The organism is Roseibium aggregatum (assembly GCF_017309185.1).
In the GTDB taxonomy this organism is placed as follows: Bacteria; Pseudomonadota; Alphaproteobacteria; order Rhizobiales; family Stappiaceae; genus Roseibium; species Roseibium aggregatum_B.
Genome location: NZ_JAEKJZ010000001.1, coordinates 2,301,753 through 2,359,423, shown reverse-complemented (window position 1 = coordinate 2,359,423; position 57,671 = coordinate 2,301,753). Strand labels below are relative to the sequence as shown.

47 protein-coding genes and 1 tRNA gene (1 of these 48 only partly in view) are annotated in these 57,671 nt (G+C 59.5%); 33 read left to right on the top strand and 15 right to left on the bottom strand.

Annotation, left to right across the window (positions count from 1 at the left end; all coding sequences use genetic code 11):
* From JF539_RS10210 to motA, 5 genes are all read right to left on the bottom strand, one after another.
* Nucleotides 1-450, bottom strand: the beginning of a protein-coding gene (locus JF539_RS10210; protein WP_209017078.1) for a flagellar motor switch protein FliG. It extends 570 nt beyond the left edge of the window; 450 of the gene's 1,020 nt are visible here — the first part of the coding sequence; it begins with the start codon at nucleotides 448-450; the stop codon falls past the left edge of the window.
* 122 nt (nucleotides 451-572) lie between these two features.
* The gene (gene fliN, locus JF539_RS10205; protein WP_207140179.1) at nucleotides 573-962 is read right to left on the bottom strand and encodes a flagellar motor switch protein FliN; all 390 of its coding nucleotides are present in this window, start codon (nucleotides 960-962) and stop codon (nucleotides 573-575) included.
* A complete protein-coding gene (locus tag JF539_RS10200; protein WP_207140177.1) occupies nucleotides 962-1,531 on the bottom strand; it encodes a hypothetical protein in 570 nt (189 codons plus the stop codon). The genes fliN and JF539_RS10200 overlap by 1 nt, the downstream gene beginning before the upstream one ends.
* Nucleotides 1,512-2,471 (bottom strand): flagellar motor switch protein FliM, encoded by a 960-nt coding sequence (locus JF539_RS10195; protein WP_207140175.1) that lies wholly within the window; start codon nucleotides 2,469-2,471, stop codon nucleotides 1,512-1,514. Before JF539_RS10195 ends, JF539_RS10200 begins: the two co-directional genes overlap by 20 nt.
* Nucleotides 2,472-2,474: 3 nt before the next feature.
* Entirely contained in the window at nucleotides 2,475-3,371 is an 897-nt protein-coding gene (motA, locus tag JF539_RS10190) for a flagellar motor stator protein MotA (protein ID WP_207140169.1), read from the bottom strand.
* Nucleotides 3,372-3,557: 186 nt separating this feature from the next.
* On the opposite strand from motA, the gene JF539_RS10185 reads away from it, so the two are divergent.
* The 13 genes from JF539_RS10185 (at nucleotide 3,558) to JF539_RS10125 (ending at nucleotide 21,102) form a co-directional block, all read left to right on the top strand.
* On the top strand, nucleotides 3,558-4,346 hold the full coding sequence (locus JF539_RS10185; protein ID WP_207140167.1) for a DUF1217 domain-containing protein: 789 nt from the start codon (nucleotides 3,558-3,560) through the stop codon (nucleotides 4,344-4,346).
* Between the two features lie 3 nt (nucleotides 4,347-4,349).
* On the top strand, nucleotides 4,350-5,081 hold the full coding sequence (flgF, locus tag JF539_RS10180; protein WP_207140165.1) for a flagellar basal-body rod protein FlgF: 732 nt from the start codon (nucleotides 4,350-4,352) through the stop codon (nucleotides 5,079-5,081).
* Nucleotides 5,078-5,917, top strand: coding sequence for a hypothetical protein (locus tag JF539_RS10175; RefSeq protein WP_207140164.1), 840 nt, complete (start codon nucleotides 5,078-5,080; stop codon nucleotides 5,915-5,917). Before flgF ends, JF539_RS10175 begins: the two co-directional genes overlap by 4 nt.
* Complete coding sequence (locus tag JF539_RS10170; RefSeq protein ID WP_207140163.1) at nucleotides 5,886-7,232, top strand: FliI/YscN family ATPase; 1,347 nt, start codon at nucleotides 5,886-5,888, stop codon at nucleotides 7,230-7,232. The genes JF539_RS10175 and JF539_RS10170 overlap by 32 nt, the downstream gene beginning before the upstream one ends.
* Before the next feature lie 302 nt (nucleotides 7,233-7,534).
* Nucleotides 7,535-8,338 (top strand): response regulator transcription factor, encoded by an 804-nt coding sequence (locus JF539_RS10165; RefSeq protein WP_207140162.1) that lies wholly within the window; start codon nucleotides 7,535-7,537, stop codon nucleotides 8,336-8,338.
* A gap of 541 nt (nucleotides 8,339-8,879) precedes the next feature.
* Complete coding sequence (locus tag JF539_RS10160; protein ID WP_209017077.1) at nucleotides 8,880-10,463, top strand: sensor histidine kinase; 1,584 nt, start codon at nucleotides 8,880-8,882, stop codon at nucleotides 10,461-10,463.
* Nucleotides 10,457-12,700, top strand: a complete 2,244-nt coding sequence (locus JF539_RS10155; protein ID WP_207140161.1) for an EAL domain-containing protein — start codon at nucleotides 10,457-10,459, stop codon at nucleotides 12,698-12,700. Before JF539_RS10160 ends, JF539_RS10155 begins: the two co-directional genes overlap by 7 nt.
* 228 nt (nucleotides 12,701-12,928) lie before the next feature.
* Complete coding sequence (locus JF539_RS10150; protein ID WP_207140160.1) at nucleotides 12,929-13,615, top strand: SRPBCC family protein; 687 nt, start codon at nucleotides 12,929-12,931, stop codon at nucleotides 13,613-13,615.
* A 138-nt stretch (nucleotides 13,616-13,753) separates the two neighbouring features.
* Nucleotides 13,754-14,245, top strand: a complete 492-nt coding sequence (locus JF539_RS10145; RefSeq protein WP_207140159.1) for a (2Fe-2S)-binding protein — start codon at nucleotides 13,754-13,756, stop codon at nucleotides 14,243-14,245.
* 203 nt (nucleotides 14,246-14,448) lie between these two features.
* Nucleotides 14,449-16,809 (top strand): xanthine dehydrogenase family protein molybdopterin-binding subunit, encoded by a 2,361-nt coding sequence (locus JF539_RS10140; protein WP_207140158.1) that lies wholly within the window; start codon nucleotides 14,449-14,451, stop codon nucleotides 16,807-16,809.
* A 90-nt stretch (nucleotides 16,810-16,899) separates the two neighbouring features.
* Entirely contained in the window at nucleotides 16,900-17,700 is an 801-nt protein-coding gene (locus JF539_RS10135) for an FAD binding domain-containing protein (RefSeq protein ID WP_207140157.1), read from the top strand.
* 366 nt (nucleotides 17,701-18,066) lie between these two features.
* Nucleotides 18,067-19,755: a type I secretion system permease/ATPase gene (locus JF539_RS10130; protein WP_328809226.1), complete on the top strand. Its 1,689-nt coding sequence runs from the start codon at nucleotides 18,067-18,069 to the stop codon at nucleotides 19,753-19,755.
* A gap of 12 nt (nucleotides 19,756-19,767) precedes the next feature.
* Nucleotides 19,768-21,102, top strand: a complete 1,335-nt coding sequence (locus JF539_RS10125; RefSeq protein ID WP_207140155.1) for an HlyD family type I secretion periplasmic adaptor subunit — start codon at nucleotides 19,768-19,770, stop codon at nucleotides 21,100-21,102.
* A gap of 19 nt (nucleotides 21,103-21,121) precedes the next feature.
* On the opposite strand, the gene glp is transcribed toward JF539_RS10125, so the two are convergent.
* The 5 genes from glp to JF539_RS10100 are packed head-to-tail and all read right to left on the bottom strand — an operon-like array spanning nucleotide 21,122 to nucleotide 26,599.
* The gene (gene glp, locus JF539_RS10120) at nucleotides 21,122-22,327 is read right to left on the bottom strand and encodes a gephyrin-like molybdotransferase Glp (protein WP_207140154.1); all 1,206 of its coding nucleotides are present in this window, start codon (nucleotides 22,325-22,327) and stop codon (nucleotides 21,122-21,124) included.
* Nucleotides 22,327-22,839: a cyclic pyranopterin monophosphate synthase MoaC gene (gene moaC, locus JF539_RS10115; RefSeq protein WP_207140153.1), complete on the bottom strand. Its 513-nt coding sequence runs from the start codon at nucleotides 22,837-22,839 to the stop codon at nucleotides 22,327-22,329. The genes glp and moaC overlap by 1 nt, the downstream gene beginning before the upstream one ends.
* Nucleotides 22,840-22,851: 12 nt before the next feature.
* Nucleotides 22,852-23,664, bottom strand: coding sequence for an indole-3-glycerol phosphate synthase TrpC (gene trpC / locus JF539_RS10110; protein WP_207140152.1), 813 nt, complete (start codon nucleotides 23,662-23,664; stop codon nucleotides 22,852-22,854).
* Between the two features lie 4 nt (nucleotides 23,665-23,668).
* The gene (gene trpD / locus JF539_RS10105) at nucleotides 23,669-24,682 is read right to left on the bottom strand and encodes an anthranilate phosphoribosyltransferase (protein ID WP_207140151.1); all 1,014 of its coding nucleotides are present in this window, start codon (nucleotides 24,680-24,682) and stop codon (nucleotides 23,669-23,671) included.
* A gap of 24 nt (nucleotides 24,683-24,706) precedes the next feature.
* Nucleotides 24,707-26,599 (bottom strand): peptidylprolyl isomerase, encoded by a 1,893-nt coding sequence (locus JF539_RS10100; protein WP_207140150.1) that lies wholly within the window; start codon nucleotides 26,597-26,599, stop codon nucleotides 24,707-24,709.
* A gap of 245 nt (nucleotides 26,600-26,844) precedes the next feature.
* Between JF539_RS10100 and tpiA the strand changes: the two genes are divergently transcribed.
* The 6 genes from tpiA (at nucleotide 26,845) to JF539_RS10070 (ending at nucleotide 35,226) form a co-directional block, all read left to right on the top strand.
* Nucleotides 26,845-27,603: a triose-phosphate isomerase gene (gene tpiA / locus JF539_RS10095; protein WP_207140149.1), complete on the top strand. Its 759-nt coding sequence runs from the start codon at nucleotides 26,845-26,847 to the stop codon at nucleotides 27,601-27,603.
* Between the two features lie 109 nt (nucleotides 27,604-27,712).
* The gene (secG, locus tag JF539_RS10090) at nucleotides 27,713-28,096 is read left to right on the top strand and encodes a preprotein translocase subunit SecG (protein WP_207140148.1); all 384 of its coding nucleotides are present in this window, start codon (nucleotides 27,713-27,715) and stop codon (nucleotides 28,094-28,096) included.
* A 131-nt stretch (nucleotides 28,097-28,227) separates the two neighbouring features.
* Nucleotides 28,228-29,856, top strand: a complete 1,629-nt coding sequence (locus JF539_RS10085) for a CTP synthase (protein ID WP_207140147.1) — start codon at nucleotides 28,228-28,230, stop codon at nucleotides 29,854-29,856.
* A gap of 27 nt (nucleotides 29,857-29,883) precedes the next feature.
* Nucleotides 29,884-30,708 carry a VOC family protein gene (locus JF539_RS10080; protein ID WP_207140146.1) on the top strand — a complete coding sequence of 275 codons (825 nt, stop codon included), beginning with the start codon at nucleotides 29,884-29,886 and terminating at the stop codon, nucleotides 30,706-30,708.
* 192 nt (nucleotides 30,709-30,900) lie between these two features.
* The gene (locus tag JF539_RS10075) at nucleotides 30,901-32,064 is read left to right on the top strand and encodes an efflux RND transporter periplasmic adaptor subunit (RefSeq protein WP_209017076.1); all 1,164 of its coding nucleotides are present in this window, start codon (nucleotides 30,901-30,903) and stop codon (nucleotides 32,062-32,064) included.
* On the top strand, nucleotides 32,065-35,226 hold the full coding sequence (locus JF539_RS10070) for an efflux RND transporter permease subunit (protein WP_207140144.1): 3,162 nt from the start codon (nucleotides 32,065-32,067) through the stop codon (nucleotides 35,224-35,226).
* A gap of 301 nt (nucleotides 35,227-35,527) precedes the next feature.
* On the opposite strand, the gene JF539_RS10065 is transcribed toward JF539_RS10070, so the two are convergent.
* Nucleotides 35,528-35,603: transfer RNA gene (locus JF539_RS10065), tRNA-Lys, on the bottom strand.
* Nucleotides 35,604-35,973: 370 nt separating this feature from the next.
* Between JF539_RS10065 and JF539_RS10060 the strand changes: the two genes are divergently transcribed.
* From JF539_RS10060 to JF539_RS10050, 3 genes are all read left to right on the top strand, one after another.
* Complete coding sequence (locus JF539_RS10060) at nucleotides 35,974-36,267, top strand: hypothetical protein (protein ID WP_207140143.1); 294 nt, start codon at nucleotides 35,974-35,976, stop codon at nucleotides 36,265-36,267.
* 239 nt (nucleotides 36,268-36,506) lie between these two features.
* Nucleotides 36,507-37,511 (top strand): TAXI family TRAP transporter solute-binding subunit, encoded by a 1,005-nt coding sequence (locus JF539_RS10055; protein WP_209017075.1) that lies wholly within the window; start codon nucleotides 36,507-36,509, stop codon nucleotides 37,509-37,511.
* A gap of 150 nt (nucleotides 37,512-37,661) precedes the next feature.
* Nucleotides 37,662-38,402, top strand: coding sequence for a cytochrome c biogenesis CcdA family protein (locus JF539_RS10050; protein WP_207140142.1), 741 nt, complete (start codon nucleotides 37,662-37,664; stop codon nucleotides 38,400-38,402).
* Between the two features lie 18 nt (nucleotides 38,403-38,420).
* Here JF539_RS10050 and JF539_RS10045 read toward each other — a convergent pair whose 3' ends face one another.
* Nucleotides 38,421-39,509: a hypothetical protein gene (locus JF539_RS10045; protein WP_207140141.1), complete on the bottom strand. Its 1,089-nt coding sequence runs from the start codon at nucleotides 39,507-39,509 to the stop codon at nucleotides 38,421-38,423.
* 279 nt (nucleotides 39,510-39,788) lie between these two features.
* On the opposite strand from JF539_RS10045, the gene glmU reads away from it, so the two are divergent.
* Together glmU and glmS are read left to right on the top strand one after the other, a co-directional pair.
* Complete coding sequence (glmU, locus tag JF539_RS10040) at nucleotides 39,789-41,144, top strand: bifunctional UDP-N-acetylglucosamine diphosphorylase/glucosamine-1-phosphate N-acetyltransferase GlmU (protein WP_207140140.1); 1,356 nt, start codon at nucleotides 39,789-39,791, stop codon at nucleotides 41,142-41,144.
* Between the two features lie 116 nt (nucleotides 41,145-41,260).
* Nucleotides 41,261-43,087, top strand: coding sequence for a glutamine--fructose-6-phosphate transaminase (isomerizing) (glmS, locus tag JF539_RS10035; protein ID WP_207140139.1), 1,827 nt, complete (start codon nucleotides 41,261-41,263; stop codon nucleotides 43,085-43,087).
* A 22-nt stretch (nucleotides 43,088-43,109) separates the two neighbouring features.
* Here the strand turns inward: glmS and JF539_RS10030 are convergent, their stop codons facing one another.
* Nucleotides 43,110-43,520: a YbaN family protein gene (locus JF539_RS10030; protein ID WP_209017074.1), complete on the bottom strand. Its 411-nt coding sequence runs from the start codon at nucleotides 43,518-43,520 to the stop codon at nucleotides 43,110-43,112.
* 182 nt (nucleotides 43,521-43,702) lie between these two features.
* Here JF539_RS10030 and JF539_RS10025 point away from each other — a divergent pair, with 182 nt between their 5' ends.
* The gene (locus tag JF539_RS10025; protein ID WP_209017073.1) at nucleotides 43,703-44,404 is read left to right on the top strand and encodes a DUF502 domain-containing protein; all 702 of its coding nucleotides are present in this window, start codon (nucleotides 43,703-43,705) and stop codon (nucleotides 44,402-44,404) included.
* Here JF539_RS10025 and recG read toward each other — a convergent pair whose 3' ends face one another.
* Nucleotides 44,405-46,507: an ATP-dependent DNA helicase RecG gene (recG, locus tag JF539_RS10020; protein ID WP_207140136.1), complete on the bottom strand. Its 2,103-nt coding sequence runs from the start codon at nucleotides 46,505-46,507 to the stop codon at nucleotides 44,405-44,407.
* Nucleotides 46,508-46,773: 266 nt separating this feature from the next.
* Here recG and JF539_RS10015 point away from each other — a divergent pair, with 266 nt between their 5' ends.
* Together JF539_RS10015 and mfd are read left to right on the top strand one after the other, a co-directional pair.
* On the top strand, nucleotides 46,774-47,091 hold the full coding sequence (locus JF539_RS10015; protein WP_207140135.1) for a succinate dehydrogenase assembly factor 2: 318 nt from the start codon (nucleotides 46,774-46,776) through the stop codon (nucleotides 47,089-47,091).
* A gap of 22 nt (nucleotides 47,092-47,113) precedes the next feature.
* Complete coding sequence (mfd, locus tag JF539_RS10010) at nucleotides 47,114-50,599, top strand: transcription-repair coupling factor (protein ID WP_207140134.1); 3,486 nt, start codon at nucleotides 47,114-47,116, stop codon at nucleotides 50,597-50,599.
* A gap of 7 nt (nucleotides 50,600-50,606) precedes the next feature.
* On the opposite strand, the gene JF539_RS10005 is transcribed toward mfd, so the two are convergent.
* The gene (locus JF539_RS10005) at nucleotides 50,607-51,275 is read right to left on the bottom strand and encodes a protein-L-isoaspartate(D-aspartate) O-methyltransferase (protein ID WP_207140133.1); all 669 of its coding nucleotides are present in this window, start codon (nucleotides 51,273-51,275) and stop codon (nucleotides 50,607-50,609) included.
* Between the two features lie 121 nt (nucleotides 51,276-51,396).
* Between JF539_RS10005 and JF539_RS10000 the strand changes: the two genes are divergently transcribed.
* From JF539_RS10000 to JF539_RS09975, 6 genes are all read left to right on the top strand, one after another.
* Nucleotides 51,397-51,738, top strand: a complete 342-nt coding sequence (locus tag JF539_RS10000) for a septum formation initiator family protein (RefSeq protein WP_328809225.1) — start codon at nucleotides 51,397-51,399, stop codon at nucleotides 51,736-51,738.
* Nucleotides 51,739-51,912: 174 nt separating this feature from the next.
* A complete protein-coding gene (pdhA, locus tag JF539_RS09995; protein WP_207140132.1) occupies nucleotides 51,913-52,950 on the top strand; it encodes a pyruvate dehydrogenase (acetyl-transferring) E1 component subunit alpha in 1,038 nt (345 codons plus the stop codon).
* A gap of 14 nt (nucleotides 52,951-52,964) precedes the next feature.
* A complete protein-coding gene (locus JF539_RS09990) occupies nucleotides 52,965-54,344 on the top strand; it encodes a pyruvate dehydrogenase complex E1 component subunit beta (protein ID WP_207140131.1) in 1,380 nt (459 codons plus the stop codon).
* A 16-nt stretch (nucleotides 54,345-54,360) separates the two neighbouring features.
* Nucleotides 54,361-55,695, top strand: coding sequence for a pyruvate dehydrogenase complex dihydrolipoamide acetyltransferase (locus tag JF539_RS09985; protein WP_207140130.1), 1,335 nt, complete (start codon nucleotides 54,361-54,363; stop codon nucleotides 55,693-55,695).
* Between the two features lie 74 nt (nucleotides 55,696-55,769).
* Complete coding sequence (lpdA, locus tag JF539_RS09980; protein WP_207140129.1) at nucleotides 55,770-57,212, top strand: dihydrolipoyl dehydrogenase; 1,443 nt, start codon at nucleotides 55,770-55,772, stop codon at nucleotides 57,210-57,212.
* Nucleotides 57,213-57,370: 158 nt separating this feature from the next.
* Nucleotides 57,371-57,619, top strand: a complete 249-nt coding sequence (locus JF539_RS09975) for a GlsB/YeaQ/YmgE family stress response membrane protein (RefSeq protein ID WP_207140128.1) — start codon at nucleotides 57,371-57,373, stop codon at nucleotides 57,617-57,619.
* The last annotated feature ends 52 nt before the right edge of the window (nucleotides 57,620-57,671 follow it).

Here is a 57,671-nt window from a genome sequence, read left to right as displayed (position 1 = left end):
GACCTTTGCCGCCGCGGCCGGCTTGATCTTGGTGAGGATCAGGGCCGCGGTCTGGGGATGTTCCTTCAGAAGGTAGTTTGCGAAAACCGTTTCGGAAACGGTGGTCAGCCGGTCCCAGATCGACCTGTTGGAGTTGCCGAGCACATCCGACATGATGTCCGCGAGCTGATCTTCCGGCAGCACGCCTTCGAGCATCTTTTCCACTTCGTTGGCAGAGCCGAAAAGGGTCGTGCCGTGGGAAAACTGCTCGATGAACTCCTCGGCCAGCCGGTCCAGTTCGTCGGGCGAGACCGTGCCGAGCTGGGCGGCGGCGACGGTGATGATCCGGATTTCGTCCTGGTCGAAATGCTGCAGCAGTTTCTGGGAGTTGGTTTTGCCCAGCGACAGCAAAATGGCCGCCACTCGCTGCGTCCCGTTCAGGCGGCGTGCGGGAGGCGCGGGCGGTTTCATTATATTAGCCGCTTGCGTCGAGATACCGGCGGCAGTGGCGGAGCTTGTCATTATCGCTCATTCCCGGAAAAAGTGAGTGTTTGAACGGTCAGATGGCAACAGGATCGGGTGCGATGCCCGGATCAGACATCCAGGGCGCCGGACTGGGAGCTGATGATCTCCGTGAGCGACACGCCGAAGCGGGAATTGTCGTCTTCGACCACGACCACTTCGCCCCTGGCGATCACGCGGCCGTTGACCACGATATCGATCGGCTCCCCGACACGATGGTTCAGGGGGATGACGGCGCCGCGGCCAAGTTTCAAGAGGTTGGACACAAGCATTGTCGCGGAGCCAAGAACGACCTGAATGTTGACCGGAATGCCGAGGATGGTGTCCAGGTTCTTGTCGTCCCCCATGGTCCCATTGGAGGCGCCTTTGTCGGGGGATTCGACCTTGGCGAAATTCGTTGCGTCGGCCGGTTTCGCTTTCGGACCGGTTTCCGTGGCAATGTGATCGATGGTTTCGGACATTACATTTTATCCTTCTGGTTCATGGAAACGGTGCGGAACGGACTTGCCAAAGGTGTGTCTATGCGGTGGACACGGGTTTCCACCGTTTCGAGGGACGCACTCCGCAACACGGTGTCGCCGTCGGCGACCTTGGAAGAACGTCCGTCCCGGGGTTTCGCGGATTTGGCGTTTTCCGGATCGGCTTCGAAAATATCGAGGTCATCGTGGGTTGGTGTGAACCGGCGGGAGCTGTCGAGCATGGCGGTCGCTTTCGATAGCTCCTTCAGTTCCGCCTTCAGGACCGATTGCTGCCGTTTGGCTTCACGCGTGAGGCCGTCGATTTCCGCAATCAGCTCGCGGGCATCGTCCATGCGGTTTCCAAGGGCGTTCAGGATCTGGGCGCCCTTGACGTTGATTTCCTGGATGGAAACCTCGATCCCATCCAACGCCAGGGCGGTCTGGTCGAAAATACGCTGATAGTCCTCGTGATAGGAGCCAAGGCGGCGCAGCTCCTTGTGCATCTGGAGCATCCGGACCGTCGTCGCCACGAGTGCGACAAGCAGGACGCCGTCAACGATTGCGGAGATCATCGAATAGATCCTTTTCTTCCTCGTGGATGAGTTCTTCGATCTGCAGCGTGTAGGAACCGTCGAGCTGACCGAGCTGGCAGGTGAAGATGGGCTGTTCGTTACAGGCGAGCGTCACGGGCGTTCTGGCGGTCGCCTGCAATTCGATGACCTGTCCGACCTTGAGGTCGGAGAGATCGCCAAGCGACATTTCCCGTTCTTCCAGGATGGCCTCCAGTTTGACCTCGGTGCGCTGGATTTCATTGTGGAAATGCTGGGTCCACTGCTTGTCGCGTCCCGCCATCTCGCCGGACAGGACCTGGGACAGGCGCTGGCGGAGCGGGTTGAGCGTGGCATGCGGCATCACCACGAAGACCTCGCCACCGCGGCCGATGGCCTGCTGGAGCAGGCGTGCGACCACGGCCGGATTGTTCCGCCGGCCGATCACCGCAAAATCCATGCGACTTTCGATCCGCTCGATCTTCATGGTCGTTTCGGCGATCGGCGAGAAGGACTCCGCCAGTGCCTTGGCGGCGACCTCGAACATGGTCCGCGCGATACGCGTTTCGATGTTCGAGAAAGAGCGTTCCTCGTCTATGGGCGGTTCGGTTCCGTCGGCACCGAACAGCACATCCACCAGGGTGAAGATGAAGTCGCGGTCGAAACCGATCAACACCCGGGCATCCCACTCCGGGGAATAGAGAACGGCGACAAGCGCGTTGGATTCGAACTCGTCGAGAACGTCGCCGATCCGGTTGTTTTCAACATAGCTCACCGAAATATAGGACGGTGAGGGGGATTTCTGACGCATGGCGTCGGCCATCAGCCGGGCCATGCGGTCGAACACCACCGGAAGCATCGGCAGGCGGTCGACGGAGATCCCCGCCGCATCCAGCAGGCGGTCGGCTATTCTTGCCCGTTCGGAGCTGGAAGCGTTGGAACTTGCAGTCGCTGCTTCAATCATGGTCTAGGCGGCTCCCTGAAGATCCTGAACGTTGTCGCCGGCGCCGGTTCCGGCGCTCATGGTTTCGTTTTCGACCTCATCGATGGTGGGACGGTCATAGTCGGAAATCGTCTTACGGCCGTGTTCCAGCGCGATCTGCGGATCGGCGCCGTTCATGAAGGCCAGCAGGGTCTGCTTGACCACGATGTAGGTCCGCAGGCGGGACTCGCGGACGATCTTGATCTTGGCGGCCAGCGGGCCGAACAGCGAATAGGAGAAAAAGATCCCGACGAAGGTGCCCACAAGCGCCGCGCCGATCAGGCTGCCGAGGAGCTGCGGAGACTGGTCGATTGCCGCCATTGCCTTGATCACGCCGAGAACGGCCGCGATGATACCGATTGCCGGCAGGGCGTCCGCCGTACTGCTCATGGCGTGATAGGGCTTCATCTGATCGCGGTGGATCGTTTGCAGTTCCTCGTCCACCAGGGCTTCGATCTCGTGTGCCCGCGCGTTGCCGACGATGATGAGCCGGAAATAGTCGCAGATGAACGTGGTCAGGTTGGCGTTGCGCAGCACCCCGGGATACTTCTGGAAGATCGGCGAAGTGTTCGGGTCTTCTATGTGGGGTTCAACCTGGTTCCGGCCCTTGGCCCGCAATTCGCGCATGAGGCCGTAAAGCAGCGCCAGCACATCAAGGTATTCCCGCTTGTTCGGGACAGCGTTACGCAAGGCGTCGGAGACGGCCGCGACCGTTCCCTTGATTGTTTTCATGGGGTTGGCGACGACGAACGCACCGATGGCGACGCCAAGAATAATGACAAGTTCCCAGGGCTGCCAGAGCACGGAGACCTTGCCTCCGAGCGCGGCGAAACCGCCGATGAGGGACGCACCCGCGATAATCAGGCCGATAATGATAGTCACCTAACAGCTCCCGACTGGTGAGAAATCCAACTTTGATCGGGAGGACGCTAGAAGGTGAGACTTGTCCGAAGCTGACCGCAAAGCAGGCCTCCCGGGTCAGGGGTGCCGCCAAGGCCAGGTCAGCCTGGCGTAAGGTTTGTGACCGAAGGTCCGTCCAATGCTTTCACCCGTATTGGGGACGAGGATATGATCAACACATTGACCCAGCTGCAAATCGTACGCAGCAACATGGAACGCTCCTTAAAGACAGTCGAAGCCGACCCCACGGTCGAGCGTCAGACCGAGTATTACCTGGATAACATCCGGGACATTAAGACTGTAGAGGAGTTCCTGTCCGACGACCGCATCTTCAACTATGCGATGACGGCCATGGGTCTAGAGGACATGATCTACGCCAAGGCCTTCATGCGCAAGGTGCTGGTGGAGGGCGTCGCGGACAGTTCGTCTTTTGCCAACCAGCTTACGGACACGCGATACGCCGAGTTCGCCAAGACCTTCAATTTCGAACAATACGGCGAAGCCACGATGTCCTTCGAAAGGACGCAGCAGGGTGTCGTCGACAAGTATTACCGCCAGGAACTGGAGGTGAGGGAAGGCGAGCAGAACGAAGGCGTCCGGCTCGCGCTTTACTTTGAGCGCAAGGCGCCGGACATCGATAGCGCCTATGACATCCTCGCCGACCGGGCGCTGGCCGAAACCGTTTATACGGCCCTCGGCCTGCCGGACGAGTTCGCCATGACGGACATCGACAAGCAGGCCCAGTATCTGGAAGAGCGGCTCGAGGTGGATAAATTCTCCGACGCGGATTACCTGTCAGATTTTCTGAACAGGTTTTCAGCGCTCTACGACCTTGAAAACGGATCGCAGGCGGTTGTCTCGCCAACGGTGACCCTTTTCGCAAACAACCAGGGTGTCGTCCAGATGAGCGACGACCTGCTCACCAGCATTCAGAGCTTCAAGCTCGGAGGGGTTTGATCCATGGAGTCCGCTCTTTACGTCGCTCTTTCCGCACAGGTCGCGCTTTCGAACCGTCTTGAAACGGTTTCTCGCAATGTAGCCAACATGAACACCGCCGGCTACCGGGCCGACGAAGTGAAATTCGCGGAGCTGATTTCGAAAGCCGGTCAGGACGAGGTGAGCTTTGCGACGGGGGGCGAGATCTACATCTCGCGTCAGGGCGGCAGTCTGAACAAGACCGACAATGCTCTCGACATTGCCGTGGAGGGCGACGCCTGGTTCGCGATCCGCGATGTCAACGGAAATGTTTCCTACACGCGGGACGGCCGGCTCGAAATCACGCAAGACGGTATGGTTCGCACGGTGACAGGACAGCAGATCCTCGGAACCGGCGGACAACCGATCACCCTGGACCCGGAGGCCGGATCCCCGCTTATCACCCAATCGGGCGAGATTTCGCAAGGCGAGGCGGGAGTGGTCGGTCAGATCGGTCTGTTCCTGATCCCGGCCGAGGCCAATCTGACCCGCCGGGAAAACTCCGCGGTCGTTCCGGATTTGCCGGCCATACCGGTACAGAATTTCGATCGCAACGGTGTCCGCCAGGGGTACGTTGAAGGCTCCAACATCAACCCGGTGCGAGAGATGACGAAACTGATCATGATCTCGAGGGCGTTCGAGAGCGCCACCAAGATGATCGACAACAGCAACGAAAGCCAGGAAAAGGCTATTCGGGAGCTCGGGGCGACATCATGACTGCAGTCGAAGGGGTGACCACAGCGGGACAAACGTCATCATCGAAAGCCGGGCAAACGGATCCGGGTTTTCGGCCGGACGCGCTGAAAAACGCGGGCAAGGCGGAAAACCGTTCCTTTAGTTTCGCGGATTTCATCGATGTGATTAATCCCCTCCAGCACATTCCGGGGGTTGCGGAAATCTACCGCTCGATAACCAACGACCAGATCTCGGACGAGGCCCGCAAGACTGGAAACGTCATTTACGGGTTCGCACTCGGCGGACCTGTGGGTGTCGGTGCCATGATGGCCTACAACGCGGTCGGAGACCGGTGGAGCGCGGGAGCTGATCAACAGGCGCCTGCAGGTGTTGCTTCGGCTGAACAAACGCCGGTTCCGTCCGGACCGACCGAGGGAGCAGGCATGGATTCGGAAGTCGGGACTGAAACAGGCTCGGCGCCGGTTCCAGATCCCAAGCCTGCGGAAATTTCCGGCGAAGTGCCTGGCAAGAAGCCGGCCGAAAGGGCGGATCGGGCTGAAGTGATGGGGGAAACCGTTGCCGCGGCAAAGGCCCCAACAGGCGTGCCGTTGAACCTTGCGGAGCTGATAAGCGGCTCAAGGCAAACGAAAGATGCCACACAGAAGACGGCGATATCGGCGAAGGCGCCAACCAGCACCGAAGCATCCTCTGTTTCCTATCTCGAAGGCGCTGCAGAAAAGCAGCGCGTTGAACCCTATTTGCCGGACCAGGACGACCTGGGTCATTTGGCGACCCACCAGGCGAACCGGCTTCCTCTCGATGTATTGAAGGCTCTCCAGGAACGGCATGCCCAACGCACCGCATCTGAACGCACTTGACCAGATTTCGGCTTCGCTGGCCGCCTTGGAGACGGAAGTTGGCCCGGTCAGGCTGAGCGGCCGGGTAACGCAGGTTTCTTCCGAGGCGATCAGAGTGTCAGGTCTCTCAAGGATTGTCTGCCTTGGCGATCTCGTCGAATTCGAGGGCCGGGCCGGTGTCCGTCAGGGAGAAATCATCCGCCTGGATCAGAATGACATTGTCGTCAAGCCGCTGGAGCGGGTGACGGATATCGGTATCGGCAGCGTGGCCTCCGTTATGGGAGGGCTCGCGATTCATCCGGATATGAGCTGGCGCGGCCGGATCGTCAATGCGCTCGGCGATCCGATCGACGGGCAGGGGGCGCTGACCCATGGCGTCGAAGCCTTCCTTCTGGATCGTGCGCCCCCTCCGGCCATGAACCGGGCGAAGATTTCGGAAGGTGTGAAAACCGGCGTCCGGGTGATCGACTTGTTTACCCCCCTGTGTGTGGGCCAGCGGATCGGCATCTTCGCGGGCTCGGGGGTCGGCAAGTCGACCTTGCTTGGCATGCTGGCCGGGTTCGGAGAATTCGATACCGTCGTCGTCAGCCTTGTCGGAGAACGAGGCCGTGAAGTCAGGGAATTTGTCGAGGACATCCTTGGTGAAACCTTGAGCAATTCGGTAGTCGTCGCGTCTACAGGCGACGAAAGCGCGATGCAGCGCCGCCTCGCGCCCAAGACCGCGATGAGTGTGGCCGAATATTTCCGAAGCCAGGGCCACAAGGTGCTTCTCATTCTCGATTCTGCGACCCGCTTCGCCCATGCGGCCCGCGATGTTGCCCTTGCCGCCGGAGAACCGCCTGTCGCGCGTGGTTATCCGCCGAGTGTGTTTGCGGATCTTGCGCGGCTTATCGAACGCGCGGGGCCCGGACGCGGCGGAGAAGGGTCTATTACCGGTATCTTTTCCGTCCTGGTGGACGGAGACGATCACAACGATCCGGTGTCCGACACCATTCGGGGGCTCCTGGACGGTCATATCGTGCTGGACCGCCAGATTGCAGAGGCGGGGCGCTACCCGCCTGTGAATGTCCTCAGGTCGACGTCTCGCCTTGCATCCCGCGCCTGGGCCAAGGATCAGCAGGAACTCATCCACCGGATCAAGGGCCTGATTTCCCAATACGAGGACACCAAGGACCTGAGGCTCATGGGCGGGTTTCAGACTTCCGGTGACGAACAACTCGAAAAGGCGTGCCGGCTGGTTCCCAGGATATACGAAGCGATGCGCCAGCGCGCGGATCAGGTCCTTCCGACCGATCCATTTGCGGAATTGGCTCAAGCCCTTGCTGGCCCTACGTAAGTTTGGGGTTTTCCTTTCAAAAGTAAAAATACGGGATTGCCGCTTTTATTTGCGGCAATTTTCGTATATATGTCTTCGGATAACTATTAATCGCGCGAAAAATGCGGGATAGGCGATATTTTAATCAATTTTTTTGCCAGTTTATTCTCAATGTTTCTGAATTTTTATTTAGTTTGTCGGTAGGAAATATTGTTTTCATCTACTATGATTTTCAAATTAAAAGCAGTAGTGTGGAAGATATATTGACCTGACGAAGCTCCAAAATTACGGATTGTATATTGGTAATTCTAAGGGGCTGACACATGTTTATCATCGTAGATTCAAGGGAAATCGTGACGGCAGGCTATGCCTCCGCGTTTGAGCGAGAAGGCTACGCGTCGCTTGAACTCCAACCCTCAGAACTTCTCGACTGGCTGGAAATAACTTGCTCGCAGGACCTGTGTTCGGTCGACGCGATCTTGATCGGTGAGTGCGAGGAGCGGACCAGTTTCGTTCCCTCGATCCGTAGCCATTGCCCCGAGGCACAGATTGTCGCGCTGGAAGATACGGCGAGCCTGGAAAGAACCCTGGACCTGTTTTCCGCCGGTCTGGACGACGTCTTGAAGAAACCGGTCCACGTCAGGGAAATTATCGCACGCGTGGGTGCTTTCCGCCGGCGGATCTCAGCCCGCAACAGTTCGGCCGGGACCGGGGCAATCGAGGTTTTCTTCGATGGACGCGATCCCATGGTTGCCGGCGATGTCATGGAGCTGCCGCGCCGCGAGCGGCGCATTCTTGAGTATCTGGTCAAGAACAAGGGACGGCGCGTCACCAAAACTCAGATTTTCAATGCCGTTTACGGCGTCATGAACGACGGCGTCGATGAATGCGTGGTGGAAAGCCATATTTCGAAGCTGCGCAAGAAACTGCGCAAGAAGCTCGGGTACGATGCGATCGAGTCCACCCGTTACATCGGTTACATGCTCAAGGACGGTTCCGCACCGAAGCAAAAGGTCGGGGATACGCGGCGTCCGGTCCAGGCGACTGCCGTGTCTGCGCAACCGGTTGAAAACCCGGTGGAAACCAAGACCGTCAAGACACCCTACCTTTCGGTCGTGAGCGCCTAGGTCAGAAGCCTGGCCGGTGCGGCGGCAAGACTTGAGCAGCCGGAACATCCGAAGGGCATGCCGGCTTTCGAGCGTGCAGTCCCTGTCGGGCATCAGTCGGGAGCAAAACTTGCCCGAATGGTGTAGTATAGAAAAATTCCGGATAGTCGTTGTGCGTGTTGTTTGAATTTACAATTGTTTTTTATCGAAAATTTAGAAAACCTACCCAAAATGTAGTTAAGCACGAATTCCCGTTCACTTGAGAATGAAAAGCCTTTGTGTGCCGGCGGGAGTTCAGATCGTTGTTGAAACGTCTGTGAATCAAGTATTGTTCACCGGTCCGGGAGGACGTGTCAGATTCGACCGCTAGAGCGTGGTGCGTTTGCGGCAGAAAAAGCCAGAACGCTCTGGAAACATTCCGCGACTGGGCCTTTAGGCCGTTCGGGTCGGAGGGGCGTCTTTCACGGTGCGGAATTAAGCGGCGGTCTTGGCTCGTGTCCGAGCACGGGAAAGAGGGTCCCAAGTTTGAGGTGGCGCTTTGAATTTTAGTGGCAGTTCGTCGTTGCCATACGCACCCAAGGAAATGGGCCGGGCAAGCCTGTCCCGTACGTTTATTCTTTATACGCTCGGTTTGTTCGCCATCCTGGGCCTCATTTTCGTAGGCGTTCTGACGAAATTTACCTGGGATGCAGCCAATGCAAGGGCGATCGGCGTAACAGAGGCTTTCTTTGAAGCTACCAAGCAGCCGTTCGAGCGTGCGATCTGGACCGTGAACGCGGATGCCACCTTGCAACTCATTCGAGGGCTGGAAAGTCTCGATGTTGTGGAGAGGGTTTGGGTCGAAACGCCGGACACCGGAAATTTCGGGGAGCCGGTGTCCGGTTTCCGCCGATCCGAGGCTTTGAGCTACACCTTGAATTCACCCAGCACGATCCTGCACAAGGACGCAATCGGCCAGGTGTTCATCCTGATCGACAGACAGACGATTTCTTATGAGATTGTCTCCACTGTCGGTTTCATCGCGTCTGCGATCGTCGTTTATCTGCTGTTGCTCGCGATTGTCATCCGCACCGTGTTCCGGCGCCTGATCGGTCTCCCCCTGTCCAGAATCGTGAATTACCTGTCGACGCCGAGACTCATTGAGGATCCGCCGAAAGATCAGCTGATGCCGGGTCGAGTCGATGAAATCGGCATTTTGTCCGGCAGTTTGCAGGCAATGGTTCAAAGGCGACATCTGGATCTGAAGAAAATTCAGGAATACCAGACCAATCTGGAGGATCTGGTCGCGCATCGGACGGAGCAGTTGAAGCTCGTGCAGGAAGAACTGATCCAGGCCGACAATCTCGCCGCGCTCGGCGCCCTTGTTGCGGGCGTGTCCCACGAGCTCAATACGCCCCTTGGAAATGCCTTGATGGCGGCGACCACGATCAAGGATTCCACCGGTTATCTGGAAAAGGAACTCGAGCAGCAATCCCTGAGCAAGGAAGCGCTGGAATCGGAAGTCCAGAAGATTTCCGATACCGCGAACATCATCGAAAAAACACTCAGTCGGGCGCGTGATCTCGTCGGCAATTTCAGGCAGGTCGCCGTCGACAGGCAAAGCGAGAAAAAGCGGTCCTTCAATTTCGACCACATCATTCGTGAAACCCTGGCAACCTTGCAGCCTACCTTGAAAAAGACGCCCTTCGAAGTCGACCTCGATCTCAATGCGGACAAGGTGATCGACAGCTATCCGGGAGCCGTTAGCCAGCTCGTTTCAAACCTGGTGGAGAATGCGATCAAGCACGGCTTCGAAGGTCGCCGCAGCGGTAAGGTCGAACTCTCTTCGAAGGTGGTCACCGGCAAGGTTGACGGCGGTCCCGAAGGCACCTCGAAGATTGTATTCAAATGCAGGGACGACGGTGTTGGAATTCCCGAGAAAAACCTGAAGAAGGTTTTCGAGCCCTTCTTTACCACCAAGTTCGGCAAGGGCGGTTCGGGACTGGGGATGGCGATCTGCTACCAGTTGGTAACGGAAGCCTTGAACGGGACGATTTCAGTCGTGTCGGAAATCGGGTCCGGTACGGAATTCACGATCGAGATCCCCGTTGAAATACCGCAGGCCATGACAAGAAAAATCGACAAGGAAGGCGCATTGAAATGGTGATGGACTTTCTTGTGCCTTCGACACCGGAGACCAAAGAGAACGCCAGGGCGCCATGGCGGATTCTGATCGTCGACGACGATCCGGACGTGCATGAAGTCACGAAAATCGCCGTGTCAGGCTGCCGGTTCGAAGATCGGGAATTTGAACTGTTGCACGCGCTTTCGGCCGCTGAGGCGCGCGATATCCTTCGCCGGAATACGGATATTGCTGTGGCGTTGGTCGATGTGGTCATGGAAAGCGATACGGCCGGGTTGGGGCTGGTGAACTGGATTCGTTCCGAGCTGGAAAATCCCTTCACCCGGTTGATCCTGCGCACGGGGCAACCGGGTTACGCGCCTCAGGCCGATGTCATCATGAAGTTCGATATCGACGGTTACGCGGAGAAGGCGGAGCTGTCGAGAACGAAACTCATCACCGCCATTGTCACAGCCTTGCGCGGCTACAAATTGGTGACCTCGCTTGAGGCCAACCGGCAGAAACTCAAGCAGCTGAACGAGCAGTTCTCGAAAATTGTCGAGCAAAACGCCGTGTCCGAGTTTGCCGCGGCCGTCGTGGACTTTTTCGAGGACCTTGTCGGCCAGCCTGTCGACTGTTTCCTGTGCGGGCCGGAAGCGCTTTCCGACTACGGTTATACCAACAGATCCGATATCCGGATTTTGGCGGCGACAGGCATCTTTGAAAACATGGTCGAATTGCCCGTTGATCTGCTGAGCGATCATACGGTACGTAAATCCGTTTCCCAGTGTATTTCGGATCGTGCCGCACATAACTCGGAAGACGGTGTCGCTCTCCCGCTTGTCACCCGGAAGGGCATGACAGGAGCGCTTTTCATCGGCTTGCCCGAGGATCGTATCGACGAACTGGTCGGAACGGAGGTGGTGCAGCTATTCGTCTCGAATGTTGCGCTCGGATATGAAAAGACCGCTCTTCTCGAGCACATACGGGATCTCGCCTATGTGGATCGCGCGACGGGGCTGTCGACCTATTCCGGTTTCGTGGAAGTATTCCAGCGTCATTGCCTGAACGAGGGGCCTCTTCTCGTTGTCCATGCCGACATTCAGCGTTTCGGGGTTGTCGTCGATGGCATTGGAGACGAAAAGGCCTCCGCCGTGTTGTGGCGGGCCGGACAAAGGCTGTCGCAAACCTTTCCCGACGCGTTGACGATCGCGCGAAAGGAAAAGGACGAGTTTCTCATTCTTCTGAAGGGCGGCGACGAGAATAAGGTTCAGGATATTGTCGCACGGGTCGAAGAGGCCTTTCAGGAACCGATCACGCTCGACGATACCCAGATAACCTTGCGAATGCGTCTTGGATTTGCGCCGACCGGCAGCGAAATCAGGGAGCCGGAGCAACTGGTGCGGTTCGCTTCTATTGCGTTGAACGACGTCCGGCAAAAAGGCCTTACCAATCATGCGGTCTTTCATCCCATGATGCAGGAGGCCGCGCTTGAACGGCTGCGCCTGGCTTCAATGCTCACCGGTGCGACGGACAAGACGGAGTTCTTTCTGAACTTTCAGCCTATCATGGCGGCCTCGGACGAGAGCATTGCGTCTTTCGAGACGCTGATGCGGTTCCGGACCCCCTCCGGGAGCCTGTTGAATACCGCACGAATGATAGAAGCGGCGGAGGCCAGCGGGCTCATTTCCGAGATCGGCGCCTGGATGTTCAAGAACGCCTTCAAGGAATTCAGCCAGTTTAGCGGATTGTCCGAAAGCGTTCGGCTGAATGTCAACCTGTCCCCCAGGCAAGTGCAGACGAACCGTATATACAAGGACATTGAAGATGCGGCTTCCGCCGCCAGCCTGCCGTTGGACCGGCTCGTGTTCGAAGTGACGGAGGGCCTGTTCATCAATAACGATCAGGTGACCCTTTCCCTTTTGACCTGGCTCCGCAACAAGGGGGCGAAAATCGTCATTGACGATTTTGGAACCGGCTATTCCTCTTTCAGTTACCTGCGCAAACTACCGGTCGACGGCATCAAGATCGACCGGAGTTTCATCATGAACATGGATCAGGACCCGGATGCTCTGGCGGTCGTGAAATCGATCATCGCAGTTGCCAAGGCGCTCGATCTGTCAGTCACGGCGGAAGGCGTGGAAACGGTCGCACAGCGCGGGATCATGCAGGATCTTCAATGCGATTACCTGCAGGGATTTCTTTATTCCAGACCCTTGTCCAGCGCGGACCTCGCCCGATTTATTCAAGAGGTTCCTTCTCAGGGATTCCAGTTCGGCTGACCCGTCTTCACACCGTTTGAACCAGGTTCGGCGGTCCGGCCGGCGCATACCGGATGCCGATTGCATTCAGGTGGCGTGGAAAATTTGAACCTGCTGAGATAAGCGATTGAACTTTTGCGCTAAACAGGCTCTCATGGAGAGATCGTGCCGGCACCGGACGCGCAAGAAGCATCGGGCCTCACTGATTTTGAAGACAAAGAAGCCAAGCACGGCTTGGGGAGAGAACGCATGGACATGAATGGCTCCCACCGGATACCGGCCAAACGGGAGGTCGTCTGGGAGGCTTTGAACGATCCGGAGATACTCAAAGACTGTATTCCCGGTTGTGAGAGCCTGGAGAAGACGTCCGATACCGAAATGACGGCGGCGGTCACCACCAAGATCGGTCCCGTCAAGGCCAAGTTCAAAGGGTCTGTAACATTTGAAAACGTCAGTCCGCCGGAGGGATACACCATCGTCGGGGAAGGCAAGGGCGGTGTCGCCGGTTTTGCGAAAGGTTCGGCCGATGTCAAACTGACGGATGAAGGCGAGGAGACGCTTCTAACCTATGAGGCCAAGGCTCAGGTCGGCGGTAAACTTGCTCAGCTCGGTAGTCGTTTGATCGATTCCACGGCCAAAAAGATGGCCGAAGAGTTTTTCTCGAAATTCAGTGAAAAAGTCGGAGGTGGAAACGCTCCGACAGACGATGAGCTCGACGCCGGTGTGGCCGAGGAAGCCAAACGGATCGCTCTCGAGGAAACGCCTGGAGAGGTTATTCACGCTCTCGAAGAGGCGGAGCACGCGGTGGAAGATACGCTTCACAAGGCAGAGGAAAACCTGGAGGCCGCGGCCGGTCGCAACGCCTTTGGCGGTCCGATGGTCTGGGGGCTGGTGCTTCTGGCAGCCTTGATTGTGGTTCTCGCTCTTGCGAGTTGACACGGTGGGCCGGGTTTTGGAACGATCCGGCCGGCAGATTGTGCCGGCCACGCAAGGAGGGTTTAAAAAACAGAACACGGTGTGAAGCCGGAGCGTTTTGAGCGATTGCTCGAAGAATTTCATGAGGGAGAGAAATTCATGTCGAAGGTATCGATGGTATTGAACGGCAAACCGGTTGCGGCGGATGTCGAGGACCGGACGCTGCTCGTATCGTTTATCCGGGAGGTTCGCGGCCTGACCGGAACCCATGTCGGCTGCGATACGTCGCAGTGCGGCGCCTGTGTCGTTCACGTGGACGGCAAGGCAGTAAAATCCTGTACAATGCTGGCCGCGCAGGCAGACGGCGCGGAGGTCGTGACCCTTGAGGGGTTGGCGAGTGGCGGTGCCCTGCATCCGGTGCAGGCGGCTTTCAAGGAAAACCACGGTCTTCAGTGCGGATTTTGCACGCCCGGGATGATCATGAGCGCTGTCGACATGATCAACAGGCACGGTGCCGGAAATCTCGACGAGACCACCATTCGCCATGAACTCGAAGGCAATATCTGCAGGTGCACGGGTTACCATAATATCGTCAAGGCGATCAAAGCCGCTTCCGACCAGATGGCGGGCATGGCGCAGGCTGCCGAATAGGCAGTTCTTCCTGAATTCGATGCGCAGGCAATTGCGCCGCGAAAGCACAGAACCAACAGTCTGATTTGCCGCCGGGAGGATATGGCGCGATCGGGCAAGCCGCCTGGTTTTGGACAGACCGCCGTCATCGTGACGGCTGCCGGATAAGTCGGCAGAAGGACGAAACCGGACAGGCGGGACCGGAACGTTTTGGGAGAGAGAATATGGCAGTCGAAGGGATTGGCGCCCGCGCTTTGCGCAAGGAAGACAAGCGCTTCATCACGGGCAAGGGCCGGTATACGGACGACATGGTGCTTCCGGGAATGGGGCATGCCGCCTTTGTGCGCTCGCCGCACGCTCATGCCAGGGTCAAGGGCATCGATGCGAGCGCGGCGCTTGCGATGCCGGGTGTTGACGCGGTTCTGACCGGCGACCAGCTGGTGGGAGACGGCATTGGCAATCTGATCTGCGGCTGGATGATCCACTCCAAGGACGGGTCGCCGATGAACATGGGCGGCTGGCGCGCGCTGGAACCTGAAGTGGTCCGGCATGTGGGTCAGGCGGTGGCCGTTGTGGTCGCCGACACGCCGGCGCAGGCCCGCGATGCTGCGGATGCCGTCGTCGTGGATTACGAGGAACTGCCGGCGGTCGTCGATGCGATCGAGGCACTGGCGCCGGGCGCGCCTCAAATCCATCCGGAAGCGGCCGGAAACCTGATCTTCGACTGGGAGATCGGCGACGAGGCCGCGGTCGAGGCTGCTTTCGACAATGCAGCGCATGTCACCCGCATGGAGATCCGCAACAACCGTCTGGTTCCCAACCCGATGGAACCAAGGGCGGCGCTTGCGAGCTACGACGACGCGGAAGAGCACTACACGCTCTATACGACATCGCAGAATCCGCATGTCGCCCGCCTCGTTCTGTCCGCCTTCTACAATGTCGCGCCGGAGCACAAGCTCAGGGTCATCGCGCCCGATGTCGGCGGCGGGTTCGGCTCCAAGATCTACATCTATCCGGAAGAGATGGTCTGTCTTTGGGCCTCCAAACGGGTCGGACGCCCGGTCAAATGGGTGTCGGACCGGACCGAGGCGTTTCTGACCGACGCGCATGGGCGGGATCACCGCTCGGAAGCGGAGTTGGCCCTTGATGCCGATAACCGGATCACCGGTCTGAGAGTGAAGACGATCGCCAATCTCGGCGCTTACATGTCCCTGTTTTCGTCTTCGGTTCCAACCTACCTTTATGCGACGCTGCTGTCGGGGCAATACGACATTCCCGCGATCCACGCGAACGTGAAGACGGTCTACACGAACACCACGCCTGTAGATGCCTATCGCGGAGCGGGCCGTCCGGAAGCGACCTATCTGCTTGAAAGGCTGATGGAAACCGCGGCGCGGGAAGTCGGCTTGTCTCCGGCCGAGTTCCGCCGCAGGAATTTCGTGCGGAGCTTTCCCCATCAGACCCCCGTCATCATGTGCTATGACGCGGGCGACTACGACGCGACCCTGGATGCGGCCATGAAAGCGGCCGATTACGACGGTTTTGCCGCCCGCAAGGCCGAGGCGGCGTCGCGCGGCAAGCTTCGGGGTATTGGCCTGTCCTGCTACATTGAGGCTTGCGGCATCGCTCCGTCGGCCGCCGTCGGGTCTCTGGGCGCCGGCGTCGGGCTCTGGGAGTCCGCGGAAGTGCGGGTGAACCCGGTTGGAACTGTCGAGGTGCTGACGGGGTCCCACAGCCACGGCCAGGGGCATGAGACAACCTTCGCGCAGCTCATTTCGGAACGCTTCGGCCTCGATACGGATGCCGTTTCGATCGTGCATGGCGATACGGATAAGGTTCAATTCGGCATGGGCACCTACGGCTCGCGCTCAGGTGCCGTTGGCATGTCGGCCATCGTCAAGGCCCTCGACAAGGTCGAAGCCAAGGCGAAGAAGATTGCCGCGCACCTGATGGAGGCCGCCGAGGGCGATATCCAGATCGAAGGCGGAGAACTGAAGGTTGCCGGGACGGACAAGAAACTGACCTTCACCGAGGTCGCGCTTGCCGCCTATACCGCGCATAATCTTCCCGACGGAATGGAGCCGGGGCTGAAAGAGGGCGCGTTCTACGATCCCACGAACTTCACCTTCCCGGCAGGAACCTATGTCTGCGAGGTCGAGGTCGATCCGGAAACGGGCAAGACCGAAATCGTGAACTTCGTGGCGGCGGACGATTTCGGAAAGGTCATCAATCCGATGATCGTTGAAGGCCAGGTCCATGGCGGACTGGTACAGGGTATCGGACAGGCGCTCCTGGAAAATGCCTCTTACGACGAGAACGGACAGCTGCTGACGGCCTCCTATATGGACTACTCCATGCCGCGCGCGGATGATGTTCCGTCCTTCAAGCTGACGACCCATGAAACGCTGTGTCCGGGCAACCCGCTCGGCATGAAGGGCTGCGGCGAAGCGGGCGCCATCGGATCGCCTCCTGCAGTGATCAATGCAATCACGGATGCGATCGGCAGCAACGATTTGGCGATGCCGGCCTCGCCGGAAAAGGTCTGGGCCCTTTACCGGTCGGCCATGCGCGAAGCCGCGGAGTAATGGTGTACCCGGAAGACGGCGTTAAGCCGGTCTTCCGGGAGTGCCTGAACATAGTGAGAATTCTGAACCCATTTTCGTGGGAGACGCGATATGTATGAGACAAGCTATCATCGTGCCGGTTCGCTCGCCGAGGCGGCCCAACTGATTTCCAATGCCGACGACGGCAAGTTTCTTGGTGGCGGGCAGACCCTGTTGCCGACAATGAAACAACGTCTTGCAGCGCCAAGCGATATTGTCGATCTGACCAAAATCCCGGAGTTGAAGGGTATTCGGGAGGATGGCGGCAGTATCGTTATCGGCGCGGCGACAACCCACTACGAGGTCGCGTCGTCTGCTCTGCTGAAGGAAAAGATACCGGGTCTCGCGGCCCTTGCAGGCGGGATCGGCGATCCGGCGGTCCGCCACATGGGGACCCTGGGCGGCTCGATTGCCAACAACGATCCGGCAGCGGACTATCCGTCTGCCCTGGTCGCTTTGAATGCGACCGTCGCAACCAGCAAACGTTCGCTGTCGGCCGAGGATTTCTTCGTCGGCATGTTTGAAACGGCTCTCGACGACGATGAAGTCGTCGTCAGCGTTTCATTCCCGATCGCACAGAAGTCCGCCTACTCGAAATACCCCAATCCGGCGTCCCGTTACGCCATGGCCGGGGTGTTCGTGGCGCGTCTTGGCGATGGCAGCGTGCGCGTCGCCGTTACCGGAGCGGGGCAAAACGGCGTCTTTCGCGCAACGGCAATGGAAGATGCCCTGTCCGGAAACTGGTCGCCGGATGCAGTTGCGGGCATAGAAGTCGGCGCCGATGACATGCTGCACGACATTCACGGGTCTGCCGACTATCGCTCAAATCTGGTGACCGTGATGGCCAAACGGGCAGTAGCCGCCACCGGCTGACCCGTTTTTCATGTTTCGCGACAATACCCGGCGAATGTTCGCCGGGTATTTTTCGTTTTTTCAGAGTTTATATTGACACGTCATTGAATTGTTACCGATATCGTAGCAATTCTTCCTTAGCCTTGAATTGGAAACCAGCAACAAGCAGAAATCCATGCGAAAGGCGTATGACCTGCCGGTAACTGGGCGAGGTTCTTTTTCCGGCAGGTGTTCGGGATAGGTGGAATGTGAAACGAATTTGATTTCACGTTCATGGACCGAACGATAGTCTGCCGCTTCGAATGTTTTCGCATTTAAGGATCAGGGAATTAGATGTCTGGAGCCAGTCCGCGCACTACAAAACAAAGAAATAGCCGCGACAATCCTGTGTCGGTTGCATTTCGTCCGATCCGTACCGCGTTCTGGGGTGTGGCCCTCGTCAGTTTCGTGATCAATATCCTGATGCTGACCGGACCGGTTTTCATGCTTCAGGTCTACGACCGGGTGCTAGCGAGCGGTTCCGTGCCGACGCTCATCGTTATCGGCGGGCTGGCGATAGTGCTTTACGCGTTTTACGGGGTTCTGGAGGGCGTCCGGGGGCGCATTCTGTCCCGTCTCGGACAACGTGTCGACGCCAGGCTCTCCGGGCTCGTCTACAAGATTTCAAACAGCTTGCCAGTCCGTTTGGGCCGTCAGTCCGCGCGCATGCGTCCGGTGCAGGATCTCGATACCGTCCGCCAGTTTCTGTCCGGTCCCGGTCCGGCGGCCATTTTCGATGTTCCCTGGTTGCCGCTTTATCTCGGTATCGTTTTCCTGTTTCACCCGCTCCTGGGCGTGGTGGGGCTGGGTGGGGCGCTGATCATCTGCGTTCTCATCGGAATGAACGAAATGATGTCCAGGGGACCTTCGGAGGAAGCGGCCGGGCAGGCCGGCATGCGCATGGCCACGGTCGAAATGGGGCAACGTAACTCCGAAGTGGTCACGGCGATGGGCATGCAAGGCGCCCTGACCGGCAAATGGGATGCCCAGAACAAGGATTACCTGGAGACGCAACGCCTGGCTTCCGACCGGACCGGACTGTTCGGCACAACGATCAAGACCATCCGCTTCATCCTTCAGTCCACGATCCTTGGCGTCGGGGCGTGGCTCGCGATCAAGCAGGAGATTTCTCCCGGTGTCATGATTGCCTCGTCCATCATGACCTCCCGGGCCTTGTCGCCGATCGAGCAGGCGGTCGCACAGTGGCGCGGCTTTGTCGCCAGCCGTCAGGCCTTGCGCCGCTTGAGGGAAGTTCTTCAGATTGCCGATGGCGAGCCGGAAAAAATGGATCTGCCTCTGCCAAGCAAGAAGTTGTCGGTCGAACAGGTGTTCTGCGGCCCCTTCGGCGAAACCATGCCGTTCGTTCAAAACGTTTCCCTGGACCTTGACGCCGGCGACGGTCTCGGCGTCATCGGACCGTCCGGATCGGGGAAATCGACTTTTGCGCGGGCGCTCGTCGGCGCGGTTCCAGCCTTGAAGGGCGTCATTCGCTACGATGGCGCGGAACTCGGGCAATGGCCGAGCGACAAGCGGGGGGACTTTCTGGGATACCTTCCCCAGGACCTGCAGCTTTTTGACGGCACGATCGCGGAAAATATCTCAAGGCACAGGCCGGATGCGTCATCCGACAAGGTCATCGAAGCCGCGAAACTGGCTGACGTTCACGATTTGATCGTGGCACTGCCGGAAGGCTACAATACGGTCATTGGCCGGACCGGCCGTTTGCTTTCCGCCGGCCAGCGCCAGCGCGTCGCACTGGCCCGTGCGCTTTACGGCAACCCTTTCCTCGTGGTGCTGGACGAACCGAACTCCAATCTCGACGCTGAAGGCGAGGGGGCTCTGACAAGCGCGATCAAGACGATGCGGGAAAAGGGGTCGATCGTTGTGGTGATCGCTCACCGGCCGAGCGCGATCGCGACCGTCGACAAGATCCTGTGTCTGAAAGACGGCAAGATGGCCGGTTTCGGCCCCAAGGAAGAAGTTCTCAAACAGGTTGTTCAGCCGGTGCAGCAGCGTATGCGCGCCGGAGCAGTCTAGAAACGGGACGTCATGTCTGTGATCAAGTCCAAAGGTCCTCAACTGTCCGCTGCGGAAAACGAGGCGGATGAAACATTGCGTAGAACGGTGCGCAACCACCTGCTTTTTTCGCTGGTTCTGGCCATTTTCGTGGTTGCCGGAATCGGAGGCTGGGCTGCCCTGACGGAGATTTCCGGCGCCGTTGTCTCTTCGGGAACCGTCGTCGTTGAAAGCAGCACCAAACAGGTTCAACACCGTGAAGGCGGCATCGTTCGCGAAATCCGGGTCAAGAACGGCGACGTGGTGAAGGCGGGCGATCTTCTCATAAGCCTTGACGATACCGTGACACGGGCCAATCTCGCGGTGATCACCAAGCAGCTCAGGGAACTCACGGCGCAGGAATACCGCCTGGAAGCGGAGCGAGACGATGTGCGCGCCATTCAGTGGCCTCAGGAGCGCGCCGCGCAGCTTGGAGATATCGAACGCGGGCAGCAGATGTTGCTGGAAGCGCGGCAGAATTCCAAGGACGGGCGCAAGAACCAGCTTGAGGAACAGATCCGGCAGTACAATCAGCAGACTTTGGGGCTTGAAGCTCAGGTGACCGCGAAGGTATCCGAGATTTCCCTGATCAAGGAAGAACTTTCGGATCTCGACAATCTCCTCGACAAGCAACTTGTTTCCAAGAGCCGGGTTACCGCATTGAAGCGGGAACGTGCGCGTCTGGAAGGCGAATATGGCGACCTGATTGCGCAGATCGCGCGTACCAGGGAGGCGATCAGCGAAAGGCGTATCCAGATTCTTCAGATCGAGGAAACCTATCGGGCCGAGGTGCTTGAGAACCTGCAGGACGTGCGGTCTCGCATCGCCCAGCTTGAAGAGCAGCAGATCGCCGCGGAAGACGAGTTGACCCGTGTCGACATCCTGGCCCCGAGAAACGGTTACGTTCACCAGCTGTCCGTGCACACCATAGGCGGTGTTATTGCGCCCGGTGAGACCGTGATGCAGGTCGTTCCCAAGGAAGACAAGCTTATCGTCGAGACACAGGTGAGGCCGGTCGATATCGATCAGATGGCGCCAGGCCAGACGGCGCGTGTGCGGTTTCCGAGTTTCGATCAGCGCACCACGCCGGAGTTGAACGCGGAGCTTCTGACCGTGTCGGCGGATCTCACGAAAGACGAACGGACTGGAACAAGCTTCTACGTGGCCCGTCTTTCGATAGACGATCAGGAATTCGCCAAGCTCGGCGACAAGGAGCTGGTTCCCGGCATGCCGGTTGAAACATTCATGCAGACGGGTGACCGCACGGTTCTGAGCTATCTGATGAAACCGATCGTCGATCAGGTGGCCCATGCGATGCGTGAGCGGTAGTGACCGGTTGCCAACCGGGTCAGAGAACCAAAATCGGAACGGACGCGCCGGCTTTTTCAGCCGGGGCGAACGGCGGCCGGATGACAAGGGCGCCTGATTTCGCCAGAAGGTTCAGCATCGAGCTATCCTGCTTGAAAAAAGGCGTCACGAGGAGGCGTCCGCCTTCGTCTTCGGAAAGCGTTGCGCGGACATAGTCCTGCCGCCGGTCGTTTTCAGGCAGATCCGCTCCGAGAACGGCATGAACGGGGCTGGTAAGGTCGGGCTGTTCTCCGAGCATCGCCTTTAAGAGCGGCTTCAGGAAAAGCAGTCCGCATACCAGGCTGGACACAGGATTTCCCGGAAGTCCCAGTACCCTGGTCGAACCGAGCCGTCCCGCCATGAGCGGTTTTCCCGGGCGCATGGCAATCCGCCAGAAGGAAAGGTCCATGCCTTCCTGACCCAGAACCTCTTGCACCAGGTCATGATCGCCGACGGAGGCGCCGCCGAGGGTAATCAGAATGTCGGCGCTCTCCGAAATCGCGCGGCGCACATGCATGGCCATCTCGACCGGATCGTCGCGCGAAATGCCGAGATCGAGCGGGTCTCCGCCACAGTCCTCCACCAGGGCCGCGATGCCGGCATGGTTGGAGGCGATGATCTGGTCCGGCCCCGGGTTTTCGCCTGGACGCACGAGTTCGTCTCCGGTGGCGAGAATGGCGACTTTGGGCTTGCGAACGACCGGGAGTTCGGCGTGGTTCATGGCGGCTGCGAGGGCGAGATGGCGATAGGTCAGCCTGAGCGGCGGAGCAAGCAAGGCCTCGCCTTCCTGAAAATCGAGGCCGGCCGGCCGGACATGGGCGCCGGTATTCGGGGTTTCCCGAACTTCGATCCTGTCGCCGTCGCGGTTGGCGTTTTCCTGGATGAGGATCGTGTCGGCTCCCTCAGGCAGAGGGGCGCCGGTAAATATCCGCACGCATTCGCCCGCCTTGACCTGGCCTGAAAATCCGTGACCTGCCGGCGCTTCCCCTATGACCGTCAGTATTGTCTGTCCACCGGCGACATCTGCATGACGAATGGCATAACCATCCATCGCCGAAGCTGCGAACGGCGGTTGGGTGCGCCTGGAAACGAGCGGCTCAGCCAGGAACCTGCCATTCGCCTGATCAAGCGGAACCACCTCCGTCTCACAGGGTGCCACACCCTCGAGAAGCCTCTCCAATGCCTCTGAAACCGGCATCAGGCTCATCAGGTGCCGCCTTCGCTGCCGTCTTTTTCCAGCGTCCAGTGACCTGACTTGCCGCCGGCCTTTTCCAGCAGGCGGATATCACCGATCACCATGCCGCGGTCGACGGCCTTGGCCATGTCGTAGACGGTCAGACAGGCCACGGAACAGGCGGTCAGGGCCTCCATCTCAACCCCTGTCTGCCCGCTGACCTTGGTTGTTGCGGTAACGACAAGACCTGGAAGCGCTTCGTCCGCAACAATGTCGAGACTGACCTTGGACAACATGAGCGGATGGCAGAGCGGGATCAGTTCATGGGTTTTCTTGGCTGCCATGATACCGGCGATGCGCGCGGTGGCGATGACATCGCCCTTCTTGGCATTCCCGTGCTGGATCAGGTCGAGCGTTTCCGGACGCATCGTGACTGTCCCGCGTGCGACGGCGATCCTGTGGGTGACGTCTTTTGCCGAGACATCGACCATGTTGGCCGCGCCTGCGTCGTCGATATGGGTCAGTCTTGGGGGCTGGCCGGTCATCTCAGAAGAGGCCTAAACCGCTTTCGACAGGGAAGGGCGCGCGAGAAGCGTTCTGGTCGCCTCCGCGACGTCGTCCTGGCGCATCAGGCTCTCCCCGATCAGGAAGGTGGAAATGCCGACCCGGTTCATGCGCGCGAGGTCGTCCGGTCCAAACAGACCGGATTCTCCGACGACGATTCGGTCGTCCGGGACCTGGGGCGCGAGATCCTCGCTGGTCTCCAGCTTCGTTTCAAAGGTCTTGAGGTTCCGGTTGTTGATGCCGAGGAGCTGCGACGACAGTTTCAGGGCGCGTTCCAGTTCCTCGGCATTGTGGACCTCGAGCAGAACGTCCATGCCGAGGCCGAAAGCGGTTTCTTCGAGAGCCTTGGCGGTGTCGTCGTCAACGGCGGCAAGAATGATCAGGATGCAGTCACCGCCCCAGGCACGGGCTTCATAGACCTGATAGGTGTCGTAGAGAAAATCCTTGCGCAATGCGGGCAGGGCGACTGCATCGCGTGAGGCCGTCAGAAACTCCGGTTTCCCCTGAAAGGACGGCGTGTCGGTCAAAACCGACAGGCAGGCGGCCCCACCGTCTTCATAGGCTTTGGCGAGTGCCGGCGGATCGAAATCTTCACGGATCAAACCCTTGGACGGGCTGGCCTTCTTGATCTCTGCGATCAAGGCATATTCACCGGATGCGTGCTTCGCCTCGATTGCCTTCAGGAACCCGCGCGGCGCGGAGACGCCGGAAATCCGCGCCTTCAGTTCATCAAGAGACAGGGCCGCCTTGGCCGCCGCGATTTCCTCGCGCTTGTAGGCTTCGATTTTCTGCAGGATATCGACCATGTGACTACCCGTTGGATGCCGCGACTAGTTTTTCGAGCGTGTACGCCGCCGAGCCGTCGTCAATCGACCTGGCGGCCAGCTCAACGCCTTCTTTCAAATCCGCGACCTTGTCGGCAACGATCAGCGAGGCTGCTGCATTGAACAGAACAATGTCCCGATAGGCGTTTTTTGCGCCGCCAAGAACGGCACGAAGCGCTTCGGCATTTTCCGAAGGCAGGCCTCCCTTGAGGTCCCCGGCTTCTGCGACAGGCAGTCCGACATCGGCTGGCGAAATCTCGAAGGAACGGATCGTGCCGTTGTTCAGTTCGCTGACAAAGGTCGGACCGGTGGTCGTGATTTCATCCATGCCGTCCGATCCATGCACCACCCAGACCTTTTCCGAACCGAGTTCCTTGAGGGAGTGCGCGATCGGTTCGACCCATTTGCGGGCGAACACGCCGACCATCTGGCGTTTCACGCCGGCGGGGTTGGACAGCGGGCCGAGCAGATTGAAGATCGTCCGCGTGCCGAGTTCCATCCGGGTCGGACCGACGTGTTTCATGGCTGCGTGGTGGAGGGGAGCAAACATGAAGCCGATCCCGGCCTTGTGAAGGCACTCGGAGATCTTGTCGGGTGAGATGTCGATATTGATCCCGAGTTCCGCCAGGGCTTCGGCGGACCCGGATTTAGAAGACAAAGACCGGTTGCCATGCTTGGCGACGGGAACCCCGCAACCGGCAACGACGATAGCGGTGCAGGTGGAGATGTTATAACTGCCGGAGTTGTCGCCTCCGGTCCCGACGATGTCGATGGCACCTGCGGGAGCCGACACAGGCAGCATCTTTGCCCGCATGTTTTCCACCGCACCAGTTACTTCGGCAATGCTTTCTCCCCGAACCCGCAACGCCATCAGGAAACCGCCAAGCTGGGACGGTGTCGCGGATCCTGACAGGATCACGTCGAAGGCTTCGCGCGCTTCGTCCAGGGTCAATTCATGGCCGTCGGCAACCTTGGCGATGAAATCCTTAAACGTGCTCATGTCGGTATCAAACCTTCCGCGAATTCAGTTCTGGTCCAGACCGATGATTTGGGCGATTGCCGCCTGGTTGATCTCGACACCCGCCTTGGTTTCCTGATCGGAAATGAACTGTCCGAGCAGGGAGTCCTGCAATTGCTGTGAAAGCTGGGTTGCCAGGGCCGCCGTTTCGGCCGCCGTCTCGCTGAATTCGGGAATATTTGTTCCGGTCACCTGGAACACCAGCCGCCCTTTGCCGTCGGCAGCTTCCGTCGTGGCGTTCGTACCCACCGGTCCCGAGAATACCTCGGAAAGAGCGGCCTGTCCGAAGTCGCCCGCAGGGTTGGCGCGGGTCAGGCCTTCCGCGCTCTTGAGCTCCAGTTCGGTTGTCGCGGCAAGGTTGGTAAGAGCTGTTCCACTTTCCAGCTGCTTGAGAAGGTCTCCAGCTGTTTCAGTCAGGCGCTTTTCCAGTTCGCTTGCCTTCCATGCGGCAATTGCGTCGTCTTTGACTTCCTCGAGCGCGCGGTCCCGTTCCGGTATGACCTTGGCAACCTCGTACCAGAGATAGCCCTGATTACCGATCTGCAACACGTCGTTTTCAATGCCGATGTCGCTGTCGAAGGTTCCGGAAACCAGACCGTCCGCGTTCGGAAGGTCGGCGCTGCCGCCGGATATGGTTTTTCCGGAAGCGTCGAACGCCTCGGGTTCGACGACCGTCAGCGAAAACCGGTCCGCGATTTCGTCCAGCATGGCTCCGCCGGCACGTGCGTCTTCGATTTCATCCACGAGATCGAGGATTTCCCGATCGGCCTGATCCTTGGCGAGTTCGGCGACGATTTCCTCCCTGACGTCTTCAAACGGCTTGGTGGCTTCCGGCAGGACTTCCTCGACATTCAGGATCACGGTTGAAAACCGGCCGTCGACAGCGCCGCTGCTTGCGCCTTCTTCGAGGGAAAAGGCGGCTTCGCCGAGGGTCTCGTCCAAAAAGTCAGCCTTGGCCATCACGCCGAGCGCCACGTCGTTGCCGGTCAGATTGCGGTCGCTCATGAGCTGGTCGAAGGTCTTGCCGGCTTCCAGCTCTTTCGCGGCTTCTTCGGCGGCCTCGGCGGAGGGGAAGGACATCTGCCGGACTTTGCGGCGTTCCGGCTGGAAGAAGTCGTCCGCCCGCCGTTCGTATTCAGCGCGGGCCATGGCATCGTCGATGTCTTGCGGGCGGGCTAGAGCGTCCGGAGACAGAGTGACAAACTTGATTTCACGAAATTCCGGAGCCTTGAAGTCGCTCTTGTTGTCTTCGAAAAAAACGGTGAGCGCGTCAGATGCCGGGTCTTCGATTTCTCCCACCGTTTCCGCGGTGACCAGGAGATAGTTCACGCTGCGGGTTTCGCTCTGGTAGGCAGACAGAGCTTCGAGATAGCTCTTCGGCGCCTCCACGCCGCCGGCAAGGCCTTCCGCGATTTGCGCTCTTTCCGCGACCTTGCGGCGCTGAACGACATATTCGTCCTCGGTATAGCCGTTTGAGCGCAGCACCTGCTGCAGGCGGGTCCGGTCGTAGCGGCCGTTCAGGCCCTGGAAGGCGGGGTCGGTCTGGATGATCGTGGCAAGTTGTTCATCCGACACGCCGAGCTTCATCTGGGTGGCCGTGTTGTTAAGCGCGGCTTCTGCAACCAGTTTTCCCAGCGACTGCTGCGGAATGCCGAGTGCAGCACCTTCCGATGGTGTCAGCTGGCGCCCGAACTGCTGTCCCAGCCGGTTGAGATCCTGGCGGTAGGTGCGGTCGAAGTCGAAGAGAGTCACTTCCGTGTCGCCGACCCTGGCCGCCGTATTCTGGCCGACGCCGGTCAGGAAGCCGCTGATGCCCCAAACGGCGAAGCTAAAGATCAGCAATGCGATAAACAATTTGGCAACCCAGGTGCCGGCGCCCTTGCGCAGCGCGTCAAGCATGACGTCTCCCGTATTCTATTTTTTGCTTCTGCTACTTGCTTCCGCAACCTGATATGCCGGCAGCGCGTGTAATCGAGCCCGCCGGAGCGGGCGGATCATAATGAGGTGGCGGCGCTGCCGCAAGGCGGCCGCGGCGAAACTTGGAACAGCAGGCTCTTTTCGAGGAATAAAGGATTATTGAAACGCATGCGGGGTTCTGCTCTATAGGCGGCAATCGAGATCAACATGTTGAGAGGCAGCTGAATATGAGCGCATCGGTCAAGCCCCTGGTCGCCGGGAACTGGAAGATGAACGGGCTGAAGGCCGACAAGGCCGAGTTCGATAAAATGATCGCCGGTCTCTCCCAGGCGCTTTCTGCGAAAGTCGACACGATGATCTGCGCTCCGGCGACGCTTGTCGCTCTTTTGGCCGAGACCGCGAATGGGACCGCGCTGGCCGTCGGCGGTCAGGACTGCCACGCGGCATCCTCGGGTGCTCATACGGGCGATGTTTCCGCCGAAATGCTGAATGATGCCGGCGCCAGCGCCGTCATCGTCGGGCATTCCGAACGCCGCACCGACCACGGCGAGAGCGATGCCGATGTTCGTGCGAAGGCAGAAGCCGCCTGGCGCGCCGGCCTGGTGGCCATAATCTGTGTGGGTGAGACCGAAGCCGAACGAAAGGCCGGGGAAGCTCTGTCCTTGGTAGAGCGGCAGTTGAACGCTTCTGTTCCGGAAGGCGCAACCGCAGCCAACACCGTTGTTGCCTATGAGCCGGTCTGGGCGATCGGAACCGGTCTCACACCGACGGCCGTTGATGTCGCGGAAATGCATAAGGTCATGCGTGACAATCTCGTCAGCCGGTTCGGCGGGGAAGGGGACGCGATGCGTCTTCTATATGGCGGCTCCGTCAAGCCCGCCAACGCCGCCGAATTGATGGCCGTCGGCAATGTCGACGGGGCGCTTGTCGGCGGCGCCAGCCTCAAGGCCGCGGACTTTCTGGGTATCCTCGACGCCTATTCCTGATCCAAAGCTGTTGATGCTTCCATTGCAAAGGTGCAATTGAAGGGTGGAAAGCCGGTGGCGTCTGGTGTAGAAGGCCGCAAATCTTGAATTCAATACAGAATGGCGTTCGATGGAAACCGTAGTCATCGTAGTTCACCTGATGGTCGTGCTGGCCCTCGTGCTGGTCGTGCTCCTGCAGCGCTCCGAGGGCGGTGCGCTTGGAATCGGCGGCGGCGGAGGCGGCGGACTGATGTCGAGCCGTGGAACCGCCAATGTGCTGACGCGGGCAACCGCCATTCTCGCGGTGGCCTTTTTCGCGACGTCGCTGACACTCAGCCTGATCGCAAAGAATCAGGAACGTCCGGCCTCCATCCTCGACGCAGTGCCGGGCGCCGCCGAAACCGCGCCGGCAACGTCGGATGAAAGCGGAGCGGGTGGCGCCGGAGGCATTCTCGATTCGCTCAAGGGAATGAGCCAGGAGCCCTCCGGTCCTCAGGTTCCCACCGCTCAGTAACGCGGTTCCGGCGGGTTCTCCGCCATTCACCTGCCAATGCCCTGCGGCCCATCTCGCAGGGCATTTTTATGTGTTAAGAACGCAACTCCCGAGTGGTCAAAAGGCCCTTGGCAAGGATATGGTATTGATCCATGGCGCGATACATTTTCATCACCGGCGGCGTGGTTTCCTCGCTTGGAAAAGGTCTTGCTTCCGCGGCTTTGGGCGCTTTGCTCCAGGCCCGCGGATATAAGGTCCGCCTTCGCAAGCTCGACCCCTACCTGAATGTCGATCCGGGCACCATGAGCCCCTACCAGCACGGCGAGTGTTTCGTCACCGACGACGGCGCCGAGACCGATCTCGATCTTGGTCACTATGAGCGGTTCACGGGCCGTCCCGCAAACCAGCAGGACAACATCACGACGGGCCGGATCTATCAGGACATCATCGCCAAGGAGCGGCGCGGCGATTATCTGGGCGGAACCGTGCAGGTCATTCCGCATGTGACCGACCAGATCAAGAATTTCGTCCTCTCGGGCAATGAGAACTATGATTTCGTCCTGGTGGAAATCGGAGGCACTGTCGGCGACATCGAAGGCCTGCCGTTCTTCGAGGCCATCCGTCAATTGGGGAACGATCTTCCGCGCGGCGATGCGGTCTATGTCCATCTGACCCTGATGCCGTTTATTCCAAGCGCAGGCGAGATGAAGACCAAGCCGACGCAGCACTCGGTGAAGGAATTGCGTTCCATCGGCATCCAGCCGGACATCCTGATGGTGCGCTGCGACCGGCCTATCCCGGAAACCGAGAAGCGGAAACTGTCTCTGTTTTGTAACGTGCGCGAGAGCGCCGTGATTCCTGCCTACGATGTCCAGTCGATCTACGACGTGCCGATCGCCTATCACAAGGAAGGCCTGGACGACGAGGTTCTCGCCGCCTTCGGGCTGAAGGGGGCGCCCGCCCCGGTGCTCGACCGCTGGGAAGGGATTTCAAAGGCCGTCGCCAATCCGGAAGGCGATGTCAAGATCGCGATCGTCGGCAAATACACGGTCTTGAAGGATGCCTACAAATCCCTGATCGAGGCGTTGGTGCACGGCGGCATCGCGAACCGGGTCAAGGTGGATCTGGAATGGATCGAATCGGAGACCTTCGAGAAGGAAGACCCGAGCCCGTACCTGGAAGGTGTTCACGGCATCCTGGTGCCGGGAGGCTTCGGCGAGCGCGGCGCGGAGGGCAAGATCGCCGCGGCGCACTATGCCCGCACGCGCGAGATTCCCTATTTCGGGATCTGCTTTGGTATGCAGATGGCTGTACTGGAAGCGGCGCGCAACCTTGCCGGGATCAAGAACGCCAATTCGACCGAGTTCGGGCCGGCCAGCGAACCTGTCGTTGGCCTGATGACCGAATGGACCAAGGGCAATGAAAAGGAAACGCGCATGGCCGATGGCGATCTCGGCGGAACGATGCGCCTCGGGGCCTATCCCGCGAGCCTGAAACCCGGGTCGAAGATTGCCGAAATCTACGGACAGACAAACATCTCCGAACGTCACCGGCACCGCTACGAGGTCAACATCGGATACCGCGAACAACTCGAGGATTGCGGCCTGATCTTCGCAGGAACCTCGCCGGACGGCGTGCTGCCGGAGACCGTCGAGATCGAGGATCATCCGTGGTTTGTCGGGGTGCAGTATCATCCGGAACTGAAGTCCCGTCCGTTCGATCCTCACCCATTGTTCGCCTCCTTCATCAAGGCGGCTGTCGCACAGAGCCGCCTGGTCTGACGACGCTTCACCAAACAGGGGAATGGCATGGCTCGCGGTCTCGATCACCTGGTTGTGGCGGTAAACGATCTCGAGCGGGCTGCGGCGGCCTACGCCGCGCTCGGGTTTACGGTCACGCCGGAAAACAGGCACCCCTGGGGAACCGCGAACCGCCTGGTCCAGCTCGACGGATTTTTCATCGAACTCCTCAGTGTCGCGGACCCGGAACTGATAGACGAACCCGCTGAGGGTATTTTCTCCTTCGGTGCCTTCAACCGCGATTTTCTCAAGAAGCGGGAAGGTGCCAGCATGCTGGTTCTCGAAAGCGAAGATCCCGAATCGGACCGAAGCGATTTTTTGAATGCCGATCTTGAGGTTTTCGCCCCGTTTTCCTTCGAGCGAACCGCGAACCTGGCCGATGGAACGACGGCGCAGGTCGCCTTTGACCTCACGTTTCTCAAGGACCCACTCGCCCCGGAGATTGGGTTTTTTACCTGCCGGAACCGGTATCCCGAGCATTTCTGGAAGGCTGCGTTTCAGGCTCATGAAAACGGGGCCCGCTCTGTCGCCGCTGTCAGTCTGCTTGCTGAAGATCCCGCCGGTCACCGGGCTTTTTTGAGCGGCTTCACAGGGGTGAGCGAAACGCGCGAAACACATCTCGGACTTGAGCTTGAAACACCGCGCGGGATGGTTGCGGTGTACAATCCCGCCGCGTACCGGACGGTTTTCGGCAACGAGGCCGCCGATTCCCTTCAAGGGGAGATTCCTCAGATTGCCGCTCTTCAGATCGCCTGCCCGGGGCTCGAAGAGAAAAAGGTTGTTCCGGCCAGCGCGCTTTTCGGACTGACCCTGGTTTTGTCTCCAGTGGAATAGATGTTACCCGGTGGTCCCGCCGGTTTGGTTCAGGTAATTCCTGAGACGGCTATCCGTATTGAAAACTTTAGGTAAAATTAGCTCTTTCGAGCCACGAAGAGTTGCAGATTTGTCTTGTTGAATCAAACCGTCCTTTTATAGTGAGGTCACGATATGCGCATGGCTCATCGGGTCAGACTTCGGAGCTTCAGAATGATTTTTTTTCGTGCCGCCACTCACTCCCGAAACCTTGCCCTGGCTGCCGTAACATCCGTCCTGCTTGCAGGCTGTAACGACAGTGCCAAGCAGGCTCAAGCGCCTGCCGCTCCGCCGCCATCCGTCACCGTGGCAAAGGTCACCAGCGAGAGCGTGCGCCAGAGCGCGCAGTTCGTCGGGCAGATTGCAGCGGTCGATCAGGTCGATCTTGTCGCGCGTGTCAGCGGTTTCCTCGAAAAGAAGGCCGTTCCCGACGGATCGCAGGTCAAGAAGGACGCGTTGCTCTTCACCATTGAAAAGGCTCAGTACGAGGCTGAGCTTTCAAAGGCAAAAGCCGATCTCGCAAGCGCCAAGGCGAATGCCGGGCTGCAATCCGCGAATGAACGCCGGGACAGGGACCTTCTCGACAAGGGCCATATCTCCCAGGCCAACTACGATGCCACCCTGGCGCAAAAGCAGCAGGCGGAAGCCTCCGTTCAGGCCGCGGAATCGTCCCTTCAGCAGGCCGAGCTCAACTTGAGCTACACAGATATCTCCGCGCCGTTTCCGGGGCAGATCGGCAAGACCACCTACAGTGTCGGCGAAGTTGTCGGGCCAAGCACGGATCCGCTTGCCAAGCTGATTCGGCTGTCGCCGGTTTACGTGAATTTTTCCGTGAGCGAATCGCAGTATCTCAATGCGGTGAAGACCCACGGCATCAATCCAGCCGATATTTCGCCCGACGAGTCTCCCGACATCAGCCTGATCCTGCCCAACGGCACTCCGTATGACGAAAAGGGCAAAATCGTCTATATCGACAATCAGGTCGACGCCACCACGGGGACCATTTCCTTCCGCGGTCAGTTCGACAACAAGGACATTCGCCTGCTTGCCGGAACCTACGTTACGGTCGTGCTTGAGGCGCCAGAGTCCGAAACCGCGTTGCTGGTTCCCCAGGCGGCCATTCAACGCGACCAACAGGGCGCGTTTGCGCTGGCCATTTCCGCGGACAAGAAAGTCGAACAGAAATATGTCGAGCTTGGTCAGCAGATCGAGACCAACTTTGTGGTCACCAAGGGCCTGAAGGAAGGCGACGAGGTGATTGTCGAGGGGTTGCAGAAGGTGCGGCCCGGCGTTGAAGTGGACCCTGTTCTTGCATCCAAGCCGGCGGAGCAAAGCTAAATGTTTTCGCGCTTTTTTATCTACCGGCCGAAATTCGCGCTGGTCATTTCCATTGTGATTACGATTGCCGGGGTGCTTGGCTATGTGGCGCTTCCGGTTGAGCAGTTTCCCAATATCACGCCGCCGGTCGTAAACGTTTCCGCCACCTATACAGGGGCGAACGCGGAAGTTCTTGAAGAAACGGTGGCGGCCCCGATTGAGGGGCAGGTCAACGGCGTCGACGACATGATTTACATGCAGTCGACCAGTAACGACAGCGGAAGCTATTCCCTCAATGTGACCTTCGCGGTCGGCACCGATCCGGATATTGCCACCGTGAACACCCAGAACCGGGTCAGCCAGGCGACCAGTCAGCTTCCGAGCGAAGTGACGGCGAACGGCGTGACGGTTCAGAAGGCCAGCACCAACATGCTGCTGGTTGTCGCGCTTTATTCGCCCAACGGCACCTATGACGAAGTTTTTCTATCCAACTACGCCTCGATCAATCTGAAGGACTCACTGGCCCGCGTTCAGGGTGTGGGCCGTGCCGATGTTATGACGGATTTCGCTTACGGCATGCGGATCTGGCTCGATCCGGACCGGCTGACCAGCCTGGGCATGACACCGAGCGACTTCATTTCAGCGGTTCAGGACCAGAATATTCAGGTGGCGGCCGGTCAGATCGGTTCGCCGCCGGTCCCGTCGGGCCAGCAGTTCCAGTACACGATCAAGGCCAAGGGGCGGCTGTCGACGCCGGAGGAGTTCGAGAAGATCGTTCTCAGAACCGGTCAGGACGGCGCCGTTGTGACGATCGGGGATGTCGCGAAGGTGGAACTCGGCGCCCAGTTTTATGCGGCCTCGGGTGAGTTCAACGGTAAACCGGCGACCGTTCTGGCGATCTATCAGGCTCCGGGTGCAAACGCGTTGCAGGTGTCAGAAGCCGTTTTGAAGCGACTTGAAAGCCTGTCGGAGAATTTTCCGGACGACATGGCGTACGGCGTTCCCTTCAACACGACGGACTTTGTCGACCAGTCGCTGAAGGATGTGATCACGACGCTGTTTTTGACCTTCATTCTCGTGGTGTCGGTCGTGTTCATCTTCCTGGGCAACTGGCGGGCAACGATTATCCCGACCGTCGCGATTCCGGTCTCCCTGATCGGTACGTTCGCGGTGCTTCTCGCCCTCGGCATGTCGCTCAACACGATCTCGCTTTTCGCTCTCGTTCTGGCCATCGGTATCGTCGTGGATGATGCGATTGTCGTCGTCGAGAACGTCGAGCGAACCATGGCGGACGAAGGGCTCGCGCCGAAAGAGGCGACGGCAAAGTCGATGGAGCAGATCACCAGTCCGATCATCGCGACCACCCTGGTGCTTCTGGCCGTTTTCGTGCCGACCATCTTCATGCCCGGCATAACTGGCCGGCTTTATTCCCAGTTCGCCGTTACCATTTCTGTTTCGGTGGTGATTTCGTCCATCAACGCGCTGACCCTGTCGCCCGCGCTTTGCGGTCTTATCCTCAAGCAAAGGTCCGGACCGCCGAAGGGTATCATGGGTCTGTTCGACCGGGGTATCATGGCGGTGAGGGGAGGCTACACAGCCATCGTGCGCCGACTGGTGCGCGTCGCCGTTGTCGGCCTCGTCGTCGTTGCCGGGGCGGTCGCCATGATCGTCACCTTCGGCAGCAACCTGCCGCAGGGCTTTCTGCCGTCGGAAGACCAGGGCTATCTGATGGTCGATGTCCAGCTTCCCGACGGAGCCTCGCTGGAGAGAACGGAAGGCGTGACGGAACGCGTCGTCGAGCTGACCAGCAAGACACCCGGTGTGGAGAACGTCGTTATCGTCAACGGCTTCTCGATCCTGAACGGTGCGACCTCTTCGAACGCCGCGCTTGTGATCGCGACCATGACCGGCTGGGAAGAGCGGCAGGCGCCTGACTTGCGCATCAACGCGATCCTGGCGAAGTTCTGGGCGGATTTTGCAACCATTCCCGGAGCAAGCATCATTGCCTTCAATCCGCCGCCCATTCCCGGCCTCGGCACCACCGGCGGCGTTCAGATGATGCTGCAGCAGACCAGCGGAGGAACGCCCCAGGACCTTGCTTCGGCGGTCGGGTCGATGGTCTATTCGGCCAATCAGAGTTCGGACATCGCCCGTGCCTATTCGACATTCCGGGCCAACGTCCCGCAGGTCTTTGTCGATCTTGACCGTGAAAAGGCCAAGACGCTCGGCATCAATGTCTCGGATGTTTTCGTAACGCTCCAGGCCTATCTCGGGTCCTACTACATCAACGACTTCAACATTTTCGGTCGCGTCTACAAGGTCATGATCCAGGCCGACGGCCAGTTCCGCGACCGGGTTGAGGATATCGGCCGGCTCTACGTGCGCTCCAGCGAAGGCACAATGGTGCCGTTGAGGAGCATTCTGACGACGGAAAACGTGCTCGGTCCGCAGATCCTGACCCGTTACAATATGTTCCGTTCCGCCGCCGTCATGGCCGATCCCGCGCCGGGAGCGTCCACCGGTGTCGTCATCAACGAGGTCGAGGCGGCCGCGGCGAGCGCGCTGCCGCCGGGTTACTCCTACGAGTGGACGGGGACGGCGCTGCAGCAGCTCGGTTCGGGCCAGATCGTTACTTTCATCCTGATGCTGTCGATCCTGTTCACCTATCTGTTCCTGGTCGCGCAGTACGAAAGCTGGACGATGCCCGTCGCGATCCTGATGTCGGTATCCTTTGCGATCTTCGGAGCGTTGTTCGCGGTCTTCGTAACGGGAGGCGACGTCAATCTTTATACCCAGATCGGCATGATCATGCTGGTGGGCATGGGAGCGAAAAACGCGATCCTGATCGTCGAATTCGCCATGGAACAGCGCGATAGCGGCAAATCGATCCGCGACAGTGCCGTGGAAGCGGCTCACCTGCGTTTCCGGGCGGTGATGATGACGGCCCTGTCCTTCCTGCTTGGGGTGGTACCCCTGATGACGGCCTCGAGCGCGGGGGCGGCCAGCCAGAAGGCGATCGGTTTCGCGGTCTTTGGCGGCATGTTCTTCGCCACGTCTATCGGCATCCTCATGATCCCGATCCTCTATGTCAGCCTTCAGACGATCCGCGAAAAGGTCAAGGGCTGGATGGGAATGAGCGACACGCCGGCACCGACCACTGGCGAGGAAACCCCGGCGGTTTGACGGGACGCCCGTAGCGTGGGCCGATTGATGCGGGAAGCTGTCGATGCCTTTGACGTGTGCGACACGATCAGAGCCGGAGATTTGCGCTGAGTCCGGTTCGCGTGCTCGTTGTTTCGGTCGTCCGATCACCGGATCCCGGATATCGAGGCAAGAGAGATGCGCAAGCCGGTGCGGCGCATCTTGCACTCACGCGGTGTGTTTCTAGCCGAAACGTTGACAGCCGGAGCACTCTTCCGGGTGTTTTCGTGCTGTTTGATCGAGAATGTCAGGATTTTTTCCAACGGGTGCATTCGCGAAATCTTGGTGAGCCGACAGGGGTTCGAACCCTGGACCTACTGATTAAAAGTCAGTTGCTCTACCAGCTGAGCTATCGGCTCTCACCAAATTTTCGGAACGATGGGCTTCGCTTGCTGCGGAGCACCGCGTTGGTGGCGTGTGTGTAGGCTGTCATAGGCGACAATGCAAGAGGCAAAATCAATTTTTTCAACAGGCACGCCGCCAACCGTTCGAGCCAAGAGTTGCCTTCGCATTCCGGTTCGATTGACGCTGTTTTGAAACAGGTTACCTGTATTGTTTCAATTTTATGACATTGCCTCTTCAAGGTAATAAGAAAAAAGTTCGAGATATTGTTATATATTACTCATGAAGCAACAATTTTAGGCAAATAAAGAACATTCTACTGCGAAAACTGTCAGGTGGCGTGAATTTGCTTTGTGCGGTAACTTGATGGAGTACAAGAGAGGTTACATGCACACGACACCGTTTGAGACACAAGCGAACTCCGTTGAGTTCGATTTCGTGAAAGGGCACATCGCTGCAACGATGACCCTCATTCACGGACTGATTGATCAGGGCTTGCTCGACCGCGATCGTCTTGACGCGTTTTTCGCGGCCTTTATCGGAGATTTGCCGCACAGCCGGGAAACGCTTGGATTGCGTCTAATTCTCGATCAATGGCGGCAGGGACTCACGGATGGCGAGCCCGAAGAGGAATTGAGAGGCAAGCTTTTCGAAGTCATCAGGGGGGGGCGCTCAAATTAACCCGAACCGGAGTGACCGGCCAGGCTGGGGGCCGGGACACACTCGGTTGAAAAGCATCCCGTTTCAGGTTTCAGGCGCGGCGGCGCCTTTTTTATTGCCCCTTTCCAATAGCATGTGGACCGATCGGCCTTGCCGCTCATGCGTCCTCTCACGCACAACTGGTTTTTCGACTGGTGGTTTGATATCCCTTGCGTAACAAGACAGGCCGGAGTTCGGGGCGCGAAGGGATGGCACGGATCATGGGTTTCTTGAAGACGGTTGCGGCCGGCACTGGCTTTTGTGTCGCGAGTTCGTTCGCTGTGGTTTGCATGATGCTTGTCGCCATGCCTGTCCGGGCGGCCGATCAGCAATTCATCACGATCGGAACGGCCGGTGTGACGGGGATCTACTACCCGGCGGGCGGCGCGATCTGCAGGATCGTCAATGAAGGCCGGAGCGAGCACGGCGTCCGCTGCTCGATGGAGGCGACCCTCGGATCGATCGCGAATGTGGAAAAGATCCGCAAGGGCGAACTGGAGTTCGGTTTCGTTCAGTCGGACTGGCAGCATCACGCTTTCAACGGGACCTCTGTGTTTGAGGAAGAAGGCGCTTTTCCCGATCTTAGGTCCGTTTTCTCTCTTCATGCCGAAGCCGCGACGCTCGTGGTCAGGTCGGAGGCATCATACAAGACGTTCGACGATCTGAAGGGCGCGCGCGTCAACGCCGGAAGCGAGGGGTCTGGGTCTGAAGCCTCTTTCAGCGTGCTGGTGGATCGTCTGGGCTGGAGCGAGAGCGATCTTCAGGGTGTGACCAACTTCAACTCCACCGAAGTCGCCGAAGCGCTGTGTGGCGGGCAGATAGACGCCTACTTCCTGCTCATCGGACACCCGGCGGGCGTGATCGAGGAAACTGCGGAGCAATGCGGCATCCGCCTCATCGGCATGGACGACAAGTCCCTCGATACCTTTCTCGAACATGCGCCCTATTACATGAGGACCGAGATTCCCGCCGGGCTCTATGGTCTGGAACAGCCCGTCGCTTCCTACGGTGTCGTCGCGACCGTCGTCACATCCGCCAAGCTGCCGGACAGCATCGTTTACACGCTGGTTGAGACCGTCTTTGACGGGTTCGAAAGTTTCAATGGCCTGCATCCCGCGCTAACCCATTTAAAAGCCCGGGATATGGCCGGCGTCGCGATGGCTGCACCGCTACATCCTGGCGCATTGAAATTTTTCTCGGAAAAAGGTCTGCTGCCCGCCAGGTGATCTCATGGGCTCTGCCGAAACGCGGGCCAAATCCATCCTCTCCAAAAGGTGAGCGGTTTTTGTTTTTCTCTGCTGCGCCACCGCGATTAAATCGGAACTACCCTTTCTCCGGGCCTTGGACCGGAAACTGCTGAACGGAACCGAAAACTAATGATCCAGGACATAACGATTCTCGGGGCTGTCTTCGCCGGCGTCCTGTCCTTTGTATCGCCCTGTGTGCTGCCGCTTGTACCTCCGTATCTCGGATTCCTGGCCGGCGTGTCTCTCGAACAACTGACCGGTGAAAGCGAAGATGGCGGCGAGGCGTCCCGTCGTGTTTTTATCAGCGCCGTTGCCTTTGTCTTGGGATTTTCGACCGTTTTCGTGCTGCTCGGGGCGACGGCAAGCTTTCTGGGCCAGTTCGTGCGCACCTATATCGATTACCTCGGTTACCTCGCGGGGGCCGCGATCATCGTCATGGGCCTGCATTTCCTCGGACTCCTGCGGATCGGCTTTTTATATCGCGAGGCCCGGGTTCACGTGGACCAGAAACCCGCCGGATTGCTTGGTGCCTATGTTATCGGGCTGGCATTCGGCTTTGGCTGGACGCCTTGCGTGGGCCCTATCCTCGCGGCCATTCTGTTTGTCGCGGGGACTGAGGACACGGTCGTGCGCGGTGCCCTTCTGTTAAGCGCCTATGCGATCGGTCTCGGAATTCCCTTTTTGATCGCCGCGCTGTTCGCCGGTCCGTTTCTTCAGTTCATGAAGCGCTTTCGCAAGCACATGGGTCTTGTCGAAAAGACGATGGGCGGTGTTCTCGTCCTGACCGGGGTGATGTTCCTGACAGGGCAGATGGCGACACTGTCCTACTGGCTGCTGGAGACCTTTCCGGTCTTCAGTTCAATCGGATAGCGACCGGACCCTGCACCGTTAAAATCCGGTTTCCCGCATGTTGGCGGCCGAAATCAGAGGTTCGCCGGCAAACAGCGTCGGGTGGCAGAGCGCAGTAACGTCCAGGAGGTGCAGACAGGCGACCGCGGCGTCGGCGGCGTTCGCGAAGGGGCCGACGAGGAGGGACACACCGCCTTCTTCAACCTGTCTTGTCATCAACAGCGGCTGGAGGTCCCGCATCCGCTCGATATTCTGCTCCTTGAACGATGCCCAGGCCTTTACCGCCTCGGCTTCCGTGGCGTAGCGGCCAATCACGGCTCCAAAGTCGCTGCGCTTCAATTTGCTTTCGCCACCGCCCTTGAGCCGGCCGGATGGTTCCGAGGGGGCGATGATTTTTGGCTTGAGCGCGGTTCGTGTCGGCGTTGCGTCGAATTGTTCGGGTAACCCGGCTTCTTTCTGCGTCGGAATGGACCCGGTGACAGCAGGCGGGACACCGGCCGCAGGCAGGTCGACGATCCGGACCGGTTCGCTCGGATTGGCAATCCGCTTCGGTTTGGACGCTGTCCGAGGTGCGGTTCGATTCACGTCTATCACGCGCATCGGTGCCGGCATCGATCCGGCGACCGGCTGGGCGGTTGCGTCATTTGCGTTGCTTGCCGCCGGCGTCAAGGCCTGTTTTGGTCGGGGGAGCGGTTCGGGAGCAGGTTTAGTGATCACGATGCCCGGCGACGGTTCTGCAGGTGTTGCCGGCAGCTTGTTTCCGTTGGCTGGCGTTTTCACGGACCCGGTCAGCTTGGCAAGCGCGACTTCCTTTTCCAGGGCCGCGATGCGGCGGGAGTAGGTCAGGTTCTGTTCCGACAACGCGCTCAGCCTGCGGCGGAGGCCGACCACCTCACGCTGCAGGACCTCGATCTGGCCTTTGTTGTCGCTGGTTTCCGAGTAGGTCGGCGCGGAGCGCTGAACCTGCATGATCTCGAGTGGATAGCCGTTGCCCGCATATCCAATCGAGGCCGTGCTCTCAACGTCTCCGGAGGGGGGGAGGGGCAGCTTCTGGAAAAGAACGGTTCCCGACCCCGACCCGGCCGCGCCGCTACCGAACTGGTAGGAGGCAAAGCCTACGGTTGCCATAAGAACGGCCGCGAACGCCCAGGACAACAAGCCGACACGCGAAGGCGTTACCGTCTCGCGAACCATGTCCCTTAAGGACTTTTTTGCCTGAGGCTCTCGCAAACTGCTTTCTTCCCGATTCCGAACCCGAATCTCACGCACACTAAACCAGTTGGCGTTAATTATGGTTAATGAACCGGAAACCGGAATGGCCAAGCAGTCGGATCTTTCATTGTTCTGTGGATCGGGGCATATAAGGGCGCACTCAAACGGTCTCATCGATACTCATTTGGAAATTTCATGACGATGCGCTCCTGTCTCTCCGTCGTCCTTGCCGCCGGGCTTGGCACCAGGATGAAATCCGATCTTCCGAAAGTCATGCATGAAGTCGGTGGCCTGGCCCTCGTCGGGCATGTCCTGAAGGCACTTCAGTCGGCCGGATCGGAGCGGGTGTCGGTGGTCACCGGACCGGACATGCCAACTCTGGAAAACCTCGTGCGTGAAGTTTCTCCTTCGGCACAGTGTCATGTGCAGACCGACCGGCTGGGAACGGCGCACGCCGCGCTGGCGGCGAAGCCCGCCCTTGAGAAAGCGGCCGAAGACGTTCTGGTGCTTTTCGGCGATACGCCTCTGGTAACGCCCGAGACGATCCTGGCTGTGCGCGCAGCCCTCAGAGAGGGCGCGGATCTTGTCGTGCTCGGCTTTGAAGCCGACAACCCGTTCGGCTACGGCCGTCTTTTGACGGAGGAGGGACGTCTCGTCGCGATCCGGGAAGAAAAGGATGCGTCGGAGACCGAGCGAAGGGTTACTTTTTGCAATTCCGGTATCATGGGCTTCAACGGCCAACATGCCCTGGCGCTCCTGGAAGCAATCGGCAACGACAACGCCAAGCGCGAATTTTACCTGACCGACGCGGTGGAAATCGCCAATGCCCGCGGGCTGAAGGTGGTCGCCGTCACAGGATCGGAGGCCGAAACACAGGGTATCAACACGCGAGCGCAGCTTGCCGCCTGCGAAGCCGCCTTTCAGCAGCGCATGCGCGAGGCAGCGCTGGAAAACGGCTGCACATTGCTTGCCCCTGAAACGGTTTTCTTCTCCCACGACACGAAGCTTGAACCGGATGTGACGGTAGAGCAGAACGTCGTTTTCGGACCAGGTGTGAAGGTTGCGGGCGGTGCCCGAATAAGAGCCTTCAGTCATCTTGAGGGCGCTCAGGTGGGAAGCGGCAGTCTGGTTGGACCCTATGCGCGTCTGCGACCCGGGGCGGTGCTTGGGGCGGATACCCACATCGGCAACTTCGTCGAGGTCAAGAACGCCACGTTCGGCTCCGGCGCCAAGGCCAATCACCTCAGTTATATCGGCGATGCCAGCGTCGGCTCCAAGACGAATATCGGCGCGGGGACGATTACCTGCAATTACGACGGCTACCTGAAACACAGGACCGAGATCGGGGCGGGCAGTTTTGTCGGATCCAATTCCACCCTGGTTGCCCCGGTGAGACTGGGCAACGGGGTTTTCACCGCGGCCGGCAGTGTGATCACCAAGGATGTCCAGCGGGATTCGCTGGCGTTCGGCCGCGCCAAGCAGGTGGTGAAGGACGGCGGCGCCGTCCGGTTGCGCGAGAAACTGCAGGCCGCCAAGGACGCCAAATCCTGAAGAGTTTCAAGTCCGTAGGGGACTTGTCACGTTCTGAAACAGGGATTGATTTCAGCCCTGACGCCTCTGTCGTCTAAAGCAGATCAGCCAGATTTTAATTTTAAAGGGAATAGTCCATGTGCGGAATTGTCGGCGTACTGGGTAAATCCGAAGTCGCTCCATTGATCGTGGATTCGCTGAAGCGGCTCGAATACAGAGGCTACGATTCCGCCGGTGTCGCAACGCTCGATCAGGGCAAGCTCGTGCGCCGCAGAGCGGAAGGCAAACTCCGGAACCTTGAAACTCTGCTCGAAAACGCGCCCTTGGCCGGGTCCGCCGGTATCGGGCATACCCGGTGGGCGACCCATGGTGCGCCGACGGTACCGAACGCGCATCCCCACCTGGCCGGGCGTGTGGCCGTCGTCCATAACGGTATCATCGAGAACTACCTCGAACTGCGTGAGGAAATCGTCGCAGCCGGAGCGATCCTGGAATCGGAAACGGATATCGAACCCGTCGCACATCTCGTCAATCTGGCGCTCGACCGGGGCAAAACACCCCGGGAGGCGATTGCCGAGGTGCTGCCGCGGCTGAAGGGCGCCTTTGCTCTGGCATTTCTGTTCGAAGGCGAGGACGATCTGCTGATTGGCGCGCGCAAGGGATCTCCGCTCGCTGTCGGGCACGGCGACGGCGAGATGTTTCTCGGCTCCGACGCAATTGCGCTTTCGCCGTTTACGGACCGGATTACCTATCTCGAGGAAGGCGACTGGACCGTGGTCAGCCGGACCGGTGTGGAGATTTTCGACAAGGACAACAGGCCGGTCGAACGAGCCGAGGCTAGGTCCTCGGTGACCTCCAGCCTGATGGACAAGGGCAACTACAAGCACTTCATGGCCAAGGAGATCCACGAACAGCCGCAAGTGCTCGGGCATACGCTGTCGCGCTACTTCGATTACACGACGAAAACGGCCAGGGTCGCCGGCGCCGAAGGACTGAAATTCAAGGATTTGCAGCGGCTGACGATTACCGCCTGTGGCACGGCCTATCTGGCGGGCCTCGTGTCCAAGTACTGGTTCGAGAAATACGCACGCCTGCCGGTGGAGATCGATATTGCCAGCGAATTCCGCTACCGGGAAACGCCGCTCAGTGAAAAGGACACGGCGCTTTTCATTTCACAGTCCGGGGAAACGGCCGACACGCTGGCGTCCCTGCGCTACTGCAAGGCTCACGGCGCCGCGATTGGCGCTATCGTAAATGTGGCGGAAAGCACGATAGCCCGCGAAGCGGATATGGTCTTTCAGACCATCGCCGGGCCGGAAATCGGCGTGGCGTCCACCAAGGCCTTCACTTGCCAGCTTGCCGTGCTGGCCGCCCTTGCCCTTCAGGCGGGCCGGGAAAGAGGTGTTCTGAGCGCCGAACGGGAGCGAGAACTGGTGGCGGAGCTCATCGAGGTGCCGAGCCTGGCGCTGCAGGCGCTGTCCTGCGAGGCCTCGATTGAAAAGCTGGCGCAGCCCTTGTCCAAGGCAAGCAACGCGCTTTATCTCGGCCGGGCGACGAATTTTCCACTTGCTCTGGAAGGGGCCCTGAAGCTCAAGGAGCTGTCCTACATCCACGCCGAGGGCTATGCGGCGGGCGAGTTGAAACACGGACCGATCGCGCTGATCGACGAGAATATGCCGGTGTTCGTCATTGCGCCGCACGACGCCATCTACGAGAAAACCGTCTCCAACATGCAGGAAGTGGCCGCGCGCGGCGGGCGCATCGTGCTCATCACGGATGCGCGCGGTGCCGCAGAAAGCGGCAGTTCCGCTGTCAGCACGGTTATCCTGCCAGACATGTCGGATATCGTGGCGCCCATCGTTTACGCTCTTCCCGTCCAGTTGATTGCCTATCACACCGCCGTTTTCATGGGGACCGACGTGGATCAGCCGCGCAATCTGGCGAAGTCGGTGACCGTGGAATAGGCGGGATGCCGTCCTGAATCGGTCAGGGACGATCCGAACATTTTTCCAAGCCTGCATCCTCCGGGGCTTCCTTCGGTCCCGACGGGCGGGTCAGGACGTAGGCCGCGGAGCCGGCGATGAACAGGCCGACGACAAGTGCCAGCCAGGGGGCGGGGTTCGCGGTGTAAAAGAACATGCCATAACCGAAGGCCATGCCGGATACGGCGAAGATCTTGGCTTTGCGGGGTATGGCTCCATGTTTCCGCCAGGCAACGACGGACGGTCCGAACACCGGATGATCCAGGATTTTCTTTTCGAGTGCGGGAGAGGATCGCGCAAAACAGGCCGCGGCGAGAATGAAGAAGATTGTGCTGGGAAGAATTGGCAGAAATGCCCCGAGGATGCCAAGGCCGGCGCAGCCGGCTCCTAATAGTTTGAATGTGGTCCGCCGCAACACCGCCTCCGTAACCGGCACAATTCTTGTATATCAAAAAAATAAATCGCGCGAAGGATACCGCACCGCGATAAACGTGCTTATCTACCCAGATGCGGGTCCACGGACACACGAACTCGCTAGAGGACTTCGATCAGGTTTCGCTCATGAGCCGCCACAAACATAAAGCAGATGAAGCGCACATGGTAGGCCATCGGCCGGGTGCGGCAACTCGTCTCCGCAACTACTTTCTTACCGGTCTTGTGATCACCGGCCCCATCGGGATCACATTGTGGCTGACGTGGACCTTCATCAAGTGGGTGGACGGCTGGGTCAAACCCTTTGTCCCCAAGGTTTATAATCCGGACACCTATCTGCCGTTCCCGGTTCCCGGTTTCGGTCTGATCGTCGCGTTCTTCGTGCTCACGATCGTCGGTTTCCTGGCTGCCAATTTTCTGGGCCGCAGCCTGATCTCCTTTGGAGAGAACCTCGTTGGCCGCATGCCGCTTGTTCGTAACATTTACAGTGGCTTGAAGCAGATTTTTGAGACAGTACTTGATGAACGTGGCAACACTTTCACGAAGGCTGCGCTGGTTGAATACCCCCGCCGTGGGCTGTGGGCGATCGTGTTCATTTCTACCGACACCAAGGGCGAGGTGGAAAAACGGTTGAAGAACAAGGCGGACACCGTTTCCGTGTTTTTGCCGACCACCCCCAATCCGACGTCCGGTTTTCTTCTGTTTGTCCCGAAGGAAGATGTCGTCGAGCTCAAAATGAGTGTCGAGGATGCCGCGAAACTGGTCATTTCGGCGGGACTCGTCAGCCCGAGTTATCCGGAGATCCTGGAGGATGTCGTGGAAGATCCGGAGAAACTGGAAACGATCCGGCAGCGCGAAAAAGCCTGATCAGCCCGCCCTGAGCAATCGGATAGCCGTATCCCGGCCGAACAGGTAGAGCAGGCAACGCAGGGCTTCGCCGCGCTCAGACTTCAGGTCCGGATCGGTTTCGAGGATCAGTCTCGCGTCGTCGCGGGCGATCTCCATCAGGTCCGCATGATCTTCCGCCCGGGCAATCCGGAACCCCGGTGTGCCGGATTGCCGCGTGCCGAGGATTTCGCCGCCGCCGCGCAGCTTCAGATCTTCTTCCGCAATGAGAAAGCCATCGTTGGTCTCGCGCATGATGTTGAGTCTGGCCCCCGCTGTTTCTCCGAGTGGGCCTTTGTACAGAAGAACGCAGGAGGACGGTTTGTCGCCTCGTCCGACCCGGCCCCTGAGCTGGTGAAGCTGTGCCAGTCCGAAACGTTCGGCGTGCTCGATGACGATGATTGTGGCGTCGGGAACGTCGACACCGACCTCGATCACCGTGGTCGCGACCAGCACTCTTGTTGCGCCCGATTTGAAGTCGGCCATGGCCGCATCCTTCTCGTCGGCGGTCATCCGGCCATGAACAAGTGAAATGCGCTGGTGCAGTTCGTGTTCCAGGACCCTGTGCCGGTCCTCAACCGCCGCCAGATCGATTTTTTCCGATTCTTCCACCAGCGGGCACACCCAATAGACCTTCTGACCCTCGGATATCGCCGCACCGACGCGGGACATGATCTCGTCCAGCCGGTCTAGGGAGACCGAAACCGTCTTGATCGGCTTGCGGCCGGCGGGCTTCTCGGTCAGGCGCGACACATCCATGTCGCCGAAGCAGGTCAGCACCAGAGTTCGGGGAATGGGGGTCGCCGTCATGACCAGCACATCGACACCTTGCCCCTTGCCGGAAAGCGCCAGGCGCTGGTGAACGCCGAACCTGTGCTGCTCGTCGACGACCACCATCCCCAGGTCCTTGAAAGTCACCGAGCCCTGGAACAGCGCATGCGTGCCGACAACCAGATCGATTTCGCCGGCGTCAAGCTGCTCCTGCCGGATCCGGCGCTCCTTCTGACTGTCCTTGCCGGTCATCAGAGCGAGGCGGATGCCGGCTTTCTCGCACAGCGGCGCCATGGAAGCAAAATGCTGCCGCGCCAGGATCTCGGTTGGCGCCATGAGCGCCCCCTGCGCTCCGGTCTCGATCACCTGTGCCAAGGCCGCGAGCGCGACGACCGTCTTGCCTGCGCCGACGTCGCCCTGAAGCAGGCGGAGCATGCGCACCGGTTCCGCCAGATCCGCATTGATGTCTTCGATCGCCTTTGCCTGGCTGGCTGTCAGCTGAAAGGGCAGGGCGCCGATGACCGCATTTTGCAATGCCCCGCTCGGTGTCCTGGCGATGCCTCCGAGCGTGCGCATGTGCGCGCGGACCAGGGCCAGAGCCAATTGGCTGGCCAGCAGTTCGTCATAGGCAAGCCGCTGGTAAAAAAGAGACTGAGGCTCGATATCGCTCTTTTCCCCGGGCGCGTGAAGCGTCTGCAGCGCTTCCTTGAAGTCCGGCCAGCCTTCACGATGCAGATGCGCTTCGTTGAGCCACTCGGGCACGTCCGGGAGTTTTTCCAGGGCGGCCTTCATCGCTTTTTGCAGGGTCTTGGACGCAAGTCCGGCTGTCAGAGGATAGACCGGTTCGATTGCCGGCATCTGGGCGGCTTCTTCCGGTTTCAGCGAGTAATCCGGGTGGACCATCTGCGGGCGTTCGTGGAACCATTCCACCTTGCCGGAGACGATCCGCCGTTCGCCTTCCGGAAATGTTTTCGCCAGCCAGTCCCCCCGCGGATGAAAGAAGACGAAGTCGATCTGACCCGTGTCGTCAAAGGCGGTGATCTTGTAGGGAGCCTTGGAGTTGCGGGGCGGAGGCATGTGCCGGCCGATGGTGACGTCAAGGGTCACGATGTCGCCGTTTTCCGAATAGGCAATGCCTGGCCGGTGGCGACGGTCAATCAGGCTGTGCGGAATATGAAACAGCAGATCGGCGACGGTGGCGTCCCTGTCGGGCAGGCCGCCGACCAGGCCGGAAACGAGCTTGGCGATTTTCGGTCCGATGCCGGGAAGTGTCGAAACGGGAGCAAACAGGGGATCGAGGACCGTGGGGCGCATGTCTGGTTCGAGAACCTGTCGGTTTGACTTTGCTGAACTCGCCGAGAAAACTCTCGTTTGAAAAACTGTTCTGCCATGAACCGGCGGGGATGTGCAACAGATAGAACATATTGTGAACAAATGAAGGCGCCAGGGATGGAACTTGGACGCTGACAAGCCGGATATCCGGCGCTATATAACCGTCACGAAATGCATCGGGCCGGCGGATATGTCGAGACGCGTTTGCTTTCCAGACCGCCACCCAACCCGCTCCAGATAGGTCCCTCATGTCCGATACGCCCGGTACAACGAACACCAGCCCCACCGATGCCCGTGATCCCCGGCGAAAGAAAATTCTGTTCCGCTGCTGGCATCGGGGCATGAAGGAGATGGACCTGCTTCTGGGCGGGTTTGCGAATGCGGAGATCGACAACCTTTCGGATCAGGAGCTTCTGGAACTTGAGCACCTCCTGACTGCCAACGATCAGGACCTTTATGCCTGGATGACCGGCCGCAAGCCCTTGCCTGCGGAATGGGACGGCCCGCTCTACCGGAAGATCATCGCCTATCACAAAGTTTCCGGTCCCGCCGGTTTTGCAAAGTAATTCAAGAAAAGGACGGTTGCTCGTGTTCGACAGCCTGCTGAAAGACCAGGCCAATGTCACGCTGGCCGGCGTGCCCGACGGTGCCGAAAGCTATGCGCTCGCGAGACTTCTCGCCGAAACCGAGGCGGAGGGCCTCGCGCTGGTCTTCGTCGCGCGGGACGCCACGCGCATGGCGATGGTGAGCGAAGCGCTGAGTTTTTTCAATCCGGACGTCGAGATCCTGCAACTTCCGGCCTGGGACTGTCTGCCTTACGATCGCGTGTCTCCGAACGCGTCCATAAGCGCGCGCCGGCTTCTCGCGCTCGGAAGGCTTTCCCGGGGCATCGTGGCGGGCCGCCGGACCGTATTGCTGACGACTTTGAACGCGGCCCTTCAACGCCTTCCCGAACGTTCGTTCATGACAGAACATACGTTTATCATGGCGCCCGGCAACCAGGTGGACATGGCCGAGATTACGGGCTGGCTGGAGATGAACGGGTTTTCGCGCACACCGACGGTGCGCGAAACGGGTGAATACGCGGTGCGCGGCGGGATCGTCGATCTTTATGCTCCCGGCGCGGAAGAACCGGTCCGGCTGGACTTTTTCGGCGATACGCTGGAATCGATCCGCTCGTTCAACGCCGAAACGCAGCGAACCTCGAAGCAGCTCAAGCGTCTCGATCTCGTGCCGATGAGCGAAGTGGTGCTGTCCGAGGACGCGGTGTCCCGATTCCGGCGGTCCTATCTGGCGAGTTTCGGCGCGGCGAGCCGCGACGATGTGCTCTATCAGTCGATCAGCGACGGCCGACGCTATGCCGGCATGGAGCATTGGCTACCGCTTTTCCATGAACGGCTCGAAAGCCTTTTCGACTATGTCGGCGATACGCCCATCGTGCTCGACACCAGCATGAGCGATGCGGTGCGGGAGCGCGCCGAGCAAATCGATGAGTACTTCCGGGCACGGCAAGAAGCGCGCGAGATGGGGGCGGGGAGCGGAACCGTGCCCTACATGCCCGTCGAGCCGGGCTCTCTTTATTTCTCCGAAAGCGAATGGACCGCTGCCGTTTCGGACAGAGCCAGCGCCGCCCTCGATCCGTTCACACCGCCGCCCGGTTCGGGAAAGACCGTGATAGAACTCGGCGGGCGCCAGGGCCGAAGTTTCGCTGCGGAGCGCGCCGCCGGCGATGTCAATATCTTCGATGCGCTGACCGCTCACGTTCGGGATCTTCAAAAAGCGGGCAAACGCACCGCGATTGCCTGCTGGTCGGACGGCTCCCGCGACCGGCTGGGTCAGATCCTCGCCGACCACGGGCTCGGCCCGCTCCAGGACGTCGACAGTTTCCAGCAGGCGGCCGCGCTCCCGGAAAAGACGACGGCCCTGTGCGTGCTCGGGATCGAGCACGGTTTCGACCTCACGGACTTCGCCTTCATCGGCGAGCAGGACATTCTCGGCGACCGGCTGGTGCGCAAGTCACGGCGCAAGGCGAAGGGGGCGAATGTCATCACCGAGGCGACAGGTCTGTCGGAAGGCGATCTTGTCGTTCACGTCGAGCACGGCATCGGCCGCTTTGTCGGTCTGAAAACGATCGAGGCGGTCGGCGCGCCGCACGATTGTCTGGAACTTCAATATGCCGGTGGCGACAAACTGTATCTGCCGGTGGAGAATATCGAGCTCCTGTCGCGCTATGGCTCCGAGGATCAGGAGGCGCAACTCGACAAGCTGGGCGGCGGCGCGTGGCAGGCGCGCAAGGCCAAGCTCAAGAAACGCATTCTGGAGATCGCCGACGGTCTCATCAAGACGGCAGCGGCCCGTGCCCTCAAGACGGCCCCGGTGGTCGAGACGCCGGATGGGGTCTACGACGAGTTTGCCACCCGGTTCCCCTACGAGGAAACGGACGATCAGCTCACGGCCATCGATTCCGTGTTTGAGGATCTGGCCTCGGGGCGTCCGATGGATCGCCTGGTCTGTGGCGATGTCGGCTTCGGCAAGACCGAAGTGGCGCTCAGGGCCGCCTTTCTGGCGGCCATGTCCGGCCGCCAGGTGGCCGTCGTCGTGCCGACGACCCTTCTGGCGCGTCAGCATTACAAGACTTTTTCCGAGCGGTTTCACGGGCTTCCGATCAACGTGGCGCACGCCTCCCGACTGGTTCCCGCCAAGCAGTTGACCCAGACGAAAAAGGGAATTGCGGACGGCTCGGTGGATATCGTCGTCGGCACCCATGCCCTGTTGGGGAAATCGATCCAGTTCCGCGATCTTGGCCTGTTGATCATCGACGAGGAGCAGCATTTCGGCGTCAAGCACAAGGAGCGGCTGAAGGAGCTGAAATCGGACGTCCATGTGTTGACGCTTTCGGCGACGCCGATTCCGAGGACCCTGCAGCTTGCCCTGACCGGGGTGCGGGAACTTTCGCTGATTGCCACACCGCCGGTCGATCGGCTGGCGGTGCGCACCTTCGTATCGCCCTTCGACCCACTGGTGGTTCGCGAAGCGCTTCTGCGCGAGCATTACCGGGGCGGCCAGAGTTTCTATGTCTGTCCGCGCCTTTCGGATCTTGCCGAGCGGCAGGCGTTTCTTGAAGAGAGCGTTCCGGAACTGAAGGTCGCCGTCGCCCACGGCCAGATGCCGCCGGGCGAACTCGAAGACGTGATGAACGCCTTTTATGAAGGCAAGTACAATGTACTTCTGTCGACCACGATCGTTGAATCGGGGCTCGATATTCCTACCGCGAACACGTTGATCGTCCACCGGGCCGACATGTTCGGCCTGGCGCAGCTTTATCAGCTTCGCGGCCGTGTCGGACGATCCAAGACCCGGGCCTATGCGCTCTTCACGGTGCCTGCCAACAAGACCCTGACGGCGCCGGCGGAACGACGGCTGAAGGTTCTTCAGTCGCTCGAAACGCTGGGCGCGGGGTTCCAGCTCGCCAGTCACGATCTCGATATCCGGGGGGCTGGCAACCTGCTCGGGGAGGAGCAGTCCGGTCACATCAAGGAGGTCGGGTTCGAGCTCTACCAGCAGATGCTGGAGGAAGCAGTCGCACAGCTGAAGGACGGCGGTGCGGACATTGGCGAGGAACAGTGGTCGCCGCAGATAAACATCGGCACGCCCGTTCTCATTCCGGAAGACTATGTCGCCGATCTTCAGCTCAGGCTGCAGCTCTACCGGCGTCTCGGCGATGTGACCGAAGCGGAGGACATCGATGCCTTCGGTGCGGAGCTGATCGACCGGTTCGGTCCGCTGCCGGAGGAAGTCCAGCACCTTCTGAAGATCGTCTTTATCAAGGGATTGTGCCGCAAGGCGAATGTGGAGAAGGTCGATGCCGGTCCGAAAGGCATCGTCGTCAGCTTCCGCAACAGCGAATTCGCGAATCCCGCCGGCCTTGTGTCCTATATCGCGGAGCAGGGCGTTCTGGCGAAGATCCGGCCCGACCAGAAGGTGGTGCTGACCCGCGACTGGGAAAAGACGGACGCGCGGTTGAAGGGAACGGCGACGGTGCTGACCAAGCTGGCGCGACTGGCGGCGGCCTGATCCGCGCTTAGCTCCTGCCGTCAGGACTTTTGGTCCAGCCGCCTTCGCCGACCAAAGGCACGAACGCGACGCCGCCGAGGTTGTCCGTCCGGTAGTCGTCCTTCGAGAGCCGGGTGATCTTCAAGAGATCCTGATATCTTTGACTTTCCCCGACGGGGATCACCAGCCGGCCGCCGGTCTTGAGCTGGCTCTTCAGGGCGTGCGGAGGGACGGGAGCGCCAGCGGCAACCGCGATTGCGTCATAGGGGGCTTCCGCCGGATACCCCAGGCAACCGTCGGCGCAATGGACTGTGACAGTGTCATAGCCGGCCGCTTGAAGGTTTTGGCGGGCAAAGTCCGCCAGATCGGGAAGCCGTTCGATGCTTATGACTTTTTGCGCCAGTTCGGCCAGTACGGCGGCGGCGTAGCCGGAACCGCTTCCGATGTCGAGGACCTTCATGTCACCGGTCAGGTTCATTGCCTCGCACATGAGCGCGACAATATAGGGCTGGGAGATGGTCTGGCCGAAGCCGATCGGCAGCGGGCCGTCGCGGTAGGCACACTCCAGGTCTTCCGGCTGTACAAAAAGATGGCGTGGCACCTTGCGCATGGCGTCCAGCACACGGGCATCCCGGATGCCACGGCTTTCAAGCTGATGCCGCACCATTTCCTTCCGCTGCTCGGCGAACCGGTCCATCGCATCTCTCCAGATCTTTTGAAGTTTCCAGCCGTTCGTGTTCGCTTTTCAAGACTCTATTAAACCTAACGGCGCATATTGATCGAACAAGAGACCATGGTTCAGCGTTAAGGTCCCAAGAGTGCCCCGAGCAGCCACGCGACAGCGTAAACAGTCCTTTCTCCGTCGTTTGATTACACCCGTGATCGCGGTGTCCGCGCTCGGGTACTTCGGGTTTCATGCCATGAGCGGCGAACTCGGAATGGTTGGGCGTGCCATGATCGAGCGTCAGGTCTCTGAACTCGAAGCCGAACTGGTGGATCTTTCCGCGGAACGGCGCGAGCTTGCGGCGAGAGTCAGCCTGTTACGTCCTGAAAGTCTGGATCCGGATATGCTGGATGAGCGCGCCAGACTTAATCTCAATTTGGCGCAAAAGAACGAGCTTGTTGTCCTTCGTCCGGGACATCGCTACGACATAAACTGACTATCGGTTTATTTTGCAGTATTAACAAAAAATCAGTTAAAATCAAAATCTGTTCTAGATACCAATCTTTTATGGCGTTTTCGCTTCCTCAAAAACACAGATTGGATTGACAGACGCGAGAGGATAAGTTGCTGCTACCTGTCTTAGGGGAAACGTTACGCCGAGAAGAGGGTTATGGCCGCAGCAACCAAGAGCAGTTCCGGCACCAGCCGGACCCGCAGTTCCGCCAAAAAAGCGAAACCTGCGATCGCTGAGTTCGACAAGGACCAAGAACTTCACGCCTATCGGGAAATGCTTCTGATCCGCCGATTTGAGGAAAAGGCCGGCCAGTTGTACGGCATGGGCTTCATCGGCGGTTTCTGCCATTTGTATATCGGACAGGAAGCTGTCGTCGTCGGTATGCAGATGGCGAAGAAGGACGGCGATCAGATGATCACCGGCTACCGGGACCACGGCCACATGCTCGCCATGGATCTCGACCCCAAGGGTGTGATGGCCGAACTGACCGGCCGCCGCGGAGGCCTTTCGAAAGGCAAGGGCGGTTCCATGCACATGTTCTCCAAGGAAAAGCACTTTTATGGCGGCCACGGCATTGTCGGCGCGCAGGTGTCGCTCGGCACCGGGCTCGGCTTCGCCAACAAGTACCGCGAGAACGGCAATGTCGCGATGGCCTTCTTCGGTGACGGCGCGGCCAACCAGGGTCAGGTCTACGAGAGTTTCAACATGGCGGAACTCTGGAAGTTGCCGGTCGTCTATGTGATCGAGAACAACAAATACGGCATGGGCACCAGCATCGAGCGCGCATCGGCGACCACAGACCTCTCCCATCGCGGCGCATCCTTCGCCATTCCGGGCGAGCAGGTCGACGGAATGGATGTGCGTGCCGTCATGGCCGCCTCCGAAAAGGCGCTGAAGTGGTGCCGCGAAGGCAAAGGTCCCTACATTCTGGAGATGATCACCTATCGCTATCGCGGTCACTCCATGTCCGACCCGGCGAAATATCGGTCCAAGGATGAAGTTCAGAAAATGCGCTCCGAACACGACCCGATCGAGCAGGTCCGTACGCGGCTCCTCGAGAAGGGATGGGCGAGCGAGGACGAGCTCAAGGCCATCGACAAGGATGTCCGGGCCAGGGTCGCGGAAGCCGCTGAGTTCGCACAGACAGATCCGGAACCGGATGCGTCTGAACTTTACACCGATATTTTGCGCTAACGCCGGGGGTTATCATGCCGATCGACATTTTGATGCCGGCGCTCTCGCCGACAATGGAAGAAGGTAAACTCGCCAAATGGCTGAAGGCCGAGGGCGATACGATTTCGGCGGGCGACGTGATCGCGGAAATCGAGACTGACAAGGCAACGATGGAAGTCGAAGCCGTCGACGAAGGAACGCTTGGCAAGATTCTGGTTGCCGAAGGAACCGACAACGTCAAGGTCAACGAGAAGATCGCCGTCTTGCTGGCCGAGGGAGAGGACGCAAGCGCGATCGACACCGCTGCGTCGGCTCCGGCGGCCGCGCCGGCCGCGGCAGAGGCGCCGAGCGCGCCGGCAACTCCCGCCGCGCCCGCTACACCGGTGGTCAGCGAGCCTGCAGACGATCCGGAAATCCCGGCCGGGACGGCGATGAAGTCCTCTACAGTCCGCGAAGCCCTACGCGACGCCATGGCGGAGGAGATGCGCAGGGATCCGGACGTTTTCGTCATGGGCGAGGAGGTCGCCGAATATCAGGGCGCCTACAAGATCACGCAGGGCCTGCTGGACGAGTTCAGCGCCAAACGTGTCATCGACACGCCGATCACCGAGCACGGCTTCACCGGTCTCGGGGTCGGTGCGGCAATGGCGGGCCTGAAGCCGATCGTCGAATTCATGACCTTCAACTTCGCGATGCAGGGGATCGACCAGATCATCAACTCCGCCGCCAAGACGCTTTACATGTCCGGCGGTCAGATGGGGGCACCGATCGTTTTCCGTGGCGCCAATGGCGCGGCGGCCCGTGTCGGAGCGCAGCACTCTCAGGACTATGCGTCCTGGTATGCGCATGTTCCGGGGCTGAAGGTGATCCAGCCCTATTCGGCGGCGGACGCCAAGGGGCTCCTGAAAGCCGCGATCCGCGATCCGAACCCGGTAATCTTCCTGGAAAACGAAATTCTCTACGGGCACTCCTTCGAGATCCCCGACATGGAAGATTTCGTCCTGCCGATCGGCAAGGCCAAGATCGAGCGCGGCGGCACGGATGTTACTCTTGTGTCCTGGGGCATCGGCATGACCTACGCCTTGAAGGCGGCCGACGAGCTTGCCGGAATGGGGATTTCCGCCGAAGTCATCAATCTCAGGACCATCCGTCCGCTCGACATCGACACGGTTCTTGCCTCGGTGCGCAAGACCGGGCGGGTCGTGACCGTCGAGGAAGCGTTCCCGATGTGCTCGGTGTCTTCGGAAATTGCCTTCCAGGTCCAGGAAAAGGCTTTCGATTATCTCGATGCGCCGATCCTGCGCGTAACCGGCAAGGATGTTCCGATGCCTTACGCGGCCAACCTGGAAAAGCTCGCACTGCCGAGCGTTCCGGAAGTCATCGATGCGGTCAAAGCCGTAACCTACACGGCCTGAGGCGAGGGAGGCTGAAATGCCAATCAATATCACCATGCCGGCCCTTTCCCCGACCATGGAAGAGGGCAATCTGGCCAAATGGCTGGTCAAGGAAGGCGACTCGGTTTCCGCCGGAGACGTGATCGCCGAGATCGAGACCGACAAGGCCACCATGGAAGTGGAAGCCGTTGACGAAGGCAAGGTCGGCAAGATCGTGGTTCCGGCCGGCACGCAGGGCGTCAAGGTCAATGAGCTGATCGCCGTACTTCTGGAAGACGGCGAGGACGCAAGTGCCATCGACACGTCCGCCGGTGCCGCGGCGGCACCGGCCGGTGGCGACAAGGTTCCGGCGGTGCCGGAAAGCGCACCTGCGGTCGAAGTCGGCGCGAAAGCGGCGACGGACCCGGTGCCCGCGCCGATAACGGCGGACGGCGGGCGAATATTTGCTTCGCCCCTGGCCCGTCGTCTGGCTCAGCTCAACGGTCTCGACCTGACAGCTCTGTCCGGCAGCGGTCCGCACGGACGGATCGTCAAGCGAGACATTGAAGCCGCGCTTGCCGCCGGGACCGGCAAGGCGGCTCCGGCAGCAGCCGAGGCGCCGAAGGCAGTTGCGGCGGCAGCACCCACCGGCCCGTCGGCGGATCAGGTGCTGAAACTGTTCGATGAGGACAGCTATGAGCTTGTGCCTCATGACGGCATGCGCAAGACGATCGCCAAGCGTCTCACCGAATCCAAGCAGACCATTCCGCATTTCTACGTGTCCGTCGATGTGGAACTGGACGCGCTTCTGGCACTCAGGGCGCAGCTGAACGGCGCGGCCGCCACCGACAAGGACGGCAAGCCCGCCTACAAGCTGTCGGTCAACGACATGACCATCAAGGCCTTGGCGCTTGCCTTGCGTGACGTGCCGGATGCCAATGTCTCCTGGACCGATGACAACATGGTCATGCACAAGCATGCCGATGTCGGCGTCGCGGTTGCCATTCCCGGTGGCCTGATCACCCCGATCATCCGGCGTGCAGAAGAGAAGCCGCTTTCCGTCGTCTCAAACGAAATGAAGGATCTCGGTAAGCGGGCGAAGGAACGCAAGCTCAAGCCCGAGGAATACCAGGGTGGAACCACCGCGGTCTCCAACATGGGCATGATGGGTGTGAAGAACTTCTCTGCCGTCGTGAACCCGCCGCACGCCACCATTCTGGCGGTCGGAGCCGGTGAGCAGCGTGCCGTCGTCAAGGACGGTGACCTGGCGGTTGCGACGGTGATGACCGTGACGCTGTCCACCGACCACCGTTGCGTGGACGGGGCGCTCGGAGCGGAACTGCTTGCCGCCTTCAAGGGCTACATCGAAAATCCGATGAGCATGCTGGTTTGAGGCATGTTCTCCGGCGCGGCGGCCAACGCCGCGCCGTTTTTTGAACGATGACCATTTTCGCCGGGGAAGACACCATGGCTGACACCAACTACGACGTCATCATCATCGGCTCAGGGCCGGGTGGTTATGTGACCGCGATCCGTTCCGCGCAGCTCGGCTTCAAGACCGCGATCGTCGAGCGCGAGCATATGGGCGGTATCTGCCTGAACTGGGGCTGCATTCCGACCAAGGCACTGCTCAGGTCCGCGGAAATCTATCACTACATGCAGCACGCCAAGGATTACGGCCTGTCGGCGGAGAAGATTTCCTTCGACCCGGCCGCCGTGGTCAAGCGCTCGCGCGGTGTCTCGGGTCAGCTGAACGGCGGCATCGGCTTCCTGATGAAGAAGAACAAGGTCGATATCATCTGGGGCGAGGGCAAGGTCACCAAGGCGGGTGAGGTCACCGTTTCCAAGACGGCCAAGAAGGCCATGGAACCGCAGCACCCGGTGCCCAAGGGTACCAAGGGCGAGGGGGTCTACAAGGCCAAGCATGTCATCGTGGCAACGGGCGCGCGGCCGCGTGTGATTCCAGGCATCGAGCCGGACGGCAAGGACATCTGGACCTATTTCGAGGCCATGGTGCCGCCCGCCATGCCGAAATCCCTGATCGTCATGGGGTCAGGTGCGATTGGTATCGAGTTCGCGTCCTTCTACAAGACGATGGGCGCGGATGTCACCGTGATCGAAATGATGCCGACGATCATGCCGGTCGAGGATCCCGAGATTTCCGGTCTTGCGAAAAAGCAGATGGAAAAGCAGGGCATCAAGTTCCTTCTTGAAGCCAAGGTGGCCCACGTCAAGAAGGGCGCCGGCGGCGTGACCGCGACCGTGGAAACCAAGGACGGCAAGAAGCAGGATCTGACAGCCGAGAAATTGATTTCTGCCGTCGGCGTGGTCGGCAACATCGAGAACCTCGGGCTTGAGGAACTCGGCGTCAAGACCGATCGGGGCTGCGTTGTGATCGACGGCTACGGCCGAACGAATGTGCCGGGCATCTATGCCATTGGCGATGTCGCCGGCCCGCCGATGCTGGCGCATAAGGCGGAGCACGAAGGCGTCATCTGCGTTGAAAAGATCGCCGGCAAGGACGTCCACCCGATGGACAAGAAGATGATCCCGGGCTGCACCTACTGCCATCCGCAGGTCGCCTCCGTCGGTCTCACCGAACCCAAGGCGAAGGAAGCCGGTTACGACATCAAGGTCGGGCGGTTCCCGTTTGTCGGCAACGGCAAGGCAATCGCGCTTGGCGAGCCGGACGGCATGATCAAGACCATCTTCGATGCCAAGACCGGTCAGCTCCTCGGCGCGCATATGGTTGGCGCGGAAGTAACTGAATTGATCCAGGGCTATGTGGTCGCCATGAACCTGGAGACCACGGAAGAAGACCTGATGCACACCGTGTTCCCGCATCCGACCCTTTCGGAAATGATGAAGGAATCCGTGCTCGACGCCTACGGCCGGGTACTCAACATGTAGGTGAAATTGCCGAGTATCCTTGGACCCTGACGGCGAAACGGGTAACGTAGGACTGTCGGGGTCGGATCCGGACCAATCTTTATCTCAGATCGTCATGCGACTGCAGAACTGTTGGCCGACCCTGTGAGACAGGCAGCTTACGAAGGGAGCCTTCAGGCATGGATGTCAAAGCAATTCTGATCTGGGTGGCTATCGGCATCATTGCCGGCTGGCTTGCGAGTGTCGTTGTCGGCGGTGGCGGCCTGATCCGCTATCTGATCACGGGTCTGATCGGGGCCTTTATCGGCGGGTTTCTGTTCAAGCTTGTCGGCGTGAACGTCAATCTCGGCAATCCTTACGTGAACGAGATCGTGGTGGCCGCGGTCGGCGCAATTGTTGTCGTTCTTCTCGCACGGCTGATTGCTTGACCGACCCAGTCAACGGCGGATGATCAATTTTCTCGAACTAATCGGGGCACTA

What these genes read in the sequence shown, in the direction of transcription:
- glmU (WP_207140140.1), top strand. Translation starts at nt 39,789, where the DNA reads ATGACGATGCGCTCCTGTCTCTCCGTCGTCCTTGCCGCCGGGCTTGGC.
- tpiA (WP_207140149.1), top strand. Translation starts at nt 26,845, where the DNA reads ATGAGCGCATCGGTCAAGCCCCTGGTCGCCGGGAACTGGAAGATGAAC.
- lpdA (WP_207140129.1), top strand. Translation starts at nt 55,770, where the DNA reads ATGGCTGACACCAACTACGACGTCATCATCATCGGCTCAGGGCCGGGT.
- pdhA (WP_207140132.1), top strand. Translation starts at nt 51,913, where the DNA reads ATGGCCGCAGCAACCAAGAGCAGTTCCGGCACCAGCCGGACCCGCAGT.
- JF539_RS10170 (WP_207140163.1), top strand. Translation starts at nt 5,886, where the DNA reads ATGCCCAACGCACCGCATCTGAACGCACTTGACCAGATTTCGGCTTCG.
- JF539_RS10080 (WP_207140146.1), top strand. Translation starts at nt 29,884, where the DNA reads ATGGCTCGCGGTCTCGATCACCTGGTTGTGGCGGTAAACGATCTCGAG.
- JF539_RS10050 (WP_207140142.1), top strand. Translation starts at nt 37,662, where the DNA reads ATGATCCAGGACATAACGATTCTCGGGGCTGTCTTCGCCGGCGTCCTG.
- flgF (WP_207140165.1), top strand. Translation starts at nt 4,350, where the DNA reads ATGGAGTCCGCTCTTTACGTCGCTCTTTCCGCACAGGTCGCGCTTTCG.
- recG (WP_207140136.1), bottom strand. Translation starts at nt 46,507, where the DNA reads ATGCGCCCCACGGTCCTCGATCCCCTGTTTGCTCCCGTTTCGACACTT.
- JF539_RS10140 (WP_207140158.1), top strand. Translation starts at nt 14,449, where the DNA reads ATGGCAGTCGAAGGGATTGGCGCCCGCGCTTTGCGCAAGGAAGACAAG.
- JF539_RS10145 (WP_207140159.1), top strand. Translation starts at nt 13,754, where the DNA reads ATGTCGAAGGTATCGATGGTATTGAACGGCAAACCGGTTGCGGCGGAT.
- trpD (WP_207140151.1), bottom strand. Translation starts at nt 24,682, where the DNA reads ATGAGCACGTTTAAGGATTTCATCGCCAAGGTTGCCGACGGCCATGAA.
- JF539_RS09985 (WP_207140130.1), top strand. Translation starts at nt 54,361, where the DNA reads ATGCCAATCAATATCACCATGCCGGCCCTTTCCCCGACCATGGAAGAG.
- moaC (WP_207140153.1), bottom strand. Translation starts at nt 22,839, where the DNA reads ATGACCGGCCAGCCCCCAAGACTGACCCATATCGACGACGCAGGCGCG.
- JF539_RS10005 (WP_207140133.1), bottom strand. Translation starts at nt 51,275, where the DNA reads ATGGACCGGTTCGCCGAGCAGCGGAAGGAAATGGTGCGGCATCAGCTT.
- JF539_RS10195 (WP_207140175.1), bottom strand. Translation starts at nt 2,471, where the DNA reads ATGATTGAAGCAGCGACTGCAAGTTCCAACGCTTCCAGCTCCGAACGG.
- JF539_RS10155 (WP_207140161.1), top strand. Translation starts at nt 10,457, where the DNA reads ATGGTGATGGACTTTCTTGTGCCTTCGACACCGGAGACCAAAGAGAAC.
- JF539_RS10055 (WP_209017075.1), top strand. Translation starts at nt 36,507, where the DNA reads ATGGGTTTCTTGAAGACGGTTGCGGCCGGCACTGGCTTTTGTGTCGCG.
- glp (WP_207140154.1), bottom strand. Translation starts at nt 22,327, where the DNA reads ATGAGCCTGATGCCGGTTTCAGAGGCATTGGAGAGGCTTCTCGAGGGT.
- JF539_RS10025 (WP_209017073.1), top strand. Translation starts at nt 43,703, where the DNA reads ATGGTAGGCCATCGGCCGGGTGCGGCAACTCGTCTCCGCAACTACTTT.
- JF539_RS10125 (WP_207140155.1), top strand. Translation starts at nt 19,768, where the DNA reads ATGTCTGTGATCAAGTCCAAAGGTCCTCAACTGTCCGCTGCGGAAAAC.
- JF539_RS10150 (WP_207140160.1), top strand. Translation starts at nt 12,929, where the DNA reads ATGGACATGAATGGCTCCCACCGGATACCGGCCAAACGGGAGGTCGTC.
- JF539_RS09975 (WP_207140128.1), top strand. Translation starts at nt 57,371, where the DNA reads ATGGATGTCAAAGCAATTCTGATCTGGGTGGCTATCGGCATCATTGCC.
- fliN (WP_207140179.1), bottom strand. Translation starts at nt 962, where the DNA reads ATGTCCGAAACCATCGATCACATTGCCACGGAAACCGGTCCGAAAGCG.
- JF539_RS10165 (WP_207140162.1), top strand. Translation starts at nt 7,535, where the DNA reads ATGTTTATCATCGTAGATTCAAGGGAAATCGTGACGGCAGGCTATGCC.
- JF539_RS10070 (WP_207140144.1), top strand. Translation starts at nt 32,065, where the DNA reads ATGTTTTCGCGCTTTTTTATCTACCGGCCGAAATTCGCGCTGGTCATT.
- secG (WP_207140148.1), top strand. Translation starts at nt 27,713, where the DNA reads ATGGAAACCGTAGTCATCGTAGTTCACCTGATGGTCGTGCTGGCCCTC.
- JF539_RS10100 (WP_207140150.1), bottom strand. Translation starts at nt 26,599, where the DNA reads ATGCTTGACGCGCTGCGCAAGGGCGCCGGCACCTGGGTTGCCAAATTG.
- JF539_RS10085 (WP_207140147.1), top strand. Translation starts at nt 28,228, where the DNA reads ATGGCGCGATACATTTTCATCACCGGCGGCGTGGTTTCCTCGCTTGGA.
- JF539_RS10075 (WP_209017076.1), top strand. Translation starts at nt 30,901, where the DNA reads ATGATTTTTTTTCGTGCCGCCACTCACTCCCGAAACCTTGCCCTGGCT.
- JF539_RS10015 (WP_207140135.1), top strand. Translation starts at nt 46,774, where the DNA reads ATGTCCGATACGCCCGGTACAACGAACACCAGCCCCACCGATGCCCGT.
- JF539_RS10175 (WP_207140164.1), top strand. Translation starts at nt 5,078, where the DNA reads ATGACTGCAGTCGAAGGGGTGACCACAGCGGGACAAACGTCATCATCG.
- JF539_RS10060 (WP_207140143.1), top strand. Translation starts at nt 35,974, where the DNA reads ATGCACACGACACCGTTTGAGACACAAGCGAACTCCGTTGAGTTCGAT.
- JF539_RS10135 (WP_207140157.1), top strand. Translation starts at nt 16,900, where the DNA reads ATGTATGAGACAAGCTATCATCGTGCCGGTTCGCTCGCCGAGGCGGCC.
- JF539_RS10045 (WP_207140141.1), bottom strand. Translation starts at nt 39,509, where the DNA reads ATGGCAACCGTAGGCTTTGCCTCCTACCAGTTCGGTAGCGGCGCGGCC.
- JF539_RS10185 (WP_207140167.1), top strand. Translation starts at nt 3,558, where the DNA reads ATGATCAACACATTGACCCAGCTGCAAATCGTACGCAGCAACATGGAA.
- glmS (WP_207140139.1), top strand. Translation starts at nt 41,261, where the DNA reads ATGTGCGGAATTGTCGGCGTACTGGGTAAATCCGAAGTCGCTCCATTG.
- JF539_RS09990 (WP_207140131.1), top strand. Translation starts at nt 52,965, where the DNA reads ATGCCGATCGACATTTTGATGCCGGCGCTCTCGCCGACAATGGAAGAA.
- trpC (WP_207140152.1), bottom strand. Translation starts at nt 23,664, where the DNA reads ATGGTCGATATCCTGCAGAAAATCGAAGCCTACAAGCGCGAGGAAATC.
- JF539_RS10200 (WP_207140177.1), bottom strand. Translation starts at nt 1,531, where the DNA reads ATGATCTCCGCAATCGTTGACGGCGTCCTGCTTGTCGCACTCGTGGCG.